The sequence below is a fragment of the Lyngbya sp. PCC 8106 genome, from assembly GCF_000169095.1.
Lineage (GTDB): Bacteria > Cyanobacteriota > Cyanobacteriia > Cyanobacteriales > Microcoleaceae > Capilliphycus.
Genome location: NZ_AAVU01000014.1, coordinates 57,672 through 115,342, shown reverse-complemented (window position 1 = coordinate 115,342; position 57,671 = coordinate 57,672). Strand labels below are relative to the sequence as shown.

The following is a 57,671-nucleotide window of genomic DNA, read 5'->3' as shown; positions in this document are numbered from 1 at the left end:
CAATTGGTAAGATGTCCACGGGTTTAGAACTCAATCAAGCGGCTCAAAAACGGGGAATTCGGTCTAAGTTTCTCGCTACAGGTCAAGGGGGATTAATGTTAGGAGAAGATGGCATTCCTTTAGACTCAGTACGAGTAGATTTTGCCGCAGGTGCAGTCGAACAAGTGGTAATGCGGTGTGGAAAAGATTGTGATTTACTTTTTGTCGAAGGACAAGGTTCGCTGATTCATCCGGGTTCAACCGCGACTTTACCGTTGTTGCGGGGAAGTCAACCGACTCATCTGATTTTAGCCCATCGTGCCGGACAAACTCATGTTCGCAATCATCCTCATGTCGTTATTCCTCCTCTATCTCAAGTGATTGAGTTATACGAAAATGTTGCCAGTGTCGGTGGCGCGATGCAATCTGCAAAAATTGTCGGAATTAGCCTGAATACTTATGGTTTAGCGGAAGATGTAGCTAAGGAAGCGATCGCGCAAGTTCAACTTGAAACGGGTTTACCCTGTACGGATACGGTTCGGTTTGGGGCGGATATTTTATTGGATGCACTATTAACGAGGGAACAGTCAACCGGGAACAGCCAATAGTATTGATTGTTGTCTATTCCCCTGTAACCTATAACCTATCTCCTATCCCAACAACAAACCCGTTAATGCTAGCCAATCGATACCAGATCGGTTAGTCTCAATAGTAGTGTGTGTGAGGTGGTTAAAAAAATCTTATGAATGATGTGATGCTGTTGGGTGAATCTACGGTTAATAGGTTTCCAGTTTTAGGACTTCCTGTTCATCTGCATCATAATTATCATAACTGGTTGCTTAACCGTCTATATAAAGGGTTAGGAACTCATGTGATTACTTTGAATGCTGAAATGGCAATACAAGCCGATCGCGATCGTCATCTCGCAGAGGTGATTCGGGGGGCTGAACTTGTGATTCCAGATGGGGCGGGAATTGTTCTTTTTCTGCGGCTGAAGGGAAAGCCCACTCAACGTTGTCCAGGTATTGAACTGGCTGAGTCTTTCTTACAAAAAATAGGTCAACAAAATTGTTCAGATCTGGTTTTTTTCTATGGGGGAAAACCGGGAGTTGCTCAACGGGCTGCTGATCGATTTCAACAAAAAATTCCCAATTTAGCGATCGCCTCTTATCACGGTTATCTTGCGGCTTCTGAAGAAGAACAGTTAAAAGATTCACTCAAAGATTTACAGCCCCCAGTGATTTTTGTGGGTTTAGGAGTACCGCGTCAAGAGTTATGGATTGCCAAAAATCGTCATTTGTGTCCGAATTCCATTTGGATTGGAGTTGGGGGAAGTTTTGATATTTGGGCTGGGACAAAAAAACGGGCACCGGCTTGGTTTTGTAACAATCATTTAGAGTGGCTTTATCGACTCTATCAAGAACCCTGGCGATGGAAAAGAATGTTGGCATTACCTCAGTTTGCAGTCAAGGCTTTACTGAGTTAATCAAAGTGTTTAAAGGCTGAAGTAGTTCATCAGCTACAACAGCCTCTTAATTAAGCATGATGTTAAAGTTTAGATTTTATTTTCATCATCAAAGAAGTTATTAATCACTGCATAACCGATTAATTGATTTGGTAGTGATAAATATGTAGTGATCAGCAGTATTAAGTATAAGTATCTTTGATATTGTTGTACCTTTTATCGAAGAATCGAGCCGGCGGGAGTCGTCTGATTGACAATGCGATCGCCAGTAAGACCAACGAGAAAGTCTTTGAAAAAACTGGTAACATATAAATCTGTTGGGAGGATGTCAAGCCTAGCCTGAGACTTGATAAACTGAAGACTCACAAAAAATTAAAGCCATGAATCATTCTGCCTTAACTTGTCCCCAATGTCAAAGCCAGAAAATTGTAAAAAATGGTAGCATTCATAACAAAAAGCCCAAATACAAATGCACCGAATGTGGAAGGCAATTTGTCGAACATCCTCGCCAAATTTATATTTCTGAAGACACCCAAAATTTCATCAAAAAACTCTTGTTAGAAAAAATTAGTTTGGCTGGAATAGCTAGAGTAACAGGAGTTTCACGAATTATCACTACCGAATAGGCTTAGGTATCCTGATATGGAAGCTTGCATGGATTACCTGATTTCGGAATCTGTGTTGGTTCAATCGACGCTTCAATCTCAAAGGTGGGCAAACTTTACCAAACCATCGAAGTCCGCATTGAACAACCTAAAAATAATTCTAGCGTTGTCCCTCCGCCCCGAACAAACAAAACAAGCTTCGACATGGCTCTATTACCTTACACCTGTTATTGATTATTGCGTCAAGTTTTGACATTGGGTGGTTTAGAGAAGTTGCAGCGATCGCCCAAGCGGTTTATTGATTTGCTTTAGTGAGAAAACTGGGAGAAATGCTCTCGGTAAAGTAATCACCGGAAAATAAATAAGAAATGTAAACAGATGGGATGAGTGTTTATACTTATCAGCTAGAACAGTAGAAGACACAGAAATATTCAAGGCAATTGTGTCACGACTTGTAAGATTTTGTCGCAGTCAAAGCAAAAACTGTAAGAATCGCCTATTATTGGAGGCTAAATCGAGGCATCAAAAATTGGGAATTGATTTTCTTTTTATAAGTAGCCGCTCTAATTGAAAGTATTAAATTATTATTGCGGTGGGTTTGAGACAGAAGCTGTGTCGTGGGAATTATTTACCTTTATTTTACGTTGGTTTGATGAGTAAAGTTCTTATCAAAACCTAGATAAAGTTGCGAGATAAAAAGAAAATTGCAAAAAAATAATGCAGTTTTTTATATGGTTTGTTGTTTGCTGGAATGTTCTCTGAAATAGCCTGGTTTGGCTTGAAGCCTGTTACTACACAAGCTTTGGAACCTATTGTCATGGGAGCAGACAAAACAAATGTAATGACAACAGCCACAGCGAAGCATTCAGGATTGAATAGTTATACCGGAATTGTGTACGTTGTTGGTGAAAATGGCTACCAAATAAGTAGAAGTTACATTTGTGAAACACAACAACCTTCTCAACTACCACCATCCAATTTAAAACTACCCATTGCTAACGGTGAAATTGAATGTTCACCCGGTTCACAATCGCTTTACTAAACTTTATTATTGCGGATAAAAAAACATGAAAAGATTAACTTCATCATTATTAATCGGACTAGGATTAGCCTTGGGAATCTCTAACGGTTCATTGTTAGCCCAACCTACAGCAGAATTTAAAACCTTTGTCGAATGGTGCGAGAATAAAGCTCAACTGGCGGGGGAAACACAGCATACTATTGAAGTGCTATTAGAACAAGCAGGTACAACGGATTGTAATCAAGCTAATCAAATTTTATCTCAATTTACTGAGCTTTCTCTCCCCACCAATAAAATTAGTGATATTAAACCTTTTTCTAGTTTAACTCAGCTAACAAGTCTTGGACTCAGTGACAATCCAATTCACGATCTTAGTCCCTTATCTAATTTGACTCAATTAACTGAACTTTACCTTTATTATAATCAGGAAATTAGTGACATCAGTCCTTGATCTAATTTAACTCGTTTGAAAACGCTTGTTCTTAGTGTTAATAAAATTAATGATATCAGTCCTTTATCCAATTTAACTCAACTAATAAGGCTTGATGTCGGAGATAATAACATTAGTGATATTAGCTCTTTATCTAATTTAACTCAATTGGCAGACCTTAATCTCGAAGCTAATAAAGTTAGTGATATTAGCCCTCTGTCTACTTTAACTCAATTGACAAAGCTTAAACTTGGTGCCAATGAAATCAGAGATATTGGTGCTTTGTTTGCTTTGACTCAATTAACAGTCCTTGACCTTAGATACAATCCAATAGAACAGAAAATTTGTCCCCTAGCGAATCAATCAATCTGCGAATTTTGATTTTTCAAATAAAAATCTCATCCCAAATCCAAAAGCTGCAAACTTTAACACCAAAAGGAACATCTTATGAAAGCTTACAATAAAAACGGAGAATTGGTCAAAATTGCTTCTCCTAACCGTTGGATAATGTTGGGTTTAGGAACTGCAATTTTTGTGATTTTAATGAGTTTAAGTTTTCCGTCAGACTCCTTAGACTTGACTTGGATATTGGTCTTAGCCATTATTATTTTATTAGTTGATCTCTTTATTATAGCGATTGTCTATATTGTGTGGAGTGCTTTTATTTCTATTGACAAGTCTTCAACTGAGAACCATGTCAATTGTCAGTCAGCAGCTAATTTTATTAGTAACTCTGCTAACTATTTGTATCATTGGGAATATACAAGACGAGACAGAGAATGGATCGCTGGCTATACTATTTGGGGAGGATTTCTAGGATTGTTAGTCAGCCCTTTTATTGGAATTCTTCTTCAATTTACGACTACAGCAATTCTGCGACGAGGATTTCAAAATTTTCCATCCACAGGAGATCCAATTCAAGACTTTATTCAGTTTTTCTCTACAGCTATGATTATTGGAGGAATATTGGGATTAATCTATTTTATTAATTCAATCTTTAAAGCACTCAAAAGACTCATAAACATTCCAGATGTGTATATTGGCGAAAGTGCCATTTATTCCGATAACCAATATTGGTGTTGGCAGAAAACACCTTATCGTCTATCCAAGGTTGAACTGTCAGACCGACAGTTGAATTTAGAGTTAGTTTACCAAGTACAGCAGCATGAAAAAGATCGGGATTTTGGTTTGACAATGCGCTGGTTTGGAAATGAACCGACAGGTCAAGTAAACCGCTCTATTTTTGTTCCTCTCGGTCAGGAAGATGCGGCAAATAAGTTGGTGCAAATCTTCTCAAAACAATGTATTCCAGAACGTGAAGTTGTCAGAGTTTATGAAAGCAGTAATGATGACTACTATGACTATCGTGACTACAATGATAACGATAACTTTCATCAGCATGATGAGGATTGTTCTTCGGATGATTCCGGTAGTTATGATGATTCTGGTGATAACTTTAGTGGAGATGATTAATTAAGTTGGCTCAAACTTTCTAAACAATCTCAACCCATAATTGCAAAACCTTTGAAACCCCAAATTTGTATAAATTAATTAATTTAACTTATTGCAAAGCTCATAAGAAAAGAAACCCATAAGCCCGACCAAAAAAAGTTAAATTATTAGATAGGCATAAGTCTCAGTGTAGTAAATCAAGGAGAATAGTTTCAAATGAAATTTACTAACAATTTTAGTTTAGGATTGATAGTATTGACTTTTGCTTGTAGTTTTCTGTTGAATAAAGATAGTTTAGGGAATGCACAAAATGTTAACCCATCCGGACGTTTTTTGGTTAACATCCAATCGGGTAAATGTATAGATGTATCTGGAGCGCCAGGACGTGCAACGGGTTCAAAACTTCAACTCTGGGATTGTGAGTTATCGGGGTTGAATCCTGATAACAACTCACCTTCAGACCAAAGATGGATGATTACAAACGATGGCTTTATTAAAAATACATTGTCTGGAAAATGTATAGACGTAGCTGGCGCTCCTGGTACTGAAAATGGTTCACCGCTTCAGTTATGGGATTGTGAACTCTCTGGACGTAACCGAGATAATGGCTCACCCACAGACCAAATATGGACTATTACAAGTGATGGTTTCATTATGAATAGATTATCGCAAAAATGTATTGATGTCGCTGGCGCACCGGGTCAAGAAAATAGTTCAGCGCTTCTGTTGTGGGATTGTGAACTCTCTGGACGTAACCAAGATAATGGCTCATCCACAGACCAAATATGGAGATTGGAATAATAGGGAGAATGATTATTAAATTTTGCTACTGGGTTGTATAAACACTGATGATAAAAAGTTTCATACTCAATAAATATCTTACCCGAAATAACGAAAATATTTCGCCATCCTGGTGTGGCACTCGGCATCAATAGAAAGTTGGCGTCACTATGAAATTCAAATCTCTCTTACCACCGCATCACCAGAACCAATCCCAGAACCCTCAAGTATTTTAGGGTTGAGCAGTATAGCTTTTTTTGGAATACGAACTGCCGTCAAACGTAAACAATTCCACTCGAATAAAGTTTAGCAACCTTAGAATCGGTTAGTTAAGATTGGAGAGTGCATGAGTGCCAGCTTTTATACCAGCGAATGCTCTCTCCCTTTTTAACGTCAAATTTAATTTTTGGGTCTGCTGTCAACAACAGAGAATTGTTCCGATATAAAATTTTTCCCATCGGATCATCTAATTTGTTTGATGGGTTAAGTTACTCAAATCTAACTCGCTAATGGTTTAATATTTCCCGTCGGAATTGAAGCAATAAGCTGACGAGTATATTCCGTTTGAGGACGGTGATAAATATCTTCACCTTGACCAATTTCTTCTATTTTACCACGATTCATCACCATAATGCGATCGCTGATAAATTTGACTACACTCAAGTCATGGGAAATGAAGATATAGGTTAATCCAAATTCGGCTTGAAGTTCTTTTAATAAGTTTAAAACTTGGGCTTGAACCGAAACATCTAAGGCGGAAACTGATTCATCACAAATGATAAACTTAGGGTTTAAGGCTAAAGATCTCGCAATACAAACTCGTTGTCGTTGTCCACCGGAAAATTCATGGGGATAACGTCCCATCCAGTCCGGTTTCATTTCCACTCGTTCTAATAAATAAGCAACGCGATCGCGGCGTTCTTTCCCGGCTTTACTCACTCCATGAATTAACATAGGTTCCATAATTGTATCCCCAATTGTCAGACGAGGATCGAGAGAACTAAAGGGATCTTGAAAGACAATTTGCATTTCTCGTCTTAATTCTTGTCGCTTTTGATGATATTTTTTGTGCTTTTTATAGTTTTTGATTTTCTCAAACGTGGAGGCTGGTGAATAGAGTTTTGTAATATCTTCGCCTTCAAATGTCACCTTTCCACTCACGACAGGAATGAGTTGTAATAATGCTCTGGCTAATGTACTTTTCCCACAGCCAGATTCTCCAACCAAGCCTAATGTTTCGCCTTGATAGACCTGAAAAGAAACATCATTCACCGCCATTAATAGACGTTTTGTTTCCCCAAATACTCCCGAGACTTTAAAGCCGACTCGCAGATTTTCCACCGAGAGTAAAGCCGTTGTAGAAGGTTGTCGTTTTTGCGGTAAAGAATCAGATCCTTTAATCATCTCAATCTCAGTATTTTTTTCGCGAATTTCCAACTCTCCTGTTGCGGTTGTTTCAACTTCCATAAAATCAGAAATAGTCGGAAGGCGTTCAACTTGAATATCAAGCGGAGGACGACAGGCTAATAAACCTTTAGTATAGGGATGTTGCGGCTTTAAAAAGAGGCTTGTAATCGTACCCTTTTCAACAATTTTACCTCGATACATAACGGCGACTGTATCCGCAATTTCAGCAATGACTCCTAAATCATGGGTAATAAAAATCATCGACATTCCGCGACGACTACATAACTCTCGTAATAAATCCAGAATGGTCGCCTGAACGGTCACATCAAGGGCGGTTGTGGGTTCATCTGCTATTAATAAAGTGGGATTACAAGAGATGGCGATCGCAATCATTACCCGTTGTAGTTGACCACCAGAAAGTTCGTGGGGATAACGATCAAGTATGGCTCGTTTTTGATCATTAACTCGTTGCATTGCTTCTCGTTTTTCATCTCGTTTTTCTTGAGTAATATTTTTACTATTGATTTCAGCAATTTCGGCTTCTACTCGGGCGAGTAATTCCTCATCTGAAGGGATAAGTTTAACCTCTTGAAGTAGGGAAGTTGCTTTCCACATCGCTTGTCGAGGAGATACTTGTTCATGTTGTTTAATGGCTTCTATCAGTTGAAACCCAATCGTATAAACCGGGTTAAGAGAACTCATCGGTTCCTGAAAAATCATGGCAATTTGTCCACCTCGATATTGTTGTTTTTCTTGAGGTGACAGTTGAAGTAAATTAATCAGTTCAGAATTAGGTTGAGATTCGTTGAGATTGTTGCTGTTGCGAAATAAAATTTCTCCACTGACTTGAGAGGTATCGGGAGAAAGCAATCCCATAATAGCCAGAGAGGTGACTGATTTTCCTGAACCAGATTCACCGACAATACCGAGTGTTTGTCCGCGTTTGACTTGAAAAGAAATATCGTTGACCGCTTGAACAACTTTTTCGTCACTTTCAAACTGAACTCGCAGATTTTTCACATCTAAAACAATATTTTCCATAGAGACTTAAAACTCAACCTATAAATTTTATTTATTCTATCAGCCAACCGGAGTAGGGATAGATCATTGACTACACAATAGCTTAACGGACTGGGGAGTTGAAGGATATGGGGTTTCCACTGCGATCGCCTCTCGGTTACGGGTGTTGAGATGTCATGAGTCCTATTGTACAAAGTTGGACTTTGATTTGGACTTTGATATTGGGCTGAGGTTTAGCAAACTTTTATTCGATTTGACCTCAGTGTAAATACTGAACTTGATCAAATAAATATTTTTGTATTTTTCCGAATAACTACTGATGACGTTACTATTTCTAGAGGTAATAATAAAGTTAAGGAAGTAAATAAAGATCAAGAGCAACAAAATATCTTAATTGCTTCCAAAATTTAAAAAAATGACTTGAGCCAAAATAATTAATTTAACATTAGGAAAAACCGATGAAATTAAAGCAAATTGTGTTGACTCTCACTGCTGCTGTTAGCTTGTGTGCAGCGACTGCATTACCTGGATTAGCTGCTTCTGCTCGTTTAACGGCAAGTGATCCTGGCGCTCAAATTAACGTTCGGACTGCACCAACGACTAAAGCTAACACTCCTCATTATGGCGTACAGGGAGATTGGGTAGAGGTGTTGAATTATGCTAACGGAGGAGATGGATATATTTGGTATTATATTCGATTTTATCAATCTAATACTGAAGGTTGGGTTCGTGCGGACTTTCTATATTTCGAGTAACTTTATTTTAATATCTTCTCTCTCCCTCTCTGGCGAAAAGAGGGGTTTTTGTTGTTTAAATGTTTGGCTTTTGAGACTGAACACTAGACATCTATCTTCAAAATCACCTGAATAAATCCGGCGCGTCTATATTAAAGATTCTTTACGAAGTTTACCTATAAAATCAATTTTTTTTGTTTCGGGGTCAATGTCTACTCTGAACTGAATCCGAATAAAGATCTAGGGTATGCTAGCATCTAAAGTCTGAATTACATAACAATTGAGTCGTTATGGCTTCTATCGCCCGCAAAAACCTGTTTGAAGATCTTCCCCGTTTTATTGCAGCGCAGGCTGGTATTATGTTCGCTGTCAGCCTCGTAACGATTCAAAACGGTATTCTCAATGGGTTTGTCAAGTCTTCTTCTCTACTAATTGACAACTCAAACGCCGAACTTTGGGTTGCTTCTGCGGATATGATCCACATGGAGTTGACCATGCCTTTGCCTTTAGAGTATATGGTGCAAGCCCGTGAAGTCAAGGGAGTCCAACGAGCAGAAGCCCTAATTTTTCGCAGTGCGCGTTGGCGAGATCCATCGGGTCAAATTCATGCGGTAACAGTCGTGGGTTCCACACCAGAGGGAACACTTTTCGCGCCTTGGAATGTCATTCAAGGAGAAATTAGCAGTCTCAAAGAACCCTATGGTGTGATCATAGATGAAACGAATTTAGAGTCATTGGGCGTGACTGAACTGGGAGATGTTTCCACTTTGGGGGGTTTGGAGGCGCGTTTAGTCGGCGTGGTTGAAAACACTCAACCGATTATTAATAATAAATTAATTTTTACTTCCTTAAAAAATGCTAACGCCTACGTGAATGCGCGTTTAGAAACGAGTACCCGTTGTAAGTTAGAAGACGGTGACTTGAAATGTGTCAATATCTTCGATGATACGAACCCCGCAGAGAAGCAGGTGATTTCTTCAGCGCCTAAACAGTTAACCCTAACTGATCCGATCTCATTTGTGTTGATTGAAGTAGCACCGGGTCAAGATCTCGATGAACTCAGACAACGCCTAGAGGAAACTTTACCCAACGTTAAGACCTATACTCGTGAAGAAATGTCTGAGCGAACTCAATCTTATTGGAAGCAACGCACCGGAATTGGATTTATTCTTAGTTTGGGTGCTGGCGTGGGAATTTTGGTAGGGATGATCGTGGTCGCTCAAATTCTCTATGCGTCCGTCTCTGATCACTTAAAGGAGTTTGGCACCCTCAAAGCGATGGGAGCGCCCGATAAAGTAATTTATAGTGTGATTTTAGAACAATCTCTCTGGATGGCATTACTCGGCTATATTCCGGGGATGGCGTTGTGTATGGGGGTCACGAATTGGGCTTCGGCGACTCAAGGAATTTTAATTTTGATTACACCGACTTCTGCTGTGATGGTGTTTGGGTTAACGGTGATCATGTGTGCGGGATCGGCTATCTTTGCGATTCAGAAGGTCACTCAAGTCGATCCCGCGATCGTTTTTAAAGCGTAGGTTATTCAACCCGACGGAATTTGAGGACGTTGGGCATTTTTGAATTTCGATTGTAGATTAGAAAAAGTCAGAAGTTTGATCCCAGGTTCTCAGGCTATTTTTTACGAATGATCGAAAGGTGTGTGCTAGGGTGTTGACAAATTCCAGCAATCAAGAATGGCTAAACCCCTAAATTCACAGGCGATTTCGTTGCTGATTCCTTGGGAGTCGTGCGATCGCGAAGTGATTTCCCCAGTCTTTCTTGTATAGTGCTATGCGAATACATTATTGTCATTTCTAAATCCTAAAACCCCGACCTAGTATACTGTTCCCTAAGATTGCAAACTAAGTCTCGCCGGAAACCGCAGGGCCGCAAGGCAAGCGCTGTTCCCTGTTCCCTGTTCCCTGTTCCCTGTTCCCTGTTCCCTGTTCCCTGTTCCCTGTTCCCTGTTCCCTGTTCCCTATTCGCGATTCGCTATAAGTGAGTATTTCCCTCTCAAGCCTCAAATTGTTCTTCGGTACTCACGAGGCTGATTCCCAAGCCATACAAAATCAAACTAGAATTGGAAGTGATAATATGCTTGTCAATTATCGCGAGAAGTCTTAGTCTGGCTTGCAATTTTATGCCCCCATCAGAGGACAATAAAAATATGATAGGTTCAAAAATGAACTGGGCTAACCTCAAGAAAACCCCCACTCAGGCAGTGGATGGTTCAGTTCATGCCCCAGTAAAGCCGATTGCAATTGAGGGCTTGGGAGTGGAAATGACCTATCAATCTGGGCGTCAAAGCTTTAAGGTTCTCAAAGGGATAGACTTGCAGGTGCAACAGAGTGATATTCAACTGTTGATGGGGCCTAGTGGTTCAGGGAAGACAACGTTACTTTCTATTCTGGCTGGACTCCTCACGCCAACGGGTGGACAGGTATTCCTCAGAGGGGAGGATATCACCAAAATGTCTCGTTCTCAGTTGGCCAATTTCCGACTTCGGAATATTGGGTTTATTTTTCAGGGGTTTAACCTGTTTCCGGCGTTGAATGCCATTGAAAATATTGAAGTTGCTTTGAATATTAAGGGCATTAAGGGCAGCAAAGCAAGGGAGGAAGCTGTCTATCTCCTCGAACAGGTGGGTTTGGGCGAAAAGGGTAAGCATCTTCCGCGTGACTTGTCCGGTGGACAAAAACAACGGGTGGCGATCGCTCGGGCTTTGGCGGGCCATCCTCCTCTGATTATGGCTGATGAACCCACGGCTGCATTAGACTCCAGTAGTGGTCGAGCGGTGATTGATTTGCTGAAAGGATTAGCGAAAGGAGAAGGCGCAACAGTGTTGATGGTGACGCATGACCCTCGTATTGTCGATGTTGCTGATCGCATTCTTGAGCTTGAAGATGGCATGATCAAATCGGAAGAAGTTTCAAACGCTTCAAGCTACCATTGACGCATCTGAGCAATGAAATCAGTCGCCGCGAGTGCATCTAAGGGTCGATCAAAAAAGTATCCTTGACCATATTCACAGCGATAATTTCTCAGTTGAGCCAGTTGTTGGGAGGTTTCAATTCCTTCAGCGATCGCCGCTATCGACATATTATGACTTAAAGCAATAATCGTTCGGACAATTTCATCATTTTTATTAGATCCCTCAAGACGGCGCACAAAAGACCGATCAATTTTCAGGATATCTACAGGAAATTGATGTAAATAACTTAAGGAAGAATAGCCAGTCCCAAAATCATCAATACAAAGTTGAATTTGACGCGATTTCAATTGTAATAATAACTCTCGGGTTCTTTCAAAATTATTCATCAAGGCACTTTCTGTAATTTCCAGCTTTAAATCATGTCCGGGTAAGTCTAAATCACTGAGTATTTGATCAATTCGAGGAATCAAATCTACCTGAGAGAACTGTTTAACTGAAAGGTTCACACTCATGGTCAATTTTTCGAGTTGTGGAAATTGCTCTTGCCAAACTTTTAACTGATAACAAGCTTGCTGTAATACCCATTGACCTATCGGAATAATTAACCCCGTTTCTTCAGCAAGGGGAATAAACTTTATCGGTGAGATTATTCCCTTTTTAGGATGTAACCATCGGACTAAGGCTTCAAATCCTGCTAACTTTCCAGTTTTTAGAGCAACAATAGGTTGATAATAAACACAGAGTTGTTCAACTTCAATAGCTAGACGTAAATCCGTTTCTAGTTGCAATAAAGAAGTTGCTCGTTCTTGCATTGTCGTGTCAAAAATAACATAACGCGCCCTTCCTTCTGCTTTGGCTTGGTACATGGCAATATCAGCCGATTGTAAGAGTTCTTCTGGGCGAGTATAAGTTGTGTTACTGGAAACAATACCAATACTAACAGTATTAAAAACTTTATAACCATTCAAGTTAAAGGGTGCATTTAATGCCATCTGAATGCGAGCGGCTGTACGAACTTCATCCTCAGGATTATCGAGTAGAATAATAAACTCATCTCCTCCTAAACGAGCAATGATATCTTGTTGAGTGATACATCCTTTGAGTCGTTGTGCTATAGCAATCAGAAGTTGATCTCCAACTAAATGACCTAAACTCTCATTAATCACTTTAAAGCGATCAATATCTAAAAAAAGAACAGCATAGCGATAGTTTTGTTCTTCCTGAGTTCGCTGAATCATTTGTTGTAAGTGTTCACTCAGTAATAGGCGATTGGGTAATCCGGTTAAAGCATCGTGTTGAGCATCAGAAATTAACTTTTCTTCCATTTGTTTGCGTCCAGTAATATCTCTAAAGAAAATTGATAATCCCTCTTGATCGGGATAAACAGTAATTTCTAACCAATAATTACTTGAGGAATAAAAGGCTTCAAAACAAACTGATTGACCCGTTTCTTGTGCTTCTCTATATTGCTGTTCATGTAAAAGAGTCATTGTTTCTGAACAAGCCTCCCAAAGAGTTTTTCCTTTTATTTGTTGAGATTTTTTTTCGAGTATTTGTTCAGCTTTCTGGTTGATATAGACAATTTTCCATTGTCGATCAATGCCAATAAATCCATCGGTAATTCGTTCTAAAATTCGAGTAATTTGCTGTCGTTCTTGTTGGAGTGAGTTGTTGAGTTCTTCTTGATGTTGAACTAAACGAGAATTTTCGATAGCAATTGCCATTTGAGTTGAGAGTAAATTGAGGAGTTCGACTCGTTCAGCTTGAAAGGCATCACAGATTAAGTTATTTTCTAAGTACAACAACCCAATCAGTTTTCCTTGATGAATGAGCGGAGTACATAAAATAGATTTAGGATGTTTTTGTTGAATATAAACATCGTGAACAAATTGCCCTTCAGAGCTAGCATTATTTTCAACTAAGCTTTTTTGAGTTCGAGCAACATAGTGAATCATTGCCTGACAAATATCATGACTTTCTGCGAGTAAAATAGGCTGCTCTATCGTGATTACCTGTTGATCTGCTATTGTTGTTGCTACTATTTTAAATTGTCCGTTGTTGTGAAGAATTAAGCATCCAGTTTGAGCGCCTGCATTTTCTACGGCAATATTGAGTAAAGTAGAAAGTAACCGATCTAAAACTAATTCACTTGCGATTACTTCCGATGCTTTCATTAAAGTAACCTGATCTAAAGTTACTGACTTGTAACTGCTAGAGTGGGTATTACTGATTTGATCAATGGGTTGACGATTTGATTGTAAAAGTTGAGAAAAATGCTGTTCTAAATTTTGTACTTTTGCAGTTGCTCCCCAACGTAAATAAGCATAACGAGCTTCTTGTAAATAAGCTTTAGCAATCACTCGTTTACCTTTTGATAAATAATATTGAGCAGCCCGTTCATAAGCGATTGCTGATTCTTGAAGATATCCTTGTTCTTCAGCTAAAGCAATAGCTTGATCATAAAAATCTGCGGCATTTATTTCATCTAAAACCCGAGATTTTTCAGCCTCAACTAAGATGAATTTATGTTGATAATTCATCGGAGCATAATGCGCCCATCGTTTCATCTGTTGTTGATTAACATGAACTTTTTTTAAAAGCTGAATCTTTTCAGTTGTAGTTGCTTGATTATATAGACTCAAACGACAAAGTGAATCATAAAAAATGTATAAGGGCAAAACAGCATTCGCTTGTCCACCTTTTAGATGATTTTCGATCTGATTTGCATTGATCAGAGCTTGATGATATTCACCAAATAAAAAGTTTAAAAAGAATTTATTGAAGTATACATAAAATAATCCTTTCTGGTTATTTTCTTGTTCAAGAATAGGCAACTTTTGTTCTTCGTTATAGACTTCACCTACTAAAATTCCAGGGTGATCAACTTGATTGATTAAATGTAGCACTGTTTGATGATAAACCCGTAATAAGTCTTCATTTGTGTAATCTTTTAGTTGAGTAAGTTTCTGTCTATAATCTGAGAGCTTGCTTTCTAGCTCTAGTAAATTCATTCCGGTAAAGAAACAATGATCACAATGATGCAAAGCACTGTATCCAGCAAATTCTATTTCCCCGTTATTAATTCCGATTTGATAGGCTGTTTCTAGGGGTTTAATCGTTTCTCTAAGATGTGTTTTTCTCCAAAAAACACTTGTATTAGTTACAAATAAGACTTTACATTCAACTAATTGATTATCCTGTTTTTTTAGGAGATTAATCGCCAATTGACCAAATTTATAGCTGGTTTCGATGTCTTGAACGATAGCACCGAGAAGAATAGCATATAAGCCATAAGCTAATGCTGATATCTCTGAATTGCCATATTCTATTGATAAATCAACAAGTTTAAGGATAATCAGAGAAAAAAGCTCAGGTGCAGCTTGATAGGCGACTCCATTGATACTTGCTAACAGTTTCATTGCAGTTTGAGCAAGAGGATCAGTCATGGGAGGTAAATCAATTAAACTTTCAACTGAGCGTAAACTTAATCGAGCTGCGGTTGCTTGAAATGCTTGTTGAATTTCTACTTTTGTAGGGGTTGTAGTAAAACTAATATTCAATATTTTCAGAACTTCTAGAGCTGTATCTATCGCTCTTGAAAACTGCATTTGAGAAGCATAAGCTTGTATTTTTATTTCATAGATCTTAACTTGATCTAGCAAAGTTTTGGCTTGGATTAAAACAGTTTGAGCAAATATTTCCATTTGTTCAAAATCACCTGTAAGATAAGCGGTTTCTGTCGCGAGCTGATATATTCCTAATGTTAAGCTATATTCATATTCCCAGCTTTTATGACTCAACAAATTTAAACTCGTTTGTATGTATTCAAATGAATTTTCATAAGCGATAGAAGCTTTGGCTTTTTGGCTCGCTAAAAAATTAAGCTTTGCTAATTCATCTTTTTCATTCTGCTCAGTAATTAATTCTTGCCCTAAGTTTAATTGATTAACAATATCAAATAACTGTTCTTTGGCTTGGAATATTTGGCTTTTAAAAAGCTTACCAATCTGATAGTGAATCTGCTTTTTTTCTAAGTTTTTGAGTAGAGAATAAGCCGCCTGTTGAATCTGATCGTGAATAAATTTGTACTCTACTGTAACTTTGTCTTCGACTTCTAAAGCAACTAACTTATAATTAGTACCGACTGGAATAATTAATCCAGCTAAAATCGCTTCTTGTAATTCTTGAACGACTTTATAGACTGAATAATCAAGAATATATGTCAAAGTTTGTAGTTCAAATAAATTGCCAACACAAGCGGCGATTTTAAGCGCTTTTTGGGTATTAGGTGCGAGTTTTTTAAGTTTTTTGGTTAGAAGTTCGATCACATTATTTGTGATTCCTGTGACTATAATTTCCTCTAGTTTCCAGTGCCAATGTCGTTTTTCAAAGTCAAACTTTAATAAGTTGTTTTCTTTTAGAGTGTTAATAAATATTGTGATAAAAAAGGGATTGCCACTTGTTTTTTTGAGAACAAGTTGAGCTAAGGGTAGAGCCTGATTTGTCTTGCAGTTTAAAATTTTAGCAACTAAATCAATAATAGAACTCAACTGTAAATCTTGTAATTTAATCTGCTCTACTCTAGTTCCATTTTGTTTGATTTCATTAATTGTTGTCAGCAAAAAATGAGTAGCATGGATTTCATTATCTCGATAAGCTCCAATCAATAAAAGTGATTTTTTTAAAGAGGTACTCATCAACAAGTTCATCAATTTTAAACTTGCTATATCTGCCCATTGTAAATCATCTAAGAATAGGACTAATGGATGTTCAGGTTGAGCAAAGACTTGGACAAATTGCTCAAAGACTAAATTAAAACGATTTTGAGATTCTGCTGTTGTCAGTTCAGGAAGTTCGGGTTGTTTTCCAATCACTAATTCCAGTTCGGGAATAAAATCTATGATCAATTTTCCATTTTTTCCTAAAGCATTGAGTAGCTTTGATCGCCACTTTTTAAGCTGTTCTTCAGGTTCGGATAAGAGTTGCTGAATTAAACTTGAAAAACCACTCACAATTGCAAAATAAGGAATATTATGTTGATATTGGTCAAATTTTCCACTGATAAAATATCCTCGTTTTTGGGTAATAGGTTTATAAACTTCTCTAACTAAAGCTGATTTTCCGACTCCTGAATAGCCACAAACCAGCATTAACTCTGCGTGATGATTGGTGCTGACTCGCTCAAATGCTGCTAATAATATTTCTATTTCTGCTTCTCTCCCATACAGTTTTTGTGGAGTTTGTAGCTGAGTTGAAATATCGTGTTGAGCGATGGGAAATGCTATAATAATATTTTGAGTTTGCAGTTGATGGAGACATTCAACTAAATCCGCTCTAATTCCGGCGGCACTTTGATAACGATCTTCTGCCATTTTTGCCATCAATTTGAGAATAATTTTGGCTAAAGTTGGCGGTATTTTGGGATTAATTTCTTGAGGTGAAATGGGTTGTTTCGCGAGATGACAATGAATTAATTCTAAAGGATCAGTTGCATCAAAAGGTCGTTGCTGAGTAAATAGTTCATAAAGAGTAACACCCAGAGAATAAAAATCACTGCGATAGTCTAAGCTGCGGTTCATGCGCCCAGTTTGTTCAGGAGAAATATAGGCTAAAGTTCCTTCTAAAGTATGGGGGCTACTGATAACTGAATTTTCACGGGATAAAATTGTAGCCATCCCAAAATCGATAATTTTAAGTTGTTCGGTTTGAGGATTTAAAATAATATTACTGGGATTAATATCTTTGTGAATAATTCCCTTTTGATGAATTTGATCGAGAATATTGATAATTTCAATGGCAATAACTAGATTCTTGTCTAGACTAAAAGTAAACTCAGAACTATGAATGAATTGAGCGAGTGATATAGCCCCAAAATCTTCTAAAATCATTGCCAAGCTATGAGCGTTATTTTCTAGACTGTAAGCTTGAATTGTTCCTGGCAAATTGAGATTGTGAGTAATCTGATATTCGAGTCGAAAACGGGCAATCATCTCGGGTGAAGGATACTCCTGTTTTAAACATTTAATGATAATTGGACAGTCATCAACCTGTCTTCGTCCTCGGTAGATTAACGAAAAATTACTCTCATAGAGTTTTGATTGAATTTCATATCCTGTGATGATTATCATGCCCTGTATTTGTAAGTTGTAAACGACTCAGTATTTTCAATACAACCCATGTCTTTTTAAATTTTAATTAAAAAGCTGACAATTTCAGATTTAAACAATCTATCTGATAACTTTTGGTAATATACCATTTTCTAGACTATTTCCAAACACAAGCAATCACTAATATTTGAGTTTTCTGGAGTTGGGTTCACTAGCAATTTGCCAATCACCCGAATAGCTATTTATGATATCATATTGACCTAAACCTATTTAATATTTTTCTCAAAACTTCCTCAAAACTTCCTGACTCTAACTTGATCTTCAGTGAACAACGAATGGTAAAACCTTTCCATTTCTGTCGTTTAAGCGATTAACATTCAAAGGTTAGACAATCCCATCGATTGGAGATTATCGAAAAAAGTCGCTATACTGGTCAGAGATGAAAGCTTATGAATCATTGACTCTAGGGGAGTGAGGCGAACAAGCAGATCAACCGACAGATTGATTCATTAGAAAACTTACATTAGTCGCACTTTCCGGGATGGCTTTGTTCAGGTCGGTATGTAATAGTAATACTGCCCGAACTTCGAGGCAACAAAATACGTCTACAGATTTAACACAGGATATCAATCCAATCACAGGTCGTTTCCAAGCCTGCTTTAATCATGTTTTTCACACCCGTTGACTATGTTTAAATCTTTCTCCTTTATACATCGACGTTCCTCTCGTTCTTGGTTTTATCCCCTGATTTCAATTACCGTTGCTTTTAGTCTTTGGATTAGTTCTGCCCCAGCGACTCAGGCAATTTCTTGGCGAGATTTGATCTTTCGAGGGATTCAAGTCATTCAACTGACAACACTTTCTAATCAACAAGAAGTAGCACTGGGTCGTCAAATTAACGAACAATTAAAAAAGGAAGTTAAACTCCTTCGCAACCCAGAAGCCACAGAATATATTAATCAAATTGGTCAACGTTTAGCCCAAATCAGCGAACGTTCCAATATTCCCTACACCTTTCAAGTCGTCAATGATTCGAGTATTAATGCGTTTGCGACAATGGGAGGTTTTGTTTATGTCAATACCGGGTTAATGGAAACCGCCGAAAATGAAGCGGAACTTGCTAGTGTTATTGCTCACGAAATTGGTCATATTGTCGGGCGTCACTCCGTTGAACAAATGCGTCAGATGGCAGTCGCGCAAGGGGTAGCATCCGCCGCCGGACTTGATGAAAGCCTCGCCATTCAAATTGGGGTAGAATTAGCCCTCCGCCGTCCAAATAGTCGCAAAGCAGAATACGAAGCAGACCAGTTTGGGATTACTAACCTCGGAAAAGCGGGATATGACCAAAAAGCAGCAGTTGACTTTATGAAAAAACTTCTGCAAGGGGGTTCTGTTCCCACGATTTTAAGCACTCACCCCGCCACAAATGACCGGATTTCTGCTCTTGAAGCCATGATTAATCCCACCCTCGCGAATAACGGTTCTGGGATGGATAACGCGGCTTATCAGTCGAAGATGCAACGTTTATTGTCTTAAAAAATAAGCTCAAAAAATTACTCGGGTGGGGTCATACTCGCCCGATTTTATTGTCTGAGTGTATCCATAACCCAGAATCTCTACTGAGCGACTTCAGAAAATTTACAGAAAACATTAATCGCAGTGCTACCTAAAGCGTCTGTATAAATACGATCTGTTCAAAAAGTTTGTTAAAAGGTAGACTACTAATAGGTTGATATTTCTATAAAGTAAGCCCAGGGTAGACTATCGATTTATACGATCCACTCTTTTGGGCGATGTCTGATCGCTCTCTATCTTGATATTCTACTATAGAAAAATTTACCCCTTAAAACTCTCAGGCTGGCTCTATCCCTAGATATAAATGTATTGGATTGGACTTGGAGGTCTATACCGATGGTCACTTCTTTTTATGCCACTCAACTCCTTAACCCCCAGAACGTCAGTTCCTTAAAACAACTTGCTCGCTCGATTACCTTGGCTCAAGGTGAATTTTGCTTAATTTTAGCCTGTTGTAACCGTCGTGAACTCCGATACCAGATGATCAAGGAGTTACATCAATTGTGTTCGGTTCATCTCGAAGAACTCACCCTAGACCGTTCAACGGAAACTCTCTATAGCACCATTGCTAGTCATTTTAGCGACCACTCCCCCGATGCGGTGATGGTTGATGGTTTTGAGTCGGTTCGTCATCTCCAGCAGCTTCTGATTGCAACGAACTATGTACGGGAGGAGTTTTGTCACTTCCGGTTTCCGGTTGTTCTCTGGGTTAATGACGAGATGATCAAACAATTAGTTCGTCTAGCTCCCGATTTTTTTAGTTTTGCTTTGACTGGAATTGAGTTTACGGATGAATTCTAATCTCTAGACTTAAATGACTCTATATTTTATTTTAACCCCCTGAATCGAAACTTAAAAAAAGATTTAAAGGTCAAGAATATTGAAGCTGAAAAACTCTCAGCTTTTGGTCAACTGCTCATCAACATTTTAGATGAAACCTCATTAGAGAAACCCGACTTCGGGGAGAGATCGGGTTTCTACAGTTAAGAAATTAAGTCGCGGCTAAATCAATCAAAAGCTGAATCGAAATATCTAGCATCTCGTCAGACTCTTGGAGATAATTGCCCAAATCTTGAATGGCATTTTCGAGCAAATAACACTCTAGCAACACCTCTAACTCATTGCGATTGCTAGGAAGGAATGAGTCTTTACCAGCAGTCTCCAGATAACTCTTGAGGAAAGCTGATCGCACCCAAGTTGACCAAAATTGTCCCCATTGCTGCATTTGCGAGAGATTTTCTTCACGAATCATGCCATTTTCGACTTCATTGCGTAAAGCAACACGAGTCGCATAATCAAACGAGAGTAGCATTCCGGCAACATCTCGCAGGGGTGAACGCTTCATCCGACGTTCATTTAAAGTGCGGTAGGCTTCTCCCTCAAAATCCAGGATGACAAAATCTTTCCCGGTAAACAGAACCTCATCAAGACAATAGTTTCCATGACAGCGAGTTCGCATGGCGGTAATCTTGAGGTCGAGAACTTGTCGCAGTCGGGCGAGTAAATAGTCTTTGCGAGTTAGTAATTGACGCCCCAGGGTTTGAGTCGTCATCGGGAGAGTTGGAAGCAGCTTTTTCAACCGCAGGAAGACTTGTCCGGTGAGGTTACGAGAATACTGATAAATCGAACGTTGGTAGAGAGAGGTGAACGGGGCAGGTGAAAAGTCAGGATTTTCATGATCACCCGATAATGCAATGTGCATTTCTGCGGTGCGTTGACCCAAAAGTTCGGCATTACTGAGATAGGAACCAATCGTCAGGGCGGCTAATTCTGGGACAGATTGTTCAACTAAATCCACTAATTCTTCCGTGGGAAGCGGGATTTCTTCTAAAGTTGCTTGTTCAACACCGACGCGATCAAAATAATCTCGGAGAATATCAAGAGTAAAAGTCCAAGCATTGGTCGCATCAGGAATATAAGGCTGTAAAACCCCAATAGTCATTGCTTCTGAGCGTTGACGACGGTATTCTAACCCCCCAACCACAGGAGCAATATGAGCTAGAGGGGCGCGAGTTCCGAGGAAATGACGGACTTCTAGTTCTGGGTTAATCCCTTCTTCTACACGCCGGAACAGTTTAAACACAAACCGTCCTCCGTAGACAACGAGCGTATTAATCCGATTACCTTTTTCTAGAGACGTCTCAAAGCTGCCTTGTAGCGTATCGCCTTCCTTATTAATCAAATCAGAGCTAGTCGCAATCAGGCGGCCTTTCTTACCGGGGTAAGTGCCTCGATTGACAATCATCTCTCGCAATGCGCCCATGAAATTATCCGATGCGATCGCATCAAACAAAATTCCGGTTTGATCATCAACTTTCAGCGACGCTACAACCGCTTGGGGCATCGACTCCTGAATCTCTTTAGCCCGTTCTTCAGTCGCGTAACTCAGGGGGAGTACATAGGTATCGGGAAATCCTTCGGTATATTCGACCTGAATCAAGGAAATCACCGCTTCTGTTTCCTGGTGCAGAATCGGAATCATATCACTAATATGAACCGACTGGATCACTTGAGAGCGGCCTACAAACCAGCGACAACTGAGAAGGTACTCGGTTAAAATCGCTTCGAGTTTGCTCTTATATTCAGAACGATCTAGGACTTGTTTCCAACTTTGAGAGACGGCTAAAGCAGGTAGTTTTTTCTGCGGTAGGGGTTCTTTGGCAATACTCGGATCAAGTTGCAACATGAACCAGAAAAAGCCGTAGGGACTGATACTGAGGAAATAAGACGACTTTTCAATTTTGGGGAACTGAGTCCGACCAAAAATTTCGACAGGCACCATTCCGGCAAAGGCAGATAGATCCAACTCTACCGTCTGTACAAACCGGGAAAGGTTGGCAACAACGAGAAGATGTTCACCGCTATAAGTCCGAACAAACGCTAATACCTTACGGTTTTCCGGGTGCAATAACTCAAAAGTGCCGCGACCAAAGGCTTGAAAGCGCTTCCGCATGGCAATCAGGCGCTTCATCCACGACAACAGCGAGTTAGGGTTCTCACTTTGGGCTTCGACGTTAACGGCTTCAAAGTGGTATTCAGAGTCTACAACAATCGGTTGATATAGCTTTTGAGGGTTAGCGCGACTAAATCCGGCATTGCGATCAGGACTCCACTGCATCGGTGTCCGTACCCCGTTGCGATCGCCAATATAGATGTTATCCCCCATGCCAATTTCATCGCCATAATACAGCACAGGCGTTCCCGGCAGAGACAGCAGTAAACTGTTCATCAACTCAATTTGGCGGCGATCATTACTCAGTAGCGGGGCTAACCGACGACGAATTCCTAAGTTGATGCGGGCTTGATGATCTTGGGCGTAGACTTTGTACATATAGTCACGATCTTCATCTGTGACCATTTCTAAAGTCAGTTCATCGTGATTTCGCAGGAACAACGCCCACTGAGAGTTCGAGGGAATAGCGGGGGTTTGGTTAAGAATATCAATAATGGGGAAACTGTCTTCCATCCGCAATGACATGAACAGACGGGGCATCAGGGGGAAGTGGAAGTTCATGTGACATTCATCTCCCTCCCCATAATAGGAAGCCGCATCTTCTGGCCATTGGTTGGCTTCTGCTAACATCATCCGGTTGTCAAATTTGGAATCAAGATGACTCCGCAGTTTTTTGAGGAACCCATGAGTTTCCGGTAAGTTCTCACAGTTTGTCCCTTCGCGAACAAACAGATAAGGTACGGCATCTAGGCGAATTCCATCAACTCCCATTCCCATCCAAAAGTCGAGAACATCTAACACCGCCTTTTGAAGTTCGGGATTCTCGTAGTTGAGATCGGGTTGGTGAGAGTAGAAACGATGCCAGTAATAGGCTTTCGCTACCGGGTCCCATGCCCAGTTAGAGGTTTCAAAATCTTGGAAGATAATTCGGACGTCTGAATATTTGTCGGGGGTATCACTCCAAACATAAAAATCCCGTTCTTTGCTGTCTTTGGGCGCTCGTCTGGCCCGTTGAAACCAAGGATGCTGATCGGAAGTATGATTGACAACAAGTTCGGCAATTACCCGAATTCCCCGTTCGTGGGCGGCATCGAGAAGCGTTTGAAAGTCTTCTAAGGTGCCATAAATGGGGTTAACATTCATGTAGTCGGAGATATCATAGCCATCATCGCGCAACGGTGAAGGGAAAAATGGCAATATCCAGATGGCAGTGACTCCTAAATCCTGTAGGTAGTCTAACTTTTCGGTTAAACCCAGAAAATCACCAATACCATCCTCATTACTATCAGCATAGGCGCGAACAGGCACCTCATAAATAATGGCATCTTTAAACCAGAGGGGATCGTTACTAAGTTTGGAATGTTGCATATTCACGAATATTTAGTCTGAGTTACAAATTACACAATCATCTCAAAGCCATCGGACAAACACAAAGTCACAAATGTTTAGATGCCTCTACTGAGACTTCGCGATCGTTTGATTGCACTTACCTGAAGTTATACACCCATAAGGCGTTGGCGGGGTTCCAGCATCATTTGCGCTGACTTTCCTCTAACTTAAGATAGATTTTGAGAAAAGTCTTTATTGATTACAATCGACATCAGATTAAAGTCCTAAGTCTGGATCAAATCACTCAGCTCAATTTTTCATTCCTCAGTCGCGATGACCTTTAGATCTGTTGGGATTCTCGGAAAAAGAGGGAAAAAGGATTAGGATTTCTCCCAAATTTTTTATTGAGGATATACCGATCAAAGGAGCTTAGTAGATATGATGTTGAAATAATCCAAACTCAGTATTTAGTTATGACGTTTAAACGTGCAAGTGGGATTCTATTGCACCCGACCTGCTTACCCAGTCCTTACGGGATCGGCGATTTAGGGCAATCTGCCTATGAGTTCATCGACTTCTTGGATAGAAGCGGTCAAACGCTTTGGCAAATTTTGCCGCTTGGCCCGACAGGGTACGAGCATTCCCCCTATATTATGAACTTTAGCACCTTTGCTGGAAATCCTTTACTGATTAGTTTGGATCAGTTAGTCGAACAAGGGCTACTGAATGCGGATGAATTAACTCCCTTACCCCCCAGTGAGGATGTTGTCCCCAACCGAGTTAATTTTGATCGCGTTATCCCTCATAAGACAAAGTTTCTGGAACAAGCTTTTGAGCGTTTTCGGAAGTCTCTGTCTGACAATGCTAATCCGCAGTTTACATCTTTCTGTCAGGAGACATCAGCCTGGTTAGAAGATTATGCCCTATTTATGGCCTTGCTAGAAGCCTATGATGGCTTACCCTGGAATAAATGGGACTCCGCGATCGCTCGTCGGGAACCCGAGGCGATGAAAGCCAAATCTGAAGAACTTGCTGATCGCATTCTCTATCATAAGTTCCTTCAGTTCAAGTTTTTTGAACAATGGCGAAATCTGCGTCGTTACGCCAATGATCAAGGCATTTCTATCATTGGGGATATCTCGATCTATGTTTGTCACAATAGTTCTGATGTCTGGGCGCAACCGAATATCTTCCAACTCGATCCTCAAACCCTCGAATCTGCTTATATTGCAGGGGTTCCGCCTGATTATTTTAGCGAAACGGGTCAGCTTTGGGGTAATCCGGTTTATGATTGGGATGAGCTAAAACGCACGGGCTATGCTTGGTGGATTGAACGGTTTAAAGCTACCCTTGCCTATGCTGATTTAGTCCGGATTGATCACTTCCGAGGATTTGAAGCTTATTGGCGAGTTCCCGCAGGTGAAGAAACTGCTATGAATGGGGAATGGATTAAAGGCCCTGACAAGGAATTTTTTGAAGCCATTCGCCAGAGTCTTGGAAGTTTACCTGTTTTGGCGGAAGATTTGGGAATTATTACCCCCGAAGTTGAAGCTTTGCGGGATTACTTTGAACTTCCGGGGATGAAGATTTTGTTGTTTGCTTTTGCAGATACCCCCAAAAATCCCTATCTTCCTCACAATTTTGTACAGAATTGTTTGGTTTATACGGGAACTCACGATAACGATACGACTGTTGGTTGGTGGAATCGTGCTGGAGAACAAGAAAAACAACACGTTGCTCAAAATCTGGGTTATTCTGATCCTCGGGAGATTAAAGAAATTAATTGGGAACTCATTCGTTTAGCCTTGAAATCTGTAGCGAATCAAGCAATTATTCCCCTACAAGATTTGTTCAGTTTGGATAATAACGGGCGCATGAATGATCCGAGTATCAATGCAGGAAATTGGCGTTGGCGTTATGAAAGTTCGGATTGGCTAACTTCCCAAATTAGCGATCGCTTACTTGAATTGACGAAGTTGTATAACCGATAATTCAGGCTGTATTTCATTATTCAGGCTGCATTTATTTAATCATCCCCCCTTTTGACAACTACATCACTCTCTTTTTAAGGGAGAAGGGGGGATAAAAACACCAAGACTATTAACCGATTATGTCTGAAAACAACCTCGAAAACCTCAGAAAGAAAATTGTTGATCTCGCAAGTGAATCTCTAAAAAATAACGATGCGACGGGATGGTTTGAAACGGTGTATACTGACGCCAAAGGCGATAGTTCTCAAGTTCCTTGGGCGAAATCAACCACTCATCCCTATCTACAAGATTGGTTGGAGAAATATCCACCCCAAACAGAAGGAAAAACAGCGATTGTGATTGGTTGCGGGTTAGGTGATGATGCGGAAGTTTTAGCGAAATTAGGCTTTAAAGTGACTGCGTTTGATATCTCTCCCACCGCGATTTCTTGGTGTCAACAACGTTTTCCTGATTCCGAGGTTAATTATTTTGTTGGGGATTTATTTAACCTTGATTCTAGTTTACAACATAGTTTTGATTTTGTGTTTGAATGTCGCACCATTCAAGCTTTACCTTTGAAAATGCGATCAGATAGTATTGAAGCGATTTCTTCGTTAGTTGCGAAGAAGGGTACATTAATTGTTATTACCCGTTATCGGGATAGTGAAACCGAACCTGATGGCCCGCCCTGGCCGTTATGGCCGTTATCAGAGGGGGAATTATCCCAGTTTAAACAGTTAGGTTTAGAAGAAGTTCGTCGGGATATTTTCATCGAAGAAGATAAACCGGGAATGGTACAATTACGTCTACAATATCAACGTTTATAACTTCGTTTTATGTGTGATCAACGCAAACACGATTTCTACCACTATTCTTAGCTGTGTAGAGAGCCTTGTCAGAAAGTTCTATCAGTTCATCAAATGTAGCCAAATTCTTGTTGTTTTTGTACATTGATATACCAATACTCACTGTCATGGTTATGCAGTCTGCACCCACTGTAATTGGCGTTTTTTCAACTTCAAGTCTTATTCGTTCAGCTAATTTCTTACCCGCTTCTAATGAAATTTCTGGAACTACTGCTAAAAATTCTTCTCCACCAAGCCTTCCGAATATATCATTGCTCCTAAGATTCTTGGAGACAATTTCTGAAAAAGCGATTAATGCAATATCACCAGCCTTGTGTCCATATTGATCATTGATTAATTTAAAGTGATCAATATCAAACATCATACATAAAAGAGAAGTCTGTTCTTGCTTGATACGCATAAACATTCTTTCGGCTAATCCCAATAAATACTGCCTTGAATAAACTTGCGTTAAGGAATCAAATTCAACCATTTCACGTAGTTTTGTTTCCGCATTTTTGAGTTCGCTAATGTCTACCCATTGACAGACTACATTCTTCAACTTTCCTTGTGTATCCATTATGGGAAACATATAGACATCGATATACATATCCCGTGCTGCTTGAAAAGCAAAATCGTTAATCCTGGTCGCCTGCCAAAAAATTGTAAAACGCGCCGGTTGATACTTCTCGAAAACAGACTTCACTTGAGGCATAAAACCTTGCGCTTTCAGGTTCTTATCTTTAAAGACGTTATATTTGCCAACGATCTGATCGTCGGCTAAATTCATGGTTTCGCATAAAACACGGTTTACCTGTATGACTGTCCCTTCTTGATCGGATATCCACATACCAAACATACTTAAATCAATCAGGGTATTTAGAAATTCCTTGGCTGCCTGAATTTCTGCTTCAGTTTGTTTGCGCTCGGTAATATCATTATGTGTCAATATAAGGTAGCCAGAAATCAATTGCGCGTAGATCTCGCATATTTTGACAGACCCATCCCGGCACGTAATGTGATACTCACCGCTATTCACCGCTATTTTCGAGTGTTGCGCTCTTTCGAGATACGGCTTCGAGCGGTCGATAACCTCCTGGCGGTATTGGGGATCAGGATAAGCAAGGGAAAACCATTCGGCAGGCGTTTTTGGCCGATGCCCAAACAGTTCTTGTGCGCTTTTACTCCAATGCAGAATGTTTTCACCCGCCGTATCCGTAACAACAATAGGGAACGGGCTTTTATTAACGAGTGTGCGGAACTGTTCTTCGCTTGCTTTGAGAGCTTGTTCCGCTTTTTTTTGTTCAGTAATATCCCTGCTGATTCCAAGTACACCAAATATTTGATTATTCTCATCTTTCAGAGGGATTTTTACGCTATTTAGAAAAATAGTTTCACCGGAAATGATTGCTGTATCCGTGCTTTGAACAATCTTTCCGCTTAATACTTCAAGATCGTATGTTTCGTATCCTGTAATCCCTTTGTCAGGGTTGCCTTTCACCAGTTCAGCATCCCAACCGTTTTCAATATCTGTTTTGCCAATTAAATCAGACGGTTTTTTTTTGACTGCTTGGGCAAATTGTTGATTACATAAGATTGTCTTTAAATTCTTGTCTTTTACAAAGATATAATCAGTTGAAGAGTTAATGATATTGCGTAATAAAGTTTCGCTTTTCTTTAATGCTTGCTCTGCTTTTATTTGCTCGGTGATGTCATTAAAAGTTCCGAACAGGCGGAATATTTTCCCTTCACCGTTTTTTTCAGCCCTTCCGCGAGAAATACAAGTTCGTATTTCGCCGTCTGAACGTATGGCTTGCACTTCAACTTCGTAAGGTGTTCCGTTTTGAACACACCTTTCTACTGCCCTACTTAATTGTTCATAACTTTCTTTTTTATAAAACCCTGACTGTTTTTCCCATTGTGGTGCGCCTTCTTGAGGCGAACGTTGAAAAATTTTAAATAAACCATCTGACCAATACGCTATATCGTTTTCAATATCCCATTCCCAGCTTCCCATATCTGCAATTTCTTCAGCCTGGGAGAGGAGCTTCTCACTTTTCTGTAAGGCCATTTCAGCATACTTGCGGTCGGTGATGTCTGTCCCGGTACTCATGAAATATTCCCCAAATGGGACACTGGTCATGTGATAGAACTGACCTGTTGGTGCGAAATAGGCTTCCCATTTGTAGGGTGTGCCTTCTGAAAAAATCTTTTTCACAATGGGCATGAACTGTTCCGTTGCATTGTATGAGAAGATTTCATCGGTTGTTTTGCCGATAATTTCAGAACGGGTTTTGCCCCAGGCTTTGAGAGCGGCAGGATTGACCTCTACCAATCGCCAGGTCTTAATCGCACCTTGCTGATCACGAACGAGCTTCCAGAGGTGTACCTCCTGCATCGTATTCTCGAACAAGTTCCGATATTGTTCCTGACTTTTTTTAAGCGAGCTAATGTCCGTAAAGCTGGCAACAATTTGGCTGATGTGGCCGTTTTCGTCAAACTCCGGGATTGCTGTAGCAAGAACCCAAATCGGTTCGACTTTATTGCTGCGCTGAATGCCCACCACCAGGTTATGGACGGGCTTTTTCGTCTTAAGAACCCGTGACACAGGATATTCTTCAACCGGCATCGGGCTACCGTCCTCCCGCAAAAATATCCAAGCAGGATCAAACAACTCATTTCCGAGCATCTGCTCGTGTGTTAAGCCCAGCATTATTTGCGCTGTTGTATTACTTCTGATTACGGTTCCGTCCCTGCTATGAACCACTACCCCAGCCTGTATGCTTTCGATCAACCCGTCAATGTGGCTTTGTTCTCGGAGTGTTTGGCTCGCCTCCAGATCCCGAACTCGCTGCTCCAATTCTTCATAGGTCAATCTTTTAGACATATAACGTCCTCCCGACCAAAAAATAGTCTCAAGCTATCACTAATTATTTGATTTTTTAAGAAAAAAAGAACACTTTCACGAGCTTTGAAAATTCCAAAGATATGGTTTCCCTGGGCGATTATTTTCTCAACATGGTTGCGAATATTATCCGCAGTCTCACTCGATATCATTATCGGTCAAAACACCATGAAATCGGGTTATGACTAACCTATGCTCAGATACATAGTGAAAGTCAATTGGCATAGCATATCATTGTAGAGATGAGACTCTAAATGTCCATGATAACATAGTGGTCTGTCATCAGCACTATACTGGCATGATTCTTGAGTTTTAGTTAATTGTTGATAGAGTTTGCGTTTGACTAATTCTTTCAACCTAGCAACAGTAAACCTATCCTGATTAATCATCAAAATAGTGGTGTCATTATTTAATAATTCAAACTGACCCAGATTAAACTCAATAAATCTAAAATCATCTATAGGGACGCAAACCTTGCGCCCCTACGGTTTATGATTCTAGGTTCTGTTTTCTAAATTCATCTAATGATGTTTCTATGTCTGAAAGGGGTGGTTCATCTGGTGCAAATTCGAGTTTGAGTTCGTTTATTTTGACGCTAGTATCATAGCCATGTGTACCGCTTGGAATAACTTGTACATCAGTAAATATTTTGAGTTTACCTGTTTTCCATTGTTTGGTATAAAAATCTAAGAGTTTACACTCCATTCCATCAGTTGGGAATGTAAATTGAAAATTATCCATATTAATTCGGACGTTTTGTTCTTCAATGAGAACAAGACTATTACGGAGAGATGAAGCAAAACTACTGCGCCGAGTATTTTCTGGACTATCAGTGAATTTACGATAAAGCTTATAAGATATTAATTCTTTCAACCTAGCAACAGTAAACGTATCCTGATAAATCATCAAGATTGTTGTGTCATCATTTAATAATTCAAACTGACTCATATTAAACCCAATAAATCTAAAATCACCCGTAGGGGCGCAAGGCTTGCGCCCTAAATTTATCAACCCAACCTATTGAACAGCCTTGATAATTTCGTCATCTAAACTAAAATCAACCTCGGCTTTATCCGTCGTCTGATAATCATTTTCAAACGAATCTTTTAACCCCGAAACTAAATCAAATTCCGGTTGCCAATTCAACTCATTCATCGCTTTGTGAACATCCGCAAAGAAATGTTGAAGCCGCAGCGGAAAAGGCTTTTTCTTGCCAAAATCAAACTGTTTGGGGTCATAATGAACAATGTTTAAATCTTCTGCTGATTTCCCCGCAGCAACCGCACAGGCACCCGCTAAACCATCGAAAGTAACATAACGTTCACCCGAGATATTATACACCTGACCGATAGCGTTTTCATTGCCTAATACAGCGACCATTGCGTTAGCTAAATCTTTGACATGACCTAACTGAGTAATATGTAGTCCATTACCCGGAATCGGAATCGGACGATTAGCAACAATGCGATCAAAAAACCAAGATTCTAAAGGGTTATAATTTTGGGGGCCATAAATATAAGTTGGGCGGATAGATGTCCAGGGTAATTGCTGTTCTTGTAGGTAAGTTTCGGTTTCGTATTTGCCTAAATGACGACTTTTTGGATCTGTTTTATCCCCTTCAATATGAGGCATTTCAGGAGATTTTAAATAAACTCCAGCCGAACTCATATAAACAAAATGCTTGACTTTTCCTTTGAATAAATCCGCAAGGGGTTGAGTATCGCTGAGTTGACGTCCATTATTATCAAAAATCGCATCAAAGTTTTCATTAGCGAGTTTTTCTTTGATTTGGTCTGCGTCGGTTCTATCGCCGTGAATTTGTTTAATTCCGTCCACAGGTGCGGGTTTATTTCCTCGGTTAAATAAAACGACTTCGTGACCTTGTTCGACTAAAATTTGAGTTAAGTAAACCCCGATAAAACGGGTTCCGCCCATGATTAAAATTCGCATTTTGATGTCCTGTTTGTGTTGTGTTTTTTTGGGTCTGTGTTGATTTTACTATAAAATCCTAAAATATTTTCTACCAATGCTTCTAGATTATCGATCCCCCCTCGCCCCCCTTTGTAAGGGGGGAATAAGAGAAAGGTATAAGCTTAAAAGTCCCCCTTTCTAAGGGGGATTTAGGGGGATGAATCTTTTTTTAAAAGGTTAAAACAGTCCGAATCGATTCGCCTTTGTGCATCAAATCAAACGCATCATTAATTTGTTCAATGGGTAAAACATGGGTAATCAAATCATCTATATTAATTTTTCCATCCATGTACCAATCAACAATTTTAGGAACGTCTGTTCGTCCTCTCGCGCCTCCAAAAGCCGAACCTTTCCACACTCTCCCGGTGACTAACTGAAAGGGTCGAGTGCTAATTTCCTGTCCGGCACCCGCCACGCCAATAATGACACTAACGCCCCAACCTTTATGACAGCATTCTAAGGCTTGACGCATGACATTAACATTGCCAATACATTCAAAACTGTAGTCAGCACCGCCTTTAGTTAACTCCACTAAATACGGCACTAAATCCCCTTCAATTTCTTTGGGATTTACAAAATGAGTCATCCCAAATTTTTCAGCAATTTCTCGTTTTCCGGGGTTAATATCAACCCCAACAATCATATCCGCCCCGACCATTTTTGCAGCTTGAATTACATTTAATCCAATCCCACCTAGCCCAAAAACAACGACATTTGATCCCGGTTCAACTTTAGCCGTATTCACAACAGCGCCGACTCCCGTTGTTACGCCACAACCGATATAACAAACCTTCTCAAAAGGCGCATCTTCACGAATTTTTGCAACCGCAATTTCCGGCAATACGGTATAATTTGAAAAGGTAGAAGTTCCCATGTAGTGATAAATTTTCTGACCATTGATCGAAAACCGACTACTTCCATCTGGCATCACTCCTTTGCCTTGCGTTGAACGAATGGCTTGACAAAGATTGGTTTTCATGCTAAGACAATACTCACATTGGCGACATTCCGGCGTGTAGAGGGGAATGACATGATCGCCCGGTTTGAGGCTTTTGACATCCGGCCCAACTTCGACCACAACTCCCGCCCCTTCATGCCCCAAAATCGCCGGAAATAGCCCTTCAGGGTCGGCACCAGAGAGAGTATAGGCATCGGTATGACAAACACCTGTGGCTTTTATTTCGACCAAAACTTCTCCAGCTTTAGGGCCTTCGAGTTGAACGGTTTCTAAACTTAACGGTTTACCCGCTTCCCAAGCAATGGCGGCTTTTACATCCATAATCAATTTTTTGCTGCATTTTGATTATAGGGAACTGGGTCACTAGCTTCAATGGCAAGATGAGTTTAAAAAACTTAAAATTTGGTTTGAGAAACTGGGTTAATAAGTTGAGATTATTCACGATCAACTCAGTTACTGATGAAAATTTGTTAAAATAATAATAGAGATAGAGTGAAGTTATTATACGCTACATCAAGTTTATTTTGAATAAATCATTATTGCTTGATTGAAATTTTGTCATCTATCGGTTGGTAGAAAAAAACATTTGCTCTAAAAAATACAACGTTGAACAGAGATCAACTTAGAGGTCAGTTAATATGAATATGCACTTTAAAAATCGAACTGAAGCCGGACAGTTACTCGCATCTCGGCTGAGAAAATATGCAAATCGTTCTGATGTAATCGTTTTGGGTTTGCCGCGTGGAGGGGTTCCTGTTGCTTATGAAATCGCTAAATCACTTCATGTTGCTTTGGATGTATGTTTAGTTCGTAAACTAGGAGTTCCTGCACATAAAGAACTAGCAATGGGTGCGATTGGACAGGGAAATACAATCACACTCAATCCAGAAATTATTAAATCTTGGGACGTTTCTCAGCCTGCTTTTGACCAAGTTTTAGCGACAGAAAAACAAGAATTACAACGACGTTATCATCTTTATCGAGGTAGAGATTTACCTCTAAATGTAGAAGATAAAATTGTAATTTTAGTTGATGATGGAGTTGCGACGGGTTCTACACTCTTTGCAGCAATTGAAGTTATGCGATCGCATCAACCTAAAGCCATTGTTGTCGCGGTTCCTCTCGCCCCTCCAAGCACTTGTCAACAATTGGAAGATCAAGTCACTCAAGTGATCTGTTTAGTTCAACCTAAATTACTGAAAGCGATTAGTTTTTGGTATGAAGATTTTTCTCAAACTTCTGATCAACAAGTGCAAGAAATCCTCTCAAAATATCAGCAAGAGTTATTGACTCTCTCTTATTTAAACTAAACTCTTACTTCAGATAGATCAGCAGATTTAATCCTGGAATTGTGCGAGAAAGTGTCCAAAATAGAAGAATAAGATAAAGAACCCCTAAACTCCACTGATACCAGACTAAATTAGCGATTATTCCCGGTAGGTGTTCATCTCGGAGACGGAGATCATTAAAGCCAAATTTGAGAAAATTATTGAGGCTAAAATCATAATAATTCAGCCAACTCCAGCCTCTATCCCAAAGAATCGGCATATAGCGATCGCGAAAGAAAATAAATCGTGGCATTAACGGTAATCTACCAATCATTAATCGTAGTTGTCGCTGACTAGCATCTTCAGTAAGATAAGATGAATCTAATAAGTTATGATGACGCCCTCGGTAATACAAAAATCCAACTAAAAAACCGGGAATTGGAACAATAAAAACCGCTAAACAAAGTAAAGTTAAAATTGGATGACTCGATTCCCTAAAGATTTGAGTTAAACCAATAGAAGTTAATATTCCATAACTGGTTAACATCCAAATTGTTTCTGAAGATGTTGGCAAAATCGCTGTCGGATGTCGTCTCCTGACTCGATCTACAAACCAAAATACTAAGCCAAAATAAGCAATGGCAACAATACCGACTCCCGCAACTAATTCAAAACGGGTTCCATAACCACTCAAGAGTAAAAGTACACTTAACTCCAGCCAATGTAAAGCCGTATCAATACTTTTGAAAAATGGAATAATATAATTATCAAAAACAACTTTTTCCCATCCAGTTTTTGTATCTTTGTCTTGTTCTCCCTGGTAACGATTAGCAACGACACGATCATAAACTTTAATATAGGTTGCTAAATCAATTTTATCTAGCTTTAAAATCTCAGTTAAGTTCCGAAAAGGCTGTTTAATTCTTGAATTTAAAATATCATTTGCTTGTTCTTTAGTAAATCCAGCATAAATTAATCGAGACATAGAAGCAGTATTTAAGTCTACTCCAAAAATATTACGTTTAAATTGTTTAAGCATTAACTGCGCTCTGAGATATTCAATTTTATTAGCATCCTCAATCTGTTCTTGTTGACGAAAGTTTTGAATTAAATTGCGAAGTAAGTTTTCATTTCCTTGTAATGTTTTCACCGAAATAACTGTCCCAATAATACCCGGATCACCCATAATTTGAGCTGAATTTGAATCAAACATTAAGTCAGAAACATTAATTTTTGTTAATCGACCAAATCCTGCATCACTAAAATCAATTGCACTTTGAAGACTGGCTTCTCGTAAACTAAGCCCTTGGTTAAACCGAGTATCCCGGAAATCAACAGATTCTTCAAAAATAGCCTGTTGAAAACTAATAGAATGAGTTAAGCGAGACTTGGAAAAAACAGTTCTTCCTTGCCACCAAGACTCACTAAAATCAGTTTCTCCATCAAAAGTAATACTTTTAAAATTAGCAAAATCTTGAAAATGAGCTTGATTAAAACTCACTTCCTGAAAATGACTATCCTCAAAATTTATAAACGCTTGAAAATTTGTTTTATCAAACTTTGCTGGACTTAAAAAGATTGCCTGATTAAAGTTGCTTTTATCTTTAAAGATGGCATTGTTAAAGTTAGAAACTTTATTAAAAATAGTTTCACTCCAATTTGTTTTCTGGCTAAATACTGCCTCTTGAGCATCTAAACCTCGGATAAAAAAAGCTTTTTTAAAATCAACATTTCCCTGAAATTCAGTATCCTTGCATTTAAGACGACCTCGAATTACAGTAATTTTAGGGAGGGTTACAGCCGCATTTTCAGGAGATTGACTTCGTAGCGAAAGTTGAGACTGTTTTGAAGTGAGTATTTTTAATTCATCTGATGAAAAAATAGACCAAAATGTTTCTTTAAGTAAAGGAACTCTCACTCCAATTTTACTCCCAATAAAATCTCCTTTAATCAGAGACTTACTCAAATTTAAACCCACTGTATCTTCCGATTTTTCAGACTGATTAACTGCGGTTTGAATTTGCTGATAAAATTGTTGACTAAATTCTGAATTTTCGGGTTGTAAATCAATGATAAAATTTTGCAGATCAATAAAATAAACACCAGCTTGATTCACTGGATTTTTTACTTTTTCCTGTAAAATATCTAGCGTCAAAGGAATTTGTCCAGTTGATGAATTTTCAGCCCGAGCCGGAAAACACAAAACCAGAAAAATCAAGCAAGTGATGAAGGTTAAAATCCCAAGTTTAACCCCTTGACGAATAGCACGAAATTGAGTAGAACTAAAGATATTGTTTAGGCATAGGTTGTTCTTCAATGTTATAGATTTTAAATCCCCGTTTAAGATAATTATCAAGAGCATAAACACTATCAAGATTACAAGTATGCACCCAAAGACGTTGTATATTTTGAGTCCAAGCTTTATGAATACCATAACTCAGTAGATATTTCCCCAAGCCGCGACCACAATAATCAGGACGTAAACCCAAATAGACAATTTCCGTAGAACTTTGATACTGACTGAGTTCAATATAACCTGCGGGCGCTCCATTTACATATAAAATATCAATACTTGTCCCCACATCTGCTAGAATATCAGTTAATTCTTGATCACTCAATAATAACCGATCACGCCAACGCCAAGCCTTTCCGACCTGACGATACAAAAAGCGATAAAATTGAATATCGGGTGTTTCCAAGGGAAAGATAGCAACTCCTAGAATATCTTTAAGGATAGCAGGTTTAAACTCTGCAAAATCAGTCATCTCCAAATAAGTTGTCACTAACATTTCAGACATCTTTTTGTGATTCTCTCCATTAAAAAGAAGCGTGAACTTAGATCTCCTCGCTCCTCGATCAATTAAATTATTTAAAACCAGCAAAACAAGAAGGTTTGAACTTGAAATTAGTCTATGGATAACACAAACTTTCCAATCATTCCTCCCGCTTCCAAATTTTGATGTGCTTTGGCTGCTTCCGCTAACGGATAAACATGATTAACATTGATTTTGAGTTTTTCTTCATCAATTAAACGCGCACATTGCTGAAGAATTTTTGCTTGATCTTTTTGTTCATCAACCAATCCTTGTAACATCGGTGTCAGCATCAATTCCAAACCAATTCTTAGATTTCGTTTGCGGGCTTCTTTCAAATTTCCTAAACTGGTATCCGGTTCTAAAATCGTGACTAAATCTCCATAAACTTTTACCGCTTCTATTGTTTTAAAAAAAGTATCTTTCCCCACCGTATCAAATGCTAAATCAACCCCCTCGCCATCCGTCCAGTCCAACACTCGCTGCACAAAATTGACTTGTTTGTAGTCAATCACTAAATCAGCACCTAACTGACGCACAAAATCGGCATTGTGCGGGGAAACAGTGGTCGCAACTTCTGCCCCTTGTAACTTTGCTAATTGTATCGCTACATGACCCACACCACCCGCTCCTGCATGAATTAAAACTCGTTGTCCAGGTTGCAATTTTCCGCGATCATAAAGAGATTCCCACGCCGTAATTAACACTAAAGGCGCCGCCCCTGCTTCTGCAAAACTCAATAATTGTGGTTTTTTGCTGACAAACTTTTCATCAACAACAGTAAACTCCGCATAGTTTCCCGTTTCATCGCCCAGTCCACCGTCACAAAAATAAACTTCATCCCCGACTTGAAATTTTTCAACTCCTTTACCCACTGCAGCAACCACACCCGCCCCGTCACATCCGAGAATAGCGGGCATTTTTTCGGGGTAAAATGTTCCTCGGCTACGGAGTTTCGTGTCGATAGGATTGACTCCTGCGGCTTTCAGACGAACCAAAAGTTCTGTATCTGTCTTAATCTTCGGTTCTGACACCTGTTTCAGCTTGAGAACTTCCGGCCCCCCTGGTTGGGTCATCACAATGGCTTTCATAATGATTTTATCTTCTGATTGAGCAATACCTAAGAATAAATCTACCGCTTTTTTGCAGTCCTGTAGAGGGGACTCACCCTAAAAATTTGAGAGTTAGTCGAAAATAGTTTGTAATATTACTGTAGTATAATCAAAAAGGTAAACAAGGACATCCCATCCGTTAGGGAAAAATTACTACTATTAACTTTGGCTTGAAAAATAGAGGTCTAAAAATGCGAAAATTAAAATATTATGTAGCAATGAGTTTGGATGGATTTATTGCACATGAAGATGGTTCATTTGATGGTTTTCTGTTTGAAGGTGAACAGGTCAGCGATTATTTAAACTCGTTGAAAGACTTTGATATTGTGTTGATGGGACGTAAAACCTATGAAGTCGGTTTAAAAGAAGGAAAAACCAATCCTTATCCGATGATGAAAAGTTATGTTTTCTCGCGAACTATAAAAGAAAAGCCCGACGAAAATATTGAGATTGTCTCGGAAAATATTCTCGAACTTGTTGACAGTTTAAAACAGGAAATGGGTAAAGATATTTATCTTTGTGGCGGTGCAAATTTAGCCACAACCCTTTTTAACGCCAATTTGATTGATGAAGTGATAATTAAGTTAAATCCTTTTTTGATGGGGTCGGGAATTCCTCTATTTTCTGGAAAAATTCAACAAACTGCTTTAGAACTTACCCACACCAAAATTTATGATAACGGAGTTGTGTTTTTGTTTTATCAACCTTGAAATATTTTTGTGATGAGAAAAGTAGAAGTTGTTCCTCCTAACCCCAACTGGAAACAAGACTTTCAGAAAGAATCCCAACAAATTGCTAATATTTTTGGCGAAAATGTAATCGACATTCATCATATTGGTAGCACCTCCATTTCTGATATTTATGCTAAACCCATTATTGACTTGTTAGTTGTAGTCAAAGACATTACAAAAGTTGACGAAAAAAATGCCGAAATGGAGTCATTTGGGTATACAATAATGGGAGAGCTTGGAATTATCGGGCGTCGATATTTTCGCAAAGATAACTCAGCCGGAATCAGAACTCATCATGTTCATGTGTTTGCAGTCGGTTCAACCGAAATAAAGCGTCATCTGGCTTTTCGAGATTACCTGATAACCCATCTAGAAGAAGCTCAACAATATAGTGTATTAAAACAAGAACTCGCTGCAAAATATCCTGACAATATCGAAGGATATATGGATGGAAAAGATAGTTTTATTAAAGAAGTCGAAAAAAAAGCAATTGAAGGGTTGACTTAAACCCGCTAAACCCCTCTTTAAATCCAATGGTTTGAATGTAAACTAGATTTGATATTAGTTCCCCCTCGCCATTGAGGAAAGGGGGTTGGGGATAAAAAATCAAACTTTTACATCGTCAAAGATTGAGGATTGGTTTCAATTAATGTGGCTAAATCTTGTAAGAAAGCCGCCGCATCTGCCCCATAAATAATCCGATGATCGCAAGTAATATTAACCTGCATTTGCCGCTTAACACCCATCATGCCGTCATCTGTCGCTACCACTTGCGGACGAGAAGCGCCAATCGCTAAAATCGAACCTTGACCGGGAGGTAAAATCGCATCAAAGCGATCAACTCCAAACATTCCTAAGTTCGACAAAGTGAAGGTTCCGCTATTATATTCGTCCGGTTGCAGTTGCTTCGCCCGAGAACGTTCGACCAAATCTTTCCAAGTGCGAGACAGCGAATAAATATCAATTTGATCCGCATTCTTCAACACAGGCGTAATCAGTCCGCCATCAGCCATTGCCACCGCTACAGCCACATTAATACCACTACTGTATTGAATCCCCGACTCGACATAACTGGCATTCACCAACGGATGCTTCTGCAACGTTACCGCCACCGCCTTCGCCAACAGTGCTGTCATCGTCACACCTTTAGGCTTGATTTGCTTATAAAGCGCATCTAAACGGTCTGTTGTGATCGTATATCCCACATGGAACGAAGGCACTTGCAGACTCGCCATCATATTTCGCACCACTGCATTTTGCAGCGTGTTCATCGGTGTCGTTTGGCCTGCTGTTGCTGCCGCCCGAACGGGTTGAGGCACAGGAGCGGGTGCGGGTTGCGTCTGAGGCTGATGAAATACACTGGGCGACGAAGATGCCGGAGCAGGTGGTTTTTGAGCCGTCTGAGACGATTTACCTGCCGCTACTTCCACATCTTCGGCGACAATCCGACCATGAGGGCCAGAACCATTGAGTTTACTCAAATCAACCTTTAACTCTTTCGCCAGTTTCCGAGCGCGAGGGGAAACCACAACACGACCATTACGACGGCGAGCATCTTGAGCCGTGGTTGTGGCGGAGGCGGCCACAGGTTCACGAGCAGGTGTCGGGGCTTGAGCCGGACTCGGAGTTGATGCAGCACCACCACTACTCGGGGCTTGCTGTTTGGCTTCCTCAATTTCGGCTTCTGTTTCGGCGATCAAAGCAATCGTATTACCCACGGCGGCCATTTCGCCTTCGGGAACCAAAATCGTCGCTAAATAGCCCGAATAGAAGGCTTCTACATCCATATCTGCCTTATCGGACTCCACGACCAAGACAGTTTCTCCTTTCTCAACTTGATCGCCAGGAGCTTTTTGCCATGAAACAATTTTACCCTCTGTCATGGTTGAACTTAGGGCAGGCATGAAAACTTCGTGAATCATAGGTGTGTGGTGTTCTAGATAGTTAAACGAGGAGCAGGGAAAAATTTTCAAGGGGTGCGCTCAGTTTGTTGTCAGATCAAAACCCAACTCTCAACACTGAGAAACCGATCTTTCGATCGCAGAACAGATTAAGCCCAGACATTTGATGCAACGTCTCTAAAGCCCACCTCAACTGAGGCGAGCGTACTCAGTCAAACAGATTGAGTCCAACCGATCTTTTGACCGCAGAACGGATGGGCGTTAACGCCAACTAAGACAAATAAATCTATTCTGCCTAGTCTTAAAGTAAATCCGTTCGCGCTCTATCTGTTGTCGTCAATTGAATTAAATCTCGCCGCGAATATCTTCAATTACGCCATCGCGCAACAAGACTTCGACCTGCATTTTCTGAATGAGATTATCACCCTTGGCAACTCCAAATACACTTTCAATTTGCCCCTGACTCACTTCTTGTTCAAGTTCTAAAGTTTGAATTTGTTGCAGTTGTTGTAAGCTCTGATTTTTTTGATCGAGGAACTTACTTTTCTGTTCATTAATCTGAAGTTGAATACCCTCAATTTGCTGCATTACTTCCGGGCCAGGAGGTTGAATTGTCTGTTTTTTTAATTCACCAATCGCCCGCTGTCCTTGCATTTCGAGCTGTTGCAACTGACTATCGAGTTGGTTAATTTGAGCTTGAAGTTGCTGTTGAGCTTCTTCTTTCCAGCGAGGGGTAACAATCGCTTTGATATTAATCGCTCGTTTGAGAAGAAGTTGATTGTTCGAGATATCCATGAGTATATTGCCTGTCTATTGTCCTTATCCCACGAATTGATTCTCTACCTATCGGGTCTGGCGACGGCCTCGGTGAAGCCTCACACTTGGTTAAGCCCTACCCTGATATGATCCTCGACTTTGCGTGGTTTTTGCGATGCGATGAGGTGTCATTCATCACGGATAGTCACCCGAAAAACAGATTCGCTTCCTTCTAGGCAGTAAACATTTATCTGTCCTATGGTCAGTGCGTTGCCGTTCTTCAGTCTAAATATCCGTTTTGAGCGGGAGTATAAACGTTCAGTGAGAACGTCGGTGCAGTTGTCAGTGTGAACTGTCAGTTGTCTGTCGTCAAGGGAAAAAGCGCTGGGTTTGAGACTCTAACCTCAGACACAACAATACTCAGCCCTCTTGACACTAGGGACTCCCAACTGCTGACAACTGACAATTGATCCCTGACACAGCTTAATACATTGCGTTAATCATATCGCGGTAACGTTCCATTACGATAGGACGCTTGATCTTCAGAGTTTGAGTCAGCATCCCATTTTCCATCGTGAAGGGTTCCAAAATCAAGCGAAACGGGCCGATCCGATCATCAACCCGATAACTCGGACGGTTCTTCACCTCTCGGTTCAACTCTTGACGGAATAAATTCTGAACAGGTTGACTTTCGAGATCCAATCCTTCACTGTCGTTGACCGACTCGGAGTGGGGTAATTTCAGCTTCAGATTTTGACTGACTGCCCATTTTTCCAAGCCCTCAAAGTTCGGTACAATTAACGCACCCAAGACTTTTTGATCTTGACCCACCAAAATCATTTGGTCAATATACGGACTGCGAACACAAGCATCTTCGATGGGTTGCGGTTCAATATTCTCCCCATTACTCAAAACAATCGTATCCTTGGCCCGCCCCGTTAACACCAAATCATTTTGTCGGCTTAACCACCCAATATCTCCGGTATTAAACCATCCCTCGGGATCAATCGCTTTCGCCGTCGCTTCTGGGTTCTCAAAATACCCCTTCATAATCTGTGGCCCTCGTGCCAAGACCAAACCCTTTTCGAGTCGAGGAAGCACTCGCCCCGTTTCAAGATCAACGATGCGAATTTCAGTTTGAGGAATCGGTTTTCCGGCTGATCCTCGCAGATTATGCTTGGGACGCCGAGCCGTTAACACCGGAGAAGTCTCTGTTAACCCATATCCCACTAACAAGTCAACCCCGACAATCTCATAAAACGTCTCTAGGTGCATCGCCAGAGACCCTCCCCCACTAATGGCAAATTTAAACATTCCCCCGGTTGCAGCCCGAATTTTTTGATAAACGAGTTTGTCTGCTAACTGATGTAAGGGAGTCAACAACAGCATTTTTAGACGAGCCATCGCTTTTTGCATTCCCCCTGGTGATTGCCCATCTAGGGTTAATCCCTGAACAACTCGACGGGCTAATACATACTGTTCACTGAGGCTAAAACAGAACTTGGCAATCTTTTGACGACTGGCCGGTTGTTCGCCTAATTGCTTTTGAGCGGCTTCATAAATCGATTCCCAAATCCGGGGAACACTGGTCATATAACGGGGTTTAAATTCTTTGAGATCTCGCTTAAAATAGCGAATACTACTATAAATCTGAGTACAGCCTCGCGATAACAAGAAATATTGTCCGATGCGTCCGAAGCTATGCCAAGTCGGCAGTAAACTCAAAACATTGTCTCCGATTTCCGGTTGCACAACATCGGGAATGGAGTTGAGTTGATGCACTAAATTCCCATGAGTCAACATCACCCCTTTCGGTTTACCTGTCGTTCCAGAAGTGTAGAGTAATGTCGCTAAACTATCTTGACCATAAACCCCAGGTCTTCTGAGGGTAAAATCTCCGCCATGATTGAGCAGTTGGGTAAAGTTTAGTACGGGTAAAGTTGGAATTTCACTTGAGTTGGGTTCTTCATCGGACAACAACACAATAAACTTGATGGGCAGATCTTCAATACTCGATCGCAGACGCTGGAGTAAACTCAGATCGGCGACCACTAACCCCACACTACCGCTATCTTTGAGGATATAAACTAACTCAGCCGGATCAGCCGTCGCCCCTCGTACCACATCCGCCGCCCCTGCGGTCATAATTCCTTGATCGGCGATGATCCAACGGGGACTATCATCGGCAAATAAGGCGATACGAGTCGGTAAGCTTTCCTCATTAACGGCTTCTACGCCTAAGGTTTGCAGTCCCGCCGCAAATTGTTGAATCTGAAGCCAGAGTTCACTATAACTGAGGATCACATCCGGTTGACAGTGAGGATCATGCAGGGCGATCGCTTGACCCGCTTTTTTGGCTAAAATTGGCCAGATTTCCGGCAAGGCGCCAATCGAAGTATAGTTGAGATCAGATGAGGAGGATTTATTCATAGAGACTGTTTGTAATAGATCAGTTGATTTTGCAGCAGGTCGTCCGGAATCAGGAATTCCAATTTAGACTCAAAGGATTGGCTTTTCTTGAGTCGGCAATTGACAATTCCAGTCTTCCTTTCAACTATCCTATCTCTACTCTCAGATCAGTTTTAACCCGAACAGACAGATTTTTAGGTGTCAGTTTGTTGAGGTTTCAAATCTTAAGGCTTGGCCTCGGACTTCGGTGTTTAACTGACCTCGATCATAAACCACTTGACCGCCTACAATGGTCACAACAGCCCATCCGGTGAGGTTCCAGCCTTCAAACGGACTCCAACCACATTTTGTTAACAGTTGTTCGGCTAAAACTGGACGATAGGTGTTGAGATCGACTAATACTAAATCTGCATCATAACCCGGAGCGATCGCCCCTTTATTGGGAATTTTATAATGTTTGGCAACGGCTGTAGACATCCAGTTAGACACTTGAGCGATTGTACAACGTCCCTGTTCTGCTTGAGTTAACATTAATGCTAATGATGTCTCAACTCCTGGCATTCCTGAGGGGGAATTGGGATAGTCTTGGGCTTTTTCTTCGAGGGTATGAGGAGCATGATCGGTGGCGATAAAATCAATCACTCCATCCTGTAATGCTTGCCATAGGATTTGATTGTCTTGGGGCGATCGCAATGGGGGATTCATTTGGGCTTTTGTGCCAATTGTTTCATAGGCGCTGGTATTGAGTAACAGGTGTTGCGGCGTGACTTCTGCGGTGATCCAATCGGGTTTTTCTTGGCGTAAATATTCCGCTTCTTCTCCGGTGGAAAGATGTAAAATATGCAGTCTACGTTGATATTTTTTGGAGAGTTTACAGGCGAGTTTTGTTGCGGATAATGCGGCTTGGTTATCTTGAATTTGAGAATGAATTGCTGGATTAGAAATCCCGGCAAATTCTTGACGACGTTGATTAATTCGAGCCTGATCTTCAGCATGAACTGCAATTAAGCGATCGCCTTTGGCAAAAATGGGTTCTAAAGCGGTTTCTTCATCGACTAAGAGCGGCCCTTTCATCGACCCCATAAAGATTTTAATTCCGCAGGTGGGATTCACCGTTAATAAATCCTCTAAATTCTCCCCTGTTGCGCCAATAAAAAAGCCATAATTGACAAGACATTTTTGACTGGCGCGTTGTAATTTATCTGTTAAAGCGGCTTGATTTGTCGTTAGCGGGCGAGTGTTAGGCATTTCCAAAAAAGAAGTCACACCCCCCTTTGCACAAGCACAACTGGCGGTAAATAAATCTTCTTTATGTTCTAACCCTGGTTCTCGGAAGTGAACTTGGGGGTCAATCACTCCGGGTAACAATGTCAACCCTTGAGCATTAATTTCTACCGTTTCGGCGGCGGAATCTACAGCAAGATTTGCCCCGACTTCAACGATTTGTGAACCTTGAACTTTCACATCTCCTAACAAAAATTCACCAGTTGGGAGGAGAATGGTCGCTTGACGGATGAACAAATGAGTATGATTAGACATGGCATTAAATAGTCATTGGTAATAGAGTGTCGGGGCAATTGATCAATTGCTGACCCGTGAACAGTGAACTGGAACCTTTGCAATCTGTTATAGTCAAGGGGCTATAGGCGATCGCCTGATCAATTTGATAGAATGGACTACATCACCTCACTAGATTGAGGTGTACAAGAAACAGTAAAGACGATTGAGTTTCTCAAGGAGCGATGCTGCGATTGAGTCCAGGTTTCGACAAAGTGATCATGTCTGCACTATAATTCATGGCACACCTCAAATTATTAATTTAGAGTTTCTTGTCCGCGATATCAACCTTTCTTAAAATTGCTTGCACATACGGCCTATGAGTAGCCTTCAAAATCAAGAGCCACCCAATAATCATCCTCCTCAAGATCATTCAGAAAATGTCTGGGTTGAGGGGTTTAAAACGATTGGACTCAGTATTGTTTTAGCCTTGGGGATTCGTACTTTTGTAGCAGAAGCCCGTTATATTCCCTCGGGTTCAATGTTACCGACTTTAGAAATCAATGATCGCTTGATTATTGATAAGTTGGGGTATAAGTTTCAAAATCCTGATCGCGGAGATGTGGTGGTGTTCTCTCCGACGGATCAACTCAAAACCCAGTACAAAGATGCTTTTATCAAACGGATTATTGGTTTACCGGGTGAAGAAGTCGAAGTTCGAGATGGGTTGGTTTTTGTCGATGGTCAACCCTTAGCGGAAAAATACATCGCTGAAGAACCTCAATACAACTGGGGACCTGAAAAGGTTCCTAAAGATAGCTACCTGGTTCTCGGAGATAACCGTAATAATAGCTACGATAGCCACTATTGGGGATATGTGCCTCGGGATAATATTATTGGCCGAGCGATCGTTCGGTTTTGGCCACCTAACCGGGTGGGTGGGCTTGATGAAAGTCCGTTGTATGCGTCTCCGTCTGCACCTCAACCTCAACCTCAATAAGCTTACTCACGGAAATGGGTTTGTTGAACTGAAATAGCGGGCGTCACGGCATAGGTATTGCGTCCGCTTTGTTTTGCTTGGTAGAGGGCTTCATCGGCGAGTTGGATCAGGCATTGGGGAGAACAACTAGAAGTCGGAATCAGACTACTCACTCCCAAACTAATTGTCACAATCGGGCTAATTTGAGAATCTGCATGGGGGATTTGCAACTCTAAAATACAGGTGCGAATCCGTTCCGCCACAGCAATAGCGCCTGGGGTATCAGTGTAGGGTAAAATAATCGCGAATTCTTCTCCCCCGTAGCGGGCAACGATATCTGCTGCTCGTTGCATAGACTGATAAAGCGTTTGAGCCACTTGAATTAAACAATCATCTCCAGCTAAATGACCGTAACAATCGTTATATCGTTTAAAATAATCAACGTCGCACAAAATCAATGACAAGGGTAACTGGAGTCGTTGCATCCGTTGCCATTCTTGTTGTAAGTGATAGTCAAAATGCCGACGATTGGCGATTTGAGTCAACCCATCAAGATTGGCTAACAATTCGAGTTCTTGGTTTGCCCGTTGAAGTTTTTGTTTGAGTTGGGCTTGTTGTAGAGAAGAACTGAGTTGAGTCGCTACGGCTTGAATTAATTCAACTATCCGACTTTGATAGGGAATAGCTTGAGTGTGATAAAAGACTAATATTGCCAGCAACTTTTCAGACTCGACAACAGGGACACCAAAAACGGCCTTGAGTCCAGCATCGACAACCAGTTGAGTTCGCAGATAAACTGGCTCCGAACAAGTCGAACAATCTTCTATCCATTCGGGTTTATGAGATTGCCAAATTCGTCCCGGTAATCCTTCGCCAGAGGCAAAGGTAATCAAGCGACTTTGCTTTTGAAATCTCTCGAAAGCAGCAGAACAACTTTGGAACTGAGGAATATATTCTAATACACCTTTGTCTGGGTTGGGTAGCCAACCCTCGCCATAGTCCCAACAAATATTTTGACAGATAACATCTAAAATACTACTAATTGCTTCTTCGAGGGTTTGTGACTTTTCTATCGCCCAAATTGCTTGGAGTAAAAATTGGGTTTCATGTTGCGCCTGTTGTAATTGTTCGTTTTGCTGAATTAACTCCTGATTTTTGTGTTGAAGTTGCCGTTGTAACGTTTGTAGAGAAATTTGGTAACGAATTCGGGCCAGGACTTCTTCTGTGATAAAGGGTTTGGTTATATAATCATTTCCACCGACTTGAAATCCTTTGACTTTATTGCTGCCATCATCTAACGCACTCATAAAAATTACGGGAATATTCTCGGTTTCTCGATTGGCTTTTAACTGTTGACACACGGTAAAGCCATCAAGATCTGGCATCATAATATCAAGTAAAATCAAGTCTGGCTGAAAACGGCTTAAACTTAATAGTGCTAATTTTCCACTATTGGCAAATCGGACATCATAGCCCTGTTGAACTAAAATATCTTGCAGTAGACGTAAATTTTCGGGTAAATCATCTACAACTAGAATTTTTGCTCTTGTTACCTGAACTGACGGTTCACTTGAAGATGTCATGAATTATTTTCCTGAGTTGCGAGTAGTTGAAGAATGGGTTCATAGTTGAAGTTTTCAGTCTGAAATTTTAGATAGTTTGCTAGGTTTTCGTGTTCGGGTAAAATTTCTCTAATGAGATGATTGATTTCTTCTCCATCGAGTGAGAGTACCGCTTCCTGTAGCCTCGATTTCCATTCAGATGATAACGTTGCCAGTTGAGACTGAGTTTGTGATAAATCATTTTCCCAATTCACGGTTTGGGATGCCTGGTGAATCTGTTTATAAAGATACTGTACTCCCAGATATTCTGTCATTTTATTCAAGATCACCGTCACTTGTAAAGGCTTATAAACAAAATCATCACAACCGGCTTGGAGGGCGGCTTCTTTTTGATAGTTATAGGCACTTGCAGTTAAGGCAATAATCACCGTTCGAGGGGAAGCAGATGCTTGATTTTGTTGTTCGAGTTGGCGAATTTGCCGTATTGCTTCATAGCCATCTAGAACAGGCATTTTCAAGTCCATCCAAATCAAGTCAGGTTGAAAATTTTGCCATTGATCAATGGCTTCTAAACCGTTGTTTGCCGTTTGCAGTTCAAACCCCACAGGTGTCAAAATTTGTTCTAAGAGTTGGCGATTGTATGGCTCGTCATCTACAATTAAAATTCGATAAAGAGGTTGGTTGGGTTGTAAGCCAATCACTTGACTTTGTGAAGAATTTTCAGGGATAATCTCTGCAATATCAACAGGTAAAGCGGGCATTTCAAGATCAAATACGGTTCCGACTCGGGGCTGAGAATGAACTTCTATTTTACCTCCAAATAGTTTAATATAACCCTTACAAATTGCCAAACCCAAACCTGTTCCTTGCTGAGATTGAATTCCAGATTGAGTTTGTACAAATGGACTGAATAAATTATCGATTTCGTCAGGTTCGATGCCGACACCTGTATCACTGACTCGAAAATGCAGTTGTACTGGAAGGGTTTCAGTTCCTATCAAACAAACCGGAGAAGTCTCACTCAAGTCAGCTTCGAGGCAGACAGTACCTTTCTGAGTAAATTTTATCGCATTACTGAGCAGGTTAATTAAAATTTGACGTAACTTAACCCGATCAGTTTGAATATAACGAGGGAGGTTAGGATTAATTATAACGGTTAATTTTAGATTTTTTTGAGATGCTTTGATTCTAAATAAATCTTGAAGTTCTTCGATTAACTTCCACAAATCAAAAGGTTCTTGGATTAAAATAATTTTTCCAGCTTCTATTTTAGATAAATCTAGAATCTCGTTAATTAACCCTAATAAATGTTCTCCACTGCGTTGAATAATATTCAGATTATTTTGTTGTTGTGTTGTTAGGTTAGAACTCCCATTTATAACTTGAGTAAAACCAAGAATCGCATTGAGAGGAGAACGTAATTCGTGACTCATGTTAGCTAGAAAAATGCTTTTCGCTTGATTCGCCACTTCAGCCGCTTCTTTGGCTTTCACTAACTCAGTTTCAGCAGCTTTGCGATCGCTAATATCAATGGCAACCCCAACCACACGAGTCACTTCTCCGTCATTATTAACAACTGCTTTCCCTTTAGCCAGCATCCAAATTTTTTCGGGAAAGCCTGTCAACCGATGCTCGACTTGAAACTCTCCTTTAGTTTTGATCGCATTTTCTTTTGCTTCTACAGCGCGATCGCGATCTTCAAAATAAATACCTTCAGGCGCAAATTCTAGGGGATATTTCCAAAAATTTGCTTTCCAATTGTCCGCAATATTTTTACCCCAACCGCTGACTTCTTGACTGATTAAATCTTCTTCCCAACAAATAATTCGCCCCGCTTCTAGGGTGCGGTAAAGCCTTTCTTGACTTTCTTGCAGAGCGATTTCAGCTTGTTTGCCATCGCTAATATCAAGCATCACGCCATGCCAAACTGTTTCGCCATTTTCACGGCGTTTAGGACGAGCGTTATCTAGAATCCATCGAACTTGACCGGACGGTAAAATATATCGCCATTCTTCAGAAAATGGAGTGAGGTTTTGTTTACTTATCGTAGCGGCTTGATTATGTTTTGGAAGATCTTCAGGATGAATTCGCTGCATAATTTGGTTTGCATTTGCGATCGCATCTTTGGCTTCCACTCCAAGCACTTCATGGCAACCTTCACTCAGATATTCAAAAGTCCATGTCTCGTCTAATTCTTCGACTATAGTATACATCACTCCCGGTATATTGCTAGCGATTAATTGGAGTCGTTCTTCAGTTTGGCGTAGAGATTCTTCTGTGAGCTTGAGTGCGGTGAGGTCACGAATACTAACGACAATACCTGTAATCTTGTGATCAAGTTCGCGGTAAGGAGTATAGGTAATGCTTATAAATTTTCGTTGACTGTTGTCTGTATCGTTAAACCATCTTTCGTATTGAATGATTTCACCCGTCAAACAAGCTTCAAACTTGGGTTTAACAACTTGTTCAAACAGAGATTCCCCAATAACGTTGCTCACCTGATTTCCCAGGACTTCATCAAGAGATTTATGATACCAGTTGAGATATGCTAAGTTCGCTAAATTATAGGTGTAGTTGCAATCTACTAAGCAGACTGCATCAGAGTTTGCTGCGATAATCCGTTCATATTTTTGCAGATATTTTTCAGATTGCTTGCGTTCACTAATATCTTGAATTTGAGCAATAAAATAAAGGGGTTGTTGCTGTTCATTGCGAACTAATGAACCATTGAGTAATACCCAAACAATCTCTCCGTTTTTATGAAAATATCGCTTTTCCATTTTATAGGTGCGAATTTCACCAGCAATAAGTTGTTTGATATAGTTTAAATCTATCTCTAAATCTTGAGGAAAAGTAATACTTTGAAAGTTGATTGAGAGTAACTCAACTTCAGAATAACCTGTCAGTTCACAGAGAGATTGATTGACTTTAAAAAAATTACCTTCTAAACTAACAAGTGCCTTCCCAATCGCCGCATCATCAAAAGCACGACGAAAACGTTCTTCACTTTCCTGTAGTCTTTGTTCGGCTTGTTTGCGATCATTGATATTCGTTGCAGTCCCAATAATTTGTTTAATATTTCCCTGCGGATCTTGTAATGGTGTTAAAGTCGTCAAAAACCATCTTTCCTCACCTTTAAAAAACAAATGTTCTTCAAAAGTAATACTTTCTTGGGCATCTAAACAGGTTAGAAATTTCTGATTAACCTGATTTGCAACTGCGGTTGGCATAAATTCATTTGCTGTTTTTCCTTGAATTTCTGAAGTTGAAAAACCGGAAAACCTTTCAGCCGCAGGATTATAACTGACATAACGAAATATTCCATTTTCTACTACATCAAGTACAAAAATGGCTTGTTCAACTCCTTCATAAATACTCTGTAAAAATTGTGTTTTTTCTTTTAATTCTTGATTGAGTTGTTTAAGTTGGGTTGGACTAGGTAATGCCAAAGCTAGAGGAATAATCGAGATCAACTTAAAGGCTGTGATTATGGAAACAATAGCAGTTAAGGCTTTGGTTAATCCCGAAATCCAATAAATCGGATACCAGAGTGTAATAATACCGATAAAATGAGTAGTACCACAAGTAATAATAAAGGCTGCAAATAGAAACCAAACCACTCTAAAAGGTGTATCTTGGCGTTGCTTGAGTAAGCCTAGTAAAGCAATGGGAATGAAGTAATAGCTTAAACCAATCAAAGCATCTGATATCAGATGTAAGCTAACGAGAGAAGGTTGCCATAGATAACAATGCCCGTGAGGAATATAAATGTTAGATAATAGAATAGAGTTTAACATTATCTGACGGGTAATGATTGGAATTTAAAACAAGGGGACTGTTCTCTATATCATAGCTGATCAATCTTAATTAAACTCATCCAATCAATTTTTGTTGATAGTTCTTTACAGAAAATATGTGAATCAATTCTTAACTTCTAGTCATATTTAGTTTTTTGTTGACGAAGTATAAAAATTATTACGGTAAGTTGTTAATACTTTACCTGTAATTTCTTGTCTAAACCAAGATGTATTTATCGATAAAGAGTTCAGCGTTTTTGCTTCAACCTTCCAAGAGGTTTGAGGAGAAAACAATGCCAGTTCCGCCGGTTTACCATTGGCAATTCTTGTCGGTTTTTCTCCAAGACATTTGAGGGGTTTTGTACTCAAAGCTTGCCACAATTCTAACGCTGACCACTGACCCGAACTCACAAAAGTTTGCCAGAGTAAAGGTAACGCTAATTCTAGCCCAATAGAACCGGCTGGCGCATCCGCAAAAGCAACTGTTTTTTCTTCGTAAGTGTAGGGGGTATGATCAATGGCGATCGCATCAATTACCCCAGATTTTACCCCTTGAATTAAAGCCATTTGGTCTTCAAGAGTTCCTAAAGGTGGATCGAGGTTTAAGTTGGGATCGTAAGGGATCATTGAAAAGGGTAAACCCTGATTTTTGCCGCAAATAGCTTGAGTATTGAGTAATAAATGTAGCCAAGTTGTACTGGCTGTAATTGGTAATTTTCTGGCTTTAGCATCTCGAATTAATTCTACACTCCGAGCCGTTGAAACTCGCATAAAATGAACCGGAGTTTGAGTCGCGGCGACGATTTCAAGAATAGTAGAAATAGCGGTTGTTTCTGCATAAGCAGGAATTCCTGGTAAACCACTCAAAATCGATTCATTTCCCTCGCGCATCACCCCATTACTCGCGAGTTGGCGATCGCAAGCATACAAAGCAACAGGCTGATTCAACGGCTTTAAATATTCCAGTAATCGTCGCAATAATATCAAATCTTGAATCGGTTGACCATCTGCAAAACCAATAATATCTGTTGTGGCTAATTCTGACAGTTGACTCATTTGTTTTCCGGCGACACCTTGCGTTAAAGCACCCCAAAGATAAACTTGACAAGCAGGCGTATTTTGGGCGAGACGATGAATTAAACTCACCGTTGCGGGATTATCAACAGGCGGAATAGAATCCGGTAAAAGGGCGATGCGAGTAAATCCTCCTGCGGTTGCGGCGTCAATCAAAGAAGAAATTGTTTCTCGTTCTTCAAAACCTGGTTCTCCCGTGTGGCTATATAAATCTACTAAACCTGGGCCTAATATTAAACCTTTGGCGTCTTGAACTTCAACATCAGACGAGGGAGAAAGATTCGTTTGAATTGCGCTAATAACACCCTCTTTAATTAAAATATCTGCAACAGTATCGGTTCCAGATTCGGGGTCAAGTATTCTAACATTTTGAAGCAGTTCATGGGTCATAATTTAAGTTTAGAGTTGAGAATTGAAATTTCTAGTTTGAAGAAAGATTGATGGGCGCAAGAAAGATTGATGGGCGCAAGAAAGATTGATGGGCGCAAGAAAGATTGATGGGCGCAAGAAAGATTGATGGGCGCAAGAAAGATTGATGGGCGCAAGCCTTGCGCCCCTACTTTATAATGCTCCGGCGGCGGTTTTATCCAAAATTCCCTCAAATAAATGAGTAGTAATATTAGATGCTTGTAAAACCGGATCACCGTTAATTCCATTCGGATAATCAATCACGGTTACAGCCCCATTCCCTTGTTTAAAGTTCCAAAAATTATCAGGAGGTAAGTTAAAAACTTGAGCGAGAATGGCTTTATTAACTGCATCGTGAGCAACAACAAGTCCAGTAACAGGTTGTTGATCGTAGGCTTTGACAATACGCTTCCAAGCGATTTCTACACGACTCCAAATGTCTTGTAAATTCTCTCCTTCTGGCATTTGAACCGTTTCGGGAGCGACTTTCCATTGTTGCAAAAGTCCGGGATAAAGTTGTTCAATTTCGGCTTCAAATTTCCCTTCCCATAAACCGTGACTAATTTCCCACAAATCTGCATCAAGTTGTAACTCAAGATTAGGATGATGTTGGAGAATAATTTCAGCCGTTTCTTTCGGACGAAGTAACGAACTACTGAAGGCAAAATCGAGTTTAACAGTTTTGAGAAATTCAGCGGCTTTGCGGGCTTGTTCTCGACCGTTATCGTTTAAAGGAATATCAATTTGTCCTTGAAATTGTCCATTCCGATTCCACTCTGTTTCCCCATGTCGAACTAATAGAATTCTCGGCCCTTGATGTTCAGGTCGAACCGAGGGAAATTGGTTTCCAACATGATTTGTGAGGTTCAGAGACTGAAGTTGAACCGAGGCAGGTTTAGGAAGTTCTCCCGGTGTAACTTCAGAAAAGTTCAAGACACTAATTCCACAGTTAGATTGTTGAACAGATTGATAATATTTGGCTTCTATTCCTAAAGCTGTAGCAATTAATGACCGATTAATTCCATTATGAGCGACAATTAAAACTGTTTGATCTTGATGACGAGCTAAAGTTTCTCGCCAAAATTTTCGGGCTTGTTCAAATACGGCTAAGACTGGAAAATGCTGGCGTTCTCCCTCGGGTTCAGAAAGAACCATAAAAAATTCGTGAGGACGTTCGTGCCAACATTGATAGTCTTGGGAATATTTTTCCATCACATTTTGACGCAATAAACCCTCCCACAATGGAAGATCAATTTCCATCAAAAGTTGGGTGGGTTGTAGTTGCGGAGGTGTTTTCAAGCGGGATACCACCAGTTCAGCCGTTTGTTTGGCGCGTTTGAGAGGGCTACAATAAATCGCATCAAATGTTAAATTAGCGAGAGTATCTCCCACTTGATTAGCTGCATTACAGCCTTTTTCTGTTAAAACAGAATCATCGAGGCGACCTTGAATGCGATGTTGAGCATTGTAGGTACTTTGACCATGGCGAACAAGAATTACACGGGTTGTCATTACTCTAGATGTGTGGATGTGTGATGGTTGAACAAGGAAAGCCGATTAAAGCCAGAAGCATTTTACCTTGTTTTTGTAACTCGTTCACATCTAAAGTTCAACCCAAAAATCCGGGTGCTTCTAAAAAGCAGATTTTTCAACGGGTTTTTTTGAATTTGGGATTTTATTACTGATATTGATTCATCACATCTTTGACTAACATTTCTCTAAACCAAACCTGTAAGACAGCGACGAGAGGAATGGCTAAAAGTAGACCCAAAGTTCCAAAAAAGATGGTAAAGATAACTTGAGATAATAACGTGATTGCCGGCAGTAAAGAAACTTCGTGTTTCATCACAAGAGGCGTTAAAATATTACTTTCAATTTGTTGAATGGCGATATAAAGACCAATCACCGCTAGGGCTTTCCAGGGGGCATCCATCAGGGCAAGTAAAGCGGGTGGAATCACACTAATAGTTGGGCCGATATTGGGAATAAAGGTTAAAAATCCGGCAAGTAAAGCATTGACTAAAGCCAGTCTAATCCCTAATATCCATAAGCCAATACCACTTAGAAGTGTAATTACGGTCATGTTAAATAAAAGACCAACTAAAGCACCCACTACGTTTTGTTCACACTCGTTTAAAATCTCATTAACCCGAGGGCGATAAAAAGCCGGAAATATCAAAATAAAGTTACGTCGGTAGGGCGTGGGATCACTCAATAACATAATTGTCACCGCAATTACAAGCACAACGTTTAAAGTAATTCCTAATGAAGTTGAAAATAAGCTAAAAACGTTATTAAATAACCCAAAACCCGGATCGGGTATTTGTTCAAGCAGACGTTCAGGACTTTGTAAATTACCAAAAATTCGGGAAGGAATGAGATCTTGTAAACCCAGGTACCAGGTTTTAAGCTGTTCAAATCCCATCGGAACTTGTGTAATTAATTCTTGCCATTGGTCTATCACGGGTGGTACAATAATTGAGACAAATCCCGCTAAAACTAAGAAAAGAAAAAATACGGAGATCCCAACAGCGACACCTCGTTTCATTCCTTGTTTCTGGAGAAGCTTTACAATCCGGTTAATGGCTGTGGCTAAAATAATAGCAGTAAAAGCAAGTAAGAGAACTTGTCTAATTTTCCACAAGATATAAAGGGAAATTAAGAAGCAGATAATTCCAATTGTTTTCCCGAATGTCACAGTTTCACCCTTCCCCACTCACTAACTAAATTGTATTGGCTTGAATAAAATTTTAGGGTTTTAACCTAAATGTAAAATTATCTATAATCTGATTGAATTAATAACTCAATTAAACTAAAATCTTTAAGAAAAGAAGGAAATAACTTAAACTCCATAGTTCTAGCTATTCCTTCACGTTAGGATGAATTATTCGGCATTTATTTTATTTGCTGAATCTCCCTCGTAGGGTTGAAATCCGGTTTCTGGATATTGATCTGTATTACTGCTAAAGATTCGTTTTGCGCCTAACCAGATATATTCAAATACTTCCTGAAATCGTCGAGTTATATTACTCATTTGTGTATTCCTCCGTCTTTAAATAATCAATCCTTCTAAATTTGTTTCTATTTTTAGGATTATAATAAACTTTTTTTTAATTAACTAAGTTAACTAAAAATAAAATCTATTTCCAACCCATAACTGACAAATCTAGAATATTTTTTGAGATTGGTTTTATCATCTTTGTACCTGTATTTTAAGGGTTGATGGTATTCAATTCATCTATCGAATGATAGACTTTACTCAGCTTTTGACTGAAATTTATAACAGAAGTCAAACTCAGAATCCCTAAATCCGAAAATTTGATCTTGTTTCTCTGTGAAGTTCATAGAATATTTGATCGCGTTTCACTCTCGGTCTGAGAACTCTTTCGGGGGATAGAGGAATTACAGCTACTGATTTTTATAAAATAGAGATTAGCTGCAAGTAAGTCTCTAATTTTTATTATTCTAGTTTAGTTTTTAAAATTTTAAAACTTTTACAAGCTGCCAAAACCTGTTCAATTTAGTTGTCGGAGATGATGATGCAATTTTCAATAAATAGAAATTCTCAAAAGCAAATTTTTAGAGTATTATCTGCGGGAATGTTAGCAACCGTTTGTTCTCTGGGAATTACAGGGTGTCAGTCTCCCAACCAAACCCTGACCAACTCCGATAACGAAGCCTTAGAAACTGAACCTGACATCAACGAAACCGAAATGGTGGTGAGTGAAGATCCCTTTACTGATGCGGAAATCACCGAAGCCATTGAACGCGAGTTAGAAATTAGTCGAGGGATTTCACCTGCGAGTATTTTAGTCGCCACAAATGAAGGAATTGTCACCTTATCGGGTTCTGTCAATAATATTTTAGCTCAAGAACGAGCGGAACGAATTGCCAGCATGATCAAAGGAACCCGAGCCGTTATTAATGAGATTAATGTCGAGCCTGTTCCCCGTACTGATGCCGAAATTTTAGAGAATATTAACAGTGCTTTAGTCAATGATCCCGTCACAGAAGTCTGGGAAATAGAACCCGTTGTTAATAACGGAGTCGTGACTTTAGGCGGTGAAGTTGATTCTTGGCAAGAAAAACAACTAGCCAGTCGAGTTGCGAAGGGAGTTGCCGGGGTTAAACAAATCGATAATCAAATCTCAATCAATTACAAAACTCAACGCTCCGTCCCAGAAATTGAGCAAGATATTCAGTCTGCCCTACAATGGGATGCACGAGTTGATAGTCGATTAATTAATGTCGAAGTCGAGGGGAGTCAGGCGATCTTATCGGGAATTGTTGGTAGTGCATTTGAAAAATCTTTAGTCATTACCGATGCTTATGTGATTGGGGTAATGTCAGTTGATGCAAAGAACCTCGAAGTTGAACCCTGGGCTGATGAAGAACGGATGAGAGCAAAAATCCTTCCTGAGTTGGAAGATAGCGCTATTCGAGATGCAGTTCAAGATGCTTTACTCTATGATCCGCGTGTGGCTGCGTTTAACCTCAATGTCGCCGTTGATGAAGGGGCGGTTACGTTATCCGGTACTGTAGATAACCTCAAAGCCAAACGCGCCGCCGCCCAAGATGCCAGAAATACAACTGGGGTTTGGCGAGTTGAAACCAATATTAACGTACAACCCCAAACCGAACTCACAGACAATGAAATTGTTGAGAATATCATCACCCGACTACAACGAGATCCCTATGTCAACCGTCAAGAGATTGGTGTGACTGTAGAAGAAGGTATTGCTAGACTCAATGGTCGTGTAGAATCTTATTTTGAAAAATGGCAAGCCGGAGATGTCGCCGCCTTAGCCCAAGGTGTAACAGACGTGATTAACCAGTTGGAAGTTAGCTATAACTTACCTGCGGAGGAAACATCTTTTTATGATTGGGACCCGATCACCGAAGACTATGACTACAATTACGACAACT

39 protein-coding genes and 1 pseudogene (2 of these 40 cut by a window edge) are annotated in these 57,671 nt (G+C 40.1%); 20 read left to right on the top strand and 20 right to left on the bottom strand.

Annotated features, from left to right (window positions below):
* The 8 genes and pseudogenes from L8106_RS11650 to L8106_RS29560 all read left to right on the top strand — a co-directional run.
* On the top strand, nucleotides 1-587 hold the 3' portion of the coding sequence (locus L8106_RS11650) for a DUF1611 domain-containing protein (RefSeq protein ID WP_009784499.1). Its footprint begins 520 nt before the window's first position; the window shows 587 of its 1,107 coding nt (coding positions 521-1,107); its start codon lies beyond the left edge, outside the window; it ends in the stop codon at nucleotides 585-587.
* 134 nt (nucleotides 588-721) lie between these two features.
* Nucleotides 722-1,465: a WecB/TagA/CpsF family glycosyltransferase gene (locus L8106_RS11645; protein ID WP_009784498.1), complete on the top strand. Its 744-nt coding sequence runs from the start codon at nucleotides 722-724 to the stop codon at nucleotides 1,463-1,465.
* 359 nt (nucleotides 1,466-1,824) lie between these two features.
* Nucleotides 1,825-2,052 (top strand): annotated as a pseudogene (locus tag L8106_RS11640) (IS1 family transposase); the annotation flags it as partial.
* Nucleotides 2,053-2,800: 748 nt separating this feature from the next.
* The gene (locus L8106_RS11635; protein WP_009784496.1) at nucleotides 2,801-3,091 is read left to right on the top strand and encodes a type IV pilin-like G/H family protein; all 291 of its coding nucleotides are present in this window, start codon (nucleotides 2,801-2,803) and stop codon (nucleotides 3,089-3,091) included.
* 25 nt (nucleotides 3,092-3,116) lie between these two features.
* Nucleotides 3,117-3,521 carry a leucine-rich repeat domain-containing protein gene (locus L8106_RS32965; protein ID WP_009784495.1) on the top strand — a complete coding sequence of 135 codons (405 nt, stop codon included), beginning with the start codon at nucleotides 3,117-3,119 and terminating at the stop codon, nucleotides 3,519-3,521.
* 15 nt (nucleotides 3,522-3,536) lie between these two features.
* Nucleotides 3,537-3,881 carry a leucine-rich repeat domain-containing protein gene (locus L8106_RS32960; protein ID WP_009784494.1) on the top strand — a complete coding sequence of 115 codons (345 nt, stop codon included), beginning with the start codon at nucleotides 3,537-3,539 and terminating at the stop codon, nucleotides 3,879-3,881.
* A gap of 66 nt (nucleotides 3,882-3,947) precedes the next feature.
* On the top strand, nucleotides 3,948-4,973 hold the full coding sequence (locus tag L8106_RS11625) for a hypothetical protein (RefSeq protein WP_009784493.1): 1,026 nt from the start codon (nucleotides 3,948-3,950) through the stop codon (nucleotides 4,971-4,973).
* Nucleotides 4,974-5,168: 195 nt separating this feature from the next.
* Nucleotides 5,169-5,753, top strand: a complete 585-nt coding sequence (locus L8106_RS29560) for an RICIN domain-containing protein (protein ID WP_009784492.1) — start codon at nucleotides 5,169-5,171, stop codon at nucleotides 5,751-5,753.
* 477 nt (nucleotides 5,754-6,230) lie between these two features.
* On the opposite strand, the gene L8106_RS11615 is transcribed toward L8106_RS29560, so the two are convergent.
* Nucleotides 6,231-8,180: an ABC transporter ATP-binding protein gene (locus tag L8106_RS11615; RefSeq protein WP_009784491.1), complete on the bottom strand. Its 1,950-nt coding sequence runs from the start codon at nucleotides 8,178-8,180 to the stop codon at nucleotides 6,231-6,233.
* A 437-nt stretch (nucleotides 8,181-8,617) separates the two neighbouring features.
* Here L8106_RS11615 and L8106_RS11610 point away from each other — a divergent pair, with 437 nt between their 5' ends.
* From L8106_RS11610 to L8106_RS11600, 3 genes are all read left to right on the top strand, one after another.
* Nucleotides 8,618-8,914 carry an SH3 domain-containing protein gene (locus L8106_RS11610; RefSeq protein ID WP_009784490.1) on the top strand — a complete coding sequence of 99 codons (297 nt, stop codon included), beginning with the start codon at nucleotides 8,618-8,620 and terminating at the stop codon, nucleotides 8,912-8,914.
* 269 nt (nucleotides 8,915-9,183) lie between these two features.
* Nucleotides 9,184-10,431, top strand: coding sequence for an FtsX-like permease family protein (locus L8106_RS11605; protein WP_009784489.1), 1,248 nt, complete (start codon nucleotides 9,184-9,186; stop codon nucleotides 10,429-10,431).
* A 629-nt stretch (nucleotides 10,432-11,060) separates the two neighbouring features.
* A complete protein-coding gene (locus L8106_RS11600) occupies nucleotides 11,061-11,846 on the top strand; it encodes an ABC transporter ATP-binding protein (protein ID WP_009784488.1) in 786 nt (261 codons plus the stop codon).
* Here the strand turns inward: L8106_RS11600 and L8106_RS11595 are convergent.
* Nucleotides 11,837-17,953 carry an EAL domain-containing protein gene (locus L8106_RS11595; RefSeq protein WP_009784487.1) on the bottom strand — a complete coding sequence of 2,039 codons (6,117 nt, stop codon included), beginning with the start codon at nucleotides 17,951-17,953 and terminating at the stop codon, nucleotides 11,837-11,839. The genes L8106_RS11600 and L8106_RS11595 overlap by 10 nt on opposite strands.
* Before the next feature lie 666 nt (nucleotides 17,954-18,619).
* Between L8106_RS11595 and L8106_RS11590 the strand changes: the two genes are divergently transcribed.
* Both L8106_RS11590 and L8106_RS11585 read left to right on the top strand, forming a co-directional pair.
* Nucleotides 18,620-19,468, top strand: a complete 849-nt coding sequence (locus L8106_RS11590; protein ID WP_009784486.1) for a M48 family metallopeptidase — start codon at nucleotides 18,620-18,622, stop codon at nucleotides 19,466-19,468.
* A gap of 375 nt (nucleotides 19,469-19,843) precedes the next feature.
* On the top strand, nucleotides 19,844-20,308 hold the full coding sequence (locus tag L8106_RS11585) for a hypothetical protein (RefSeq protein ID WP_009784485.1): 465 nt from the start codon (nucleotides 19,844-19,846) through the stop codon (nucleotides 20,306-20,308).
* Between the two features lie 190 nt (nucleotides 20,309-20,498).
* Here L8106_RS11585 and treS read toward each other — a convergent pair whose 3' ends face one another.
* A complete protein-coding gene (treS, locus tag L8106_RS11580; protein WP_009784484.1) occupies nucleotides 20,499-23,828 on the bottom strand; it encodes a maltose alpha-D-glucosyltransferase in 3,330 nt (1,109 codons plus the stop codon).
* A 434-nt stretch (nucleotides 23,829-24,262) separates the two neighbouring features.
* Between treS and malQ the strand changes: the two genes are divergently transcribed.
* Nucleotides 24,263-25,780: a 4-alpha-glucanotransferase gene (gene malQ, locus L8106_RS11575; RefSeq protein ID WP_009784483.1), complete on the top strand. Its 1,518-nt coding sequence runs from the start codon at nucleotides 24,263-24,265 to the stop codon at nucleotides 25,778-25,780.
* A gap of 119 nt (nucleotides 25,781-25,899) precedes the next feature.
* Complete coding sequence (locus L8106_RS11570) at nucleotides 25,900-26,586, top strand: bifunctional 2-polyprenyl-6-hydroxyphenol methylase/3-demethylubiquinol 3-O-methyltransferase UbiG (RefSeq protein ID WP_009784482.1); 687 nt, start codon at nucleotides 25,900-25,902, stop codon at nucleotides 26,584-26,586.
* Nucleotides 26,587-26,593: 7 nt separating this feature from the next.
* On the opposite strand, the gene L8106_RS11565 is transcribed toward L8106_RS11570, so the two are convergent.
* The 4 genes from L8106_RS11565 to L8106_RS11545 all read right to left on the bottom strand — a co-directional run bounded on the left by L8106_RS11565 (nucleotide 26,594) and on the right by L8106_RS11545 (nucleotide 32,762).
* Complete coding sequence (locus tag L8106_RS11565; RefSeq protein WP_009784481.1) at nucleotides 26,594-29,491, bottom strand: PAS domain S-box protein; 2,898 nt, start codon at nucleotides 29,489-29,491, stop codon at nucleotides 26,594-26,596.
* A 507-nt stretch (nucleotides 29,492-29,998) separates the two neighbouring features.
* Nucleotides 29,999-30,457, bottom strand: coding sequence for a KGK domain-containing protein (locus L8106_RS11555; protein ID WP_009784479.1), 459 nt, complete (start codon nucleotides 30,455-30,457; stop codon nucleotides 29,999-30,001).
* Between the two features lie 69 nt (nucleotides 30,458-30,526).
* Nucleotides 30,527-31,459, bottom strand: coding sequence for an NAD-dependent epimerase/dehydratase family protein (locus L8106_RS11550; protein WP_009784478.1), 933 nt, complete (start codon nucleotides 31,457-31,459; stop codon nucleotides 30,527-30,529).
* A gap of 190 nt (nucleotides 31,460-31,649) precedes the next feature.
* Nucleotides 31,650-32,762: an S-(hydroxymethyl)glutathione dehydrogenase/class III alcohol dehydrogenase gene (locus L8106_RS11545; protein WP_369748214.1), complete on the bottom strand. Its 1,113-nt coding sequence runs from the start codon at nucleotides 32,760-32,762 to the stop codon at nucleotides 31,650-31,652.
* 314 nt (nucleotides 32,763-33,076) lie between these two features.
* Between L8106_RS11545 and L8106_RS11540 the strand changes: the two genes are divergently transcribed.
* Nucleotides 33,077-33,748, top strand: coding sequence for a phosphoribosyltransferase (locus tag L8106_RS11540; protein WP_039896080.1), 672 nt, complete (start codon nucleotides 33,077-33,079; stop codon nucleotides 33,746-33,748).
* A 4-nt stretch (nucleotides 33,749-33,752) separates the two neighbouring features.
* Here the strand turns inward: L8106_RS11540 and L8106_RS11535 are convergent, their stop codons facing one another.
* The 3 genes from L8106_RS11535 to L8106_RS11525 all read right to left on the bottom strand — a co-directional run bounded on the left by L8106_RS11535 (nucleotide 33,753) and on the right by L8106_RS11525 (nucleotide 37,610).
* Nucleotides 33,753-36,023, bottom strand: coding sequence for a pentapeptide repeat-containing protein (locus L8106_RS11535; protein WP_009784475.1), 2,271 nt, complete (start codon nucleotides 36,021-36,023; stop codon nucleotides 33,753-33,755).
* Nucleotides 35,989-36,504 carry a GNAT family N-acetyltransferase gene (locus tag L8106_RS11530; RefSeq protein WP_009784474.1) on the bottom strand — a complete coding sequence of 172 codons (516 nt, stop codon included), beginning with the start codon at nucleotides 36,502-36,504 and terminating at the stop codon, nucleotides 35,989-35,991. The genes L8106_RS11535 and L8106_RS11530 overlap by 35 nt, the downstream gene beginning before the upstream one ends.
* Nucleotides 36,505-36,611: 107 nt before the next feature.
* The gene (locus L8106_RS11525) at nucleotides 36,612-37,610 is read right to left on the bottom strand and encodes a zinc-dependent alcohol dehydrogenase family protein (protein WP_009784473.1); all 999 of its coding nucleotides are present in this window, start codon (nucleotides 37,608-37,610) and stop codon (nucleotides 36,612-36,614) included.
* Between the two features lie 212 nt (nucleotides 37,611-37,822).
* Between L8106_RS11525 and L8106_RS11520 the strand changes: the two genes are divergently transcribed.
* A complete protein-coding gene (locus L8106_RS11520; RefSeq protein ID WP_009784472.1) occupies nucleotides 37,823-38,341 on the top strand; it encodes a dihydrofolate reductase family protein in 519 nt (172 codons plus the stop codon).
* 12 nt (nucleotides 38,342-38,353) lie between these two features.
* Nucleotides 38,354-38,869 (top strand): GrpB family protein, encoded by a 516-nt coding sequence (locus L8106_RS11515; RefSeq protein ID WP_009784471.1) that lies wholly within the window; start codon nucleotides 38,354-38,356, stop codon nucleotides 38,867-38,869.
* A gap of 107 nt (nucleotides 38,870-38,976) precedes the next feature.
* Here L8106_RS11515 and L8106_RS11510 read toward each other — a convergent pair whose 3' ends face one another.
* The 4 genes from L8106_RS11510 to L8106_RS11495 all read right to left on the bottom strand — a co-directional run bounded on the left by L8106_RS11510 (nucleotide 38,977) and on the right by L8106_RS11495 (nucleotide 44,967).
* Nucleotides 38,977-40,284 carry a dihydrolipoamide acetyltransferase family protein gene (locus L8106_RS11510; protein WP_009784470.1) on the bottom strand — a complete coding sequence of 436 codons (1,308 nt, stop codon included), beginning with the start codon at nucleotides 40,282-40,284 and terminating at the stop codon, nucleotides 38,977-38,979.
* A gap of 324 nt (nucleotides 40,285-40,608) precedes the next feature.
* A complete protein-coding gene (locus L8106_RS11505; RefSeq protein ID WP_009784469.1) occupies nucleotides 40,609-41,058 on the bottom strand; it encodes a YlqD family protein in 450 nt (149 codons plus the stop codon).
* Nucleotides 41,059-41,502: 444 nt separating this feature from the next.
* Entirely contained in the window at nucleotides 41,503-43,449 is a 1,947-nt protein-coding gene (locus L8106_RS11500; protein ID WP_009784468.1) for a long-chain fatty acid--CoA ligase, read from the bottom strand.
* Between the two features lie 180 nt (nucleotides 43,450-43,629).
* On the bottom strand, nucleotides 43,630-44,967 hold the full coding sequence (locus L8106_RS11495; protein ID WP_009784467.1) for a dihydroorotase: 1,338 nt from the start codon (nucleotides 44,965-44,967) through the stop codon (nucleotides 43,630-43,632).
* 337 nt (nucleotides 44,968-45,304) lie between these two features.
* On the opposite strand from L8106_RS11495, the gene lepB reads away from it, so the two are divergent.
* Nucleotides 45,305-45,925 carry a signal peptidase I gene (gene lepB / locus L8106_RS11490; protein ID WP_009784466.1) on the top strand — a complete coding sequence of 207 codons (621 nt, stop codon included), beginning with the start codon at nucleotides 45,305-45,307 and terminating at the stop codon, nucleotides 45,923-45,925.
* Between the two features lie 2 nt (nucleotides 45,926-45,927).
* On the opposite strand, the gene L8106_RS11485 is transcribed toward lepB, so the two are convergent.
* The 6 genes from L8106_RS11485 to L8106_RS32955 form a co-directional block, all read right to left on the bottom strand.
* Complete coding sequence (locus L8106_RS11485) at nucleotides 45,928-47,487, bottom strand: diguanylate cyclase domain-containing protein (RefSeq protein WP_009784465.1); 1,560 nt, start codon at nucleotides 47,485-47,487, stop codon at nucleotides 45,928-45,930.
* Nucleotides 47,484-51,263 carry a PAS domain S-box protein gene (locus L8106_RS29555; protein ID WP_009784464.1) on the bottom strand — a complete coding sequence of 1,260 codons (3,780 nt, stop codon included), beginning with the start codon at nucleotides 51,261-51,263 and terminating at the stop codon, nucleotides 47,484-47,486. The genes L8106_RS11485 and L8106_RS29555 overlap by 4 nt, the downstream gene beginning before the upstream one ends.
* A gap of 147 nt (nucleotides 51,264-51,410) precedes the next feature.
* Nucleotides 51,411-52,727, bottom strand: a complete 1,317-nt coding sequence (locus tag L8106_RS11475; RefSeq protein ID WP_009784463.1) for a dihydroorotase — start codon at nucleotides 52,725-52,727, stop codon at nucleotides 51,411-51,413.
* A 171-nt stretch (nucleotides 52,728-52,898) separates the two neighbouring features.
* Nucleotides 52,899-54,257, bottom strand: a complete 1,359-nt coding sequence (locus tag L8106_RS11470) for a histidine phosphatase family protein (RefSeq protein ID WP_009784462.1) — start codon at nucleotides 54,255-54,257, stop codon at nucleotides 52,899-52,901.
* Nucleotides 54,258-54,423: 166 nt separating this feature from the next.
* Complete coding sequence (locus L8106_RS11465; protein ID WP_039896092.1) at nucleotides 54,424-55,443, bottom strand: AI-2E family transporter; 1,020 nt, start codon at nucleotides 55,441-55,443, stop codon at nucleotides 54,424-54,426.
* A 186-nt stretch (nucleotides 55,444-55,629) separates the two neighbouring features.
* Nucleotides 55,630-55,779 carry a hypothetical protein gene (locus L8106_RS32955; RefSeq protein ID WP_009784459.1) on the bottom strand — a complete coding sequence of 50 codons (150 nt, stop codon included), beginning with the start codon at nucleotides 55,777-55,779 and terminating at the stop codon, nucleotides 55,630-55,632.
* Between the two features lie 505 nt (nucleotides 55,780-56,284).
* Here L8106_RS32955 and L8106_RS11460 point away from each other — a divergent pair.
* Nucleotides 56,285-57,671: the 5' portion of a BON domain-containing protein gene (locus L8106_RS11460; protein ID WP_009784458.1), read on the top strand. The gene runs 242 nt beyond the window's last position; the window shows 1,387 of its 1,629 coding nt (coding positions 1-1,387); the start codon lies at nucleotides 56,285-56,287; its stop codon lies beyond the right edge, outside the window.

Excerpts from the sequence above, each read along its gene's own strand:
- L8106_RS11645 (WP_009784498.1), top strand. The coding sequence starts at position 722 with ATGAATGATGTGATGCTGTTGGGTGAATCTACGGTTAATAGGTTTCCA.
- L8106_RS11635 (WP_009784496.1), top strand. The coding sequence starts at position 2,801 with ATGTTCTCTGAAATAGCCTGGTTTGGCTTGAAGCCTGTTACTACACAA.
- L8106_RS32965 (WP_009784495.1), top strand. The coding sequence starts at position 3,117 with ATGAAAAGATTAACTTCATCATTATTAATCGGACTAGGATTAGCCTTG.
- L8106_RS11625 (WP_009784493.1), top strand. The coding sequence starts at position 3,948 with ATGAAAGCTTACAATAAAAACGGAGAATTGGTCAAAATTGCTTCTCCT.
- L8106_RS29560 (WP_009784492.1), top strand. The coding sequence starts at position 5,169 with ATGAAATTTACTAACAATTTTAGTTTAGGATTGATAGTATTGACTTTT.
- L8106_RS11615 (WP_009784491.1), bottom strand. The coding sequence starts at position 8,180 with ATGGAAAATATTGTTTTAGATGTGAAAAATCTGCGAGTTCAGTTTGAA.
- L8106_RS11610 (WP_009784490.1), top strand. The coding sequence starts at position 8,618 with ATGAAATTAAAGCAAATTGTGTTGACTCTCACTGCTGCTGTTAGCTTG.
- L8106_RS11605 (WP_009784489.1), top strand. The coding sequence starts at position 9,184 with ATGGCTTCTATCGCCCGCAAAAACCTGTTTGAAGATCTTCCCCGTTTT.
- L8106_RS11600 (WP_009784488.1), top strand. The coding sequence starts at position 11,061 with ATGATAGGTTCAAAAATGAACTGGGCTAACCTCAAGAAAACCCCCACT.
- L8106_RS11595 (WP_009784487.1), bottom strand. The coding sequence starts at position 17,953 with ATGATAATCATCACAGGATATGAAATTCAATCAAAACTCTATGAGAGT.
- L8106_RS11590 (WP_009784486.1), top strand. The coding sequence starts at position 18,620 with ATGTTTAAATCTTTCTCCTTTATACATCGACGTTCCTCTCGTTCTTGG.
- L8106_RS11585 (WP_009784485.1), top strand. The coding sequence starts at position 19,844 with ATGGTCACTTCTTTTTATGCCACTCAACTCCTTAACCCCCAGAACGTC.
- treS (WP_009784484.1), bottom strand. The coding sequence starts at position 23,828 with ATGCAACATTCCAAACTTAGTAACGATCCCCTCTGGTTTAAAGATGCC.
- malQ (WP_009784483.1), top strand. The coding sequence starts at position 24,263 with ATGACGTTTAAACGTGCAAGTGGGATTCTATTGCACCCGACCTGCTTA.
- L8106_RS11570 (WP_009784482.1), top strand. The coding sequence starts at position 25,900 with ATGTCTGAAAACAACCTCGAAAACCTCAGAAAGAAAATTGTTGATCTC.
- L8106_RS11565 (WP_009784481.1), bottom strand. The coding sequence starts at position 29,491 with ATGTCTAAAAGATTGACCTATGAAGAATTGGAGCAGCGAGTTCGGGAT.
- L8106_RS11555 (WP_009784479.1), bottom strand. The coding sequence starts at position 30,457 with ATGAGTCAGTTTGAATTATTAAATGATGACACAACAATCTTGATGATT.
- L8106_RS11550 (WP_009784478.1), bottom strand. The coding sequence starts at position 31,459 with ATGCGAATTTTAATCATGGGCGGAACCCGTTTTATCGGGGTTTACTTA.
- L8106_RS11540 (WP_039896080.1), top strand. The coding sequence starts at position 33,077 with ATGAATATGCACTTTAAAAATCGAACTGAAGCCGGACAGTTACTCGCA.
- L8106_RS11530 (WP_009784474.1), bottom strand. The coding sequence starts at position 36,504 with ATGTCTGAAATGTTAGTGACAACTTATTTGGAGATGACTGATTTTGCA.
- L8106_RS11525 (WP_009784473.1), bottom strand. The coding sequence starts at position 37,610 with ATGAAAGCCATTGTGATGACCCAACCAGGGGGGCCGGAAGTTCTCAAG.
- L8106_RS11520 (WP_009784472.1), top strand. The coding sequence starts at position 37,823 with ATGCGAAAATTAAAATATTATGTAGCAATGAGTTTGGATGGATTTATT.
- L8106_RS11515 (WP_009784471.1), top strand. The coding sequence starts at position 38,354 with ATGAGAAAAGTAGAAGTTGTTCCTCCTAACCCCAACTGGAAACAAGAC.
- L8106_RS11510 (WP_009784470.1), bottom strand. The coding sequence starts at position 40,284 with ATGATTCACGAAGTTTTCATGCCTGCCCTAAGTTCAACCATGACAGAG.
- L8106_RS11505 (WP_009784469.1), bottom strand. The coding sequence starts at position 41,058 with ATGGATATCTCGAACAATCAACTTCTTCTCAAACGAGCGATTAATATC.
- L8106_RS11500 (WP_009784468.1), bottom strand. The coding sequence starts at position 43,449 with ATGAATAAATCCTCCTCATCTGATCTCAACTATACTTCGATTGGCGCC.
- L8106_RS11495 (WP_009784467.1), bottom strand. The coding sequence starts at position 44,967 with ATGTCTAATCATACTCATTTGTTCATCCGTCAAGCGACCATTCTCCTC.
- lepB (WP_009784466.1), top strand. The coding sequence starts at position 45,305 with ATGAGTAGCCTTCAAAATCAAGAGCCACCCAATAATCATCCTCCTCAA.
- L8106_RS11485 (WP_009784465.1), bottom strand. The coding sequence starts at position 47,487 with ATGACATCTTCAAGTGAACCGTCAGTTCAGGTAACAAGAGCAAAAATT.
- L8106_RS29555 (WP_009784464.1), bottom strand. The coding sequence starts at position 51,263 with ATGTTAAACTCTATTCTATTATCTAACATTTATATTCCTCACGGGCAT.
- L8106_RS11475 (WP_009784463.1), bottom strand. The coding sequence starts at position 52,727 with ATGACCCATGAACTGCTTCAAAATGTTAGAATACTTGACCCCGAATCT.
- L8106_RS11470 (WP_009784462.1), bottom strand. The coding sequence starts at position 54,257 with ATGACAACCCGTGTAATTCTTGTTCGCCATGGTCAAAGTACCTACAAT.
- L8106_RS32955 (WP_009784459.1), bottom strand. The coding sequence starts at position 55,779 with ATGAGTAATATAACTCGACGATTTCAGGAAGTATTTGAATATATCTGG.